This is a genomic window from Bartonella vinsonii subsp. vinsonii, assembly GCF_902825235.1.
GTDB classification, from domain to species: domain Bacteria; phylum Pseudomonadota; class Alphaproteobacteria; order Rhizobiales; family Rhizobiaceae; genus Bartonella; species Bartonella vinsonii.
This window is the reverse complement of the sequence record NZ_CADEAJ010000001.1, coordinates 295780-353450: the sequence shown is the minus strand read 5'-3', so window position 1 is coordinate 353450 and position 57671 is coordinate 295780. Positions and strand designations below refer to the sequence as shown.

General features: G+C 38.1%; 49 protein-coding genes (2 of these 49 only partly in view). 21 read left to right on the top strand and 28 right to left on the bottom strand.

The features are described from left to right. The 4 genes from sucC to J7R12_RS01400 all read right to left on the bottom strand — a co-directional run. Positions 1–633 carry the 5' portion of an ADP-forming succinate--CoA ligase subunit beta gene (sucC, locus tag J7R12_RS01415; protein WP_126602100.1) on the bottom strand. Its footprint begins 564 nt before the window's first position, so 633 of the gene's 1197 nt are visible here — the first part of the coding sequence; it begins with the start codon at positions 631–633; the stop codon falls past the left edge of the window. A 92-nt stretch (positions 634–725) separates the two neighbouring features. Then, positions 726–1688, bottom strand: coding sequence for a malate dehydrogenase (gene mdh / locus J7R12_RS01410; protein WP_126602102.1), 963 nt, complete (start codon positions 1686–1688; stop codon positions 726–728). A gap of 282 nt (positions 1689–1970) precedes the next feature. Further along, positions 1971–3149, bottom strand: a complete 1179-nt coding sequence (gene zapE / locus J7R12_RS01405) for a cell division protein ZapE (protein WP_126602104.1) — start codon at positions 3147–3149, stop codon at positions 1971–1973. Positions 3150–3248: 99 nt separating this feature from the next. Then, positions 3249–3794 (bottom strand): AprI/Inh family metalloprotease inhibitor, encoded by a 546-nt coding sequence (locus J7R12_RS01400; protein ID WP_126602106.1) that lies wholly within the window; start codon positions 3792–3794, stop codon positions 3249–3251. A gap of 232 nt (positions 3795–4026) precedes the next feature. Here J7R12_RS01400 and dapF point away from each other — a divergent pair, with 232 nt between their 5' ends. The 6 genes from dapF (at position 4027) to J7R12_RS01370 (ending at position 9395) form a co-directional block, all read left to right on the top strand. Then, positions 4027–4878, top strand: coding sequence for a diaminopimelate epimerase (gene dapF, locus J7R12_RS01395; protein WP_126602108.1), 852 nt, complete (start codon positions 4027–4029; stop codon positions 4876–4878). Continuing rightward, positions 4878–6161, top strand: coding sequence for a tRNA (N(6)-L-threonylcarbamoyladenosine(37)-C(2))-methylthiotransferase MtaB (mtaB, locus tag J7R12_RS01390; RefSeq protein WP_126602110.1), 1284 nt, complete (start codon positions 4878–4880; stop codon positions 6159–6161). The genes dapF and mtaB overlap by 1 nt, the downstream gene beginning before the upstream one ends. Before the next feature lie 14 nt (positions 6162–6175). After that, complete coding sequence (gene ftsY / locus J7R12_RS01385) at positions 6176–7390, top strand: signal recognition particle-docking protein FtsY (protein WP_126602111.1); 1215 nt, start codon at positions 6176–6178, stop codon at positions 7388–7390. Beyond that, positions 7387–8076 (top strand): septation protein A, encoded by a 690-nt coding sequence (locus tag J7R12_RS01380; protein ID WP_126602113.1) that lies wholly within the window; start codon positions 7387–7389, stop codon positions 8074–8076. Before ftsY ends, J7R12_RS01380 begins: the two co-directional genes overlap by 4 nt. 66 nt (positions 8077–8142) lie before the next feature. After that, positions 8143–8904, top strand: coding sequence for a hydroxyacylglutathione hydrolase (gene gloB, locus J7R12_RS01375; protein ID WP_126602115.1), 762 nt, complete (start codon positions 8143–8145; stop codon positions 8902–8904). Between the two features lie 2 nt (positions 8905–8906). Further along, positions 8907–9395 carry a hypothetical protein gene (locus J7R12_RS01370; protein WP_126602117.1) on the top strand — a complete coding sequence of 163 codons (489 nt, stop codon included), beginning with the start codon at positions 8907–8909 and terminating at the stop codon, positions 9393–9395. Positions 9396–9439: 44 nt separating this feature from the next. Here the strand turns inward: J7R12_RS01370 and J7R12_RS01365 are convergent, their stop codons facing one another. The 6 genes from J7R12_RS01365 to rho all read right to left on the bottom strand — a co-directional run bounded on the left by J7R12_RS01365 (position 9440) and on the right by rho (position 16421). Beyond that, positions 9440–10345: a ParB/RepB/Spo0J family partition protein gene (locus J7R12_RS01365; RefSeq protein WP_126602119.1), complete on the bottom strand. Its 906-nt coding sequence runs from the start codon at positions 10343–10345 to the stop codon at positions 9440–9442. Between the two features lie 45 nt (positions 10346–10390). Beyond that, positions 10391–11188: a ParA family protein gene (locus tag J7R12_RS01360; RefSeq protein WP_126602121.1), complete on the bottom strand. Its 798-nt coding sequence runs from the start codon at positions 11186–11188 to the stop codon at positions 10391–10393. Beyond that, positions 11185–11841 (bottom strand): 16S rRNA (guanine(527)-N(7))-methyltransferase RsmG, encoded by a 657-nt coding sequence (rsmG, locus tag J7R12_RS01355; protein ID WP_126602122.1) that lies wholly within the window; start codon positions 11839–11841, stop codon positions 11185–11187. The genes J7R12_RS01360 and rsmG overlap by 4 nt, the downstream gene beginning before the upstream one ends. Beyond that, positions 11841–13709, bottom strand: coding sequence for a tRNA uridine-5-carboxymethylaminomethyl(34) synthesis enzyme MnmG (gene mnmG / locus J7R12_RS01350; protein WP_126602124.1), 1869 nt, complete (start codon positions 13707–13709; stop codon positions 11841–11843). Before mnmG ends, rsmG begins: the two co-directional genes overlap by 1 nt. 108 nt (positions 13710–13817) lie before the next feature. After that, positions 13818–15125, bottom strand: a complete 1308-nt coding sequence (gene mnmE / locus J7R12_RS01345) for a tRNA uridine-5-carboxymethylaminomethyl(34) synthesis GTPase MnmE (protein ID WP_126602126.1) — start codon at positions 15123–15125, stop codon at positions 13818–13820. Between the two features lie 30 nt (positions 15126–15155). Beyond that, positions 15156–16421 (bottom strand): transcription termination factor Rho, encoded by a 1266-nt coding sequence (gene rho, locus J7R12_RS01340; RefSeq protein WP_126602128.1) that lies wholly within the window; start codon positions 16419–16421, stop codon positions 15156–15158. A gap of 654 nt (positions 16422–17075) precedes the next feature. Between rho and J7R12_RS01335 the strand changes: the two genes are divergently transcribed. The 6 genes from J7R12_RS01335 to polA all read left to right on the top strand — a co-directional run bounded on the left by J7R12_RS01335 (position 17076) and on the right by polA (position 23913). Next, a complete protein-coding gene (locus J7R12_RS01335) occupies positions 17076–17894 on the top strand; it encodes a pyruvate, water dikinase regulatory protein (protein ID WP_126602130.1) in 819 nt (272 codons plus the stop codon). 7 nt (positions 17895–17901) lie between these two features. Next, a complete protein-coding gene (locus J7R12_RS01330; RefSeq protein ID WP_126602132.1) occupies positions 17902–18498 on the top strand; it encodes a Maf family nucleotide pyrophosphatase in 597 nt (198 codons plus the stop codon). Beyond that, positions 18491–19369 carry a shikimate dehydrogenase gene (locus J7R12_RS01325; RefSeq protein ID WP_126602134.1) on the top strand — a complete coding sequence of 293 codons (879 nt, stop codon included), beginning with the start codon at positions 18491–18493 and terminating at the stop codon, positions 19367–19369. Before J7R12_RS01330 ends, J7R12_RS01325 begins: the two co-directional genes overlap by 8 nt. Next, positions 19366–19953: a dephospho-CoA kinase gene (gene coaE, locus J7R12_RS01320; RefSeq protein WP_126602136.1), complete on the top strand. Its 588-nt coding sequence runs from the start codon at positions 19366–19368 to the stop codon at positions 19951–19953. Before J7R12_RS01325 ends, coaE begins: the two co-directional genes overlap by 4 nt. 4 nt (positions 19954–19957) lie before the next feature. Further along, entirely contained in the window at positions 19958–20665 is a 708-nt protein-coding gene (gene dnaQ, locus J7R12_RS01315; RefSeq protein WP_126602138.1) for a DNA polymerase III subunit epsilon, read from the top strand. Positions 20666–21006: 341 nt separating this feature from the next. Continuing rightward, positions 21007–23913 (top strand): DNA polymerase I, encoded by a 2907-nt coding sequence (gene polA / locus J7R12_RS01310; RefSeq protein WP_126602140.1) that lies wholly within the window; start codon positions 21007–21009, stop codon positions 23911–23913. A 5-nt stretch (positions 23914–23918) separates the two neighbouring features. Here the strand turns inward: polA and J7R12_RS01305 are convergent, their stop codons facing one another. From J7R12_RS01305 to ihfB, 7 genes are all read right to left on the bottom strand, one after another. Further along, positions 23919–24788 (bottom strand): endonuclease/exonuclease/phosphatase family protein, encoded by an 870-nt coding sequence (locus tag J7R12_RS01305; RefSeq protein WP_126602141.1) that lies wholly within the window; start codon positions 24786–24788, stop codon positions 23919–23921. Positions 24789–24898: 110 nt separating this feature from the next. Beyond that, complete coding sequence (locus tag J7R12_RS01300; protein ID WP_126602143.1) at positions 24899–25672, bottom strand: Bax inhibitor-1/YccA family protein; 774 nt, start codon at positions 25670–25672, stop codon at positions 24899–24901. A gap of 692 nt (positions 25673–26364) precedes the next feature. Further along, entirely contained in the window at positions 26365–26865 is a 501-nt protein-coding gene (lspA, locus tag J7R12_RS01295; RefSeq protein ID WP_126602146.1) for a signal peptidase II, read from the bottom strand. 9 nt (positions 26866–26874) lie between these two features. Beyond that, positions 26875–27708 (bottom strand): TrmH family RNA methyltransferase, encoded by an 834-nt coding sequence (locus J7R12_RS01290; RefSeq protein WP_126602148.1) that lies wholly within the window; start codon positions 27706–27708, stop codon positions 26875–26877. A 2-nt stretch (positions 27709–27710) separates the two neighbouring features. Further along, positions 27711–28643, bottom strand: coding sequence for a class I SAM-dependent methyltransferase (locus J7R12_RS01285; RefSeq protein WP_126602150.1), 933 nt, complete (start codon positions 28641–28643; stop codon positions 27711–27713). Between the two features lie 24 nt (positions 28644–28667). Beyond that, the gene (locus J7R12_RS01280; RefSeq protein WP_126602152.1) at positions 28668–28964 is read right to left on the bottom strand and encodes a lipopolysaccharide assembly protein LapA domain-containing protein; all 297 of its coding nucleotides are present in this window, start codon (positions 28962–28964) and stop codon (positions 28668–28670) included. A gap of 7 nt (positions 28965–28971) precedes the next feature. Then, complete coding sequence (gene ihfB, locus J7R12_RS01275; RefSeq protein ID WP_126602153.1) at positions 28972–29250, bottom strand: integration host factor subunit beta; 279 nt, start codon at positions 29248–29250, stop codon at positions 28972–28974. Between the two features lie 189 nt (positions 29251–29439). Between ihfB and lptC the strand changes: the two genes are divergently transcribed. The 6 genes from lptC to rlmN all read left to right on the top strand — a co-directional run bounded on the left by lptC (position 29440) and on the right by rlmN (position 35774). Then, positions 29440–30084, top strand: coding sequence for an LPS export ABC transporter periplasmic protein LptC (gene lptC / locus J7R12_RS01270; RefSeq protein ID WP_126602155.1), 645 nt, complete (start codon positions 29440–29442; stop codon positions 30082–30084). 83 nt (positions 30085–30167) lie between these two features. Next, the gene (locus J7R12_RS01265) at positions 30168–30773 is read left to right on the top strand and encodes an LptA/OstA family protein (RefSeq protein WP_126602157.1); all 606 of its coding nucleotides are present in this window, start codon (positions 30168–30170) and stop codon (positions 30771–30773) included. A gap of 6 nt (positions 30774–30779) precedes the next feature. Further along, the gene (gene lptB / locus J7R12_RS01260) at positions 30780–31574 is read left to right on the top strand and encodes an LPS export ABC transporter ATP-binding protein (protein ID WP_126602159.1); all 795 of its coding nucleotides are present in this window, start codon (positions 30780–30782) and stop codon (positions 31572–31574) included. Between the two features lie 1184 nt (positions 31575–32758). Beyond that, positions 32759–33223, top strand: coding sequence for a PTS IIA-like nitrogen regulatory protein PtsN (ptsN, locus tag J7R12_RS01255; protein ID WP_126602161.1), 465 nt, complete (start codon positions 32759–32761; stop codon positions 33221–33223). 770 nt (positions 33224–33993) lie between these two features. Next, complete coding sequence (locus tag J7R12_RS01250; protein WP_126603999.1) at positions 33994–34497, top strand: invasion associated locus B family protein; 504 nt, start codon at positions 33994–33996, stop codon at positions 34495–34497. Between the two features lie 41 nt (positions 34498–34538). Continuing rightward, on the top strand, positions 34539–35774 hold the full coding sequence (gene rlmN, locus J7R12_RS01245) for a 23S rRNA (adenine(2503)-C(2))-methyltransferase RlmN (RefSeq protein WP_126602163.1): 1236 nt from the start codon (positions 34539–34541) through the stop codon (positions 35772–35774). On the opposite strand, the gene J7R12_RS01240 is transcribed toward rlmN, so the two are convergent. Continuing rightward, entirely contained in the window at positions 35771–36409 is a 639-nt protein-coding gene (locus tag J7R12_RS01240) for a LysE family translocator (RefSeq protein WP_126602165.1), read from the bottom strand. The genes rlmN and J7R12_RS01240 overlap by 4 nt on opposite strands. A 175-nt stretch (positions 36410–36584) precedes the next feature. Between J7R12_RS01240 and J7R12_RS01235 the strand changes: the two genes are divergently transcribed. Next, complete coding sequence (locus tag J7R12_RS01235; RefSeq protein WP_126602167.1) at positions 36585–37811, top strand: argininosuccinate synthase; 1227 nt, start codon at positions 36585–36587, stop codon at positions 37809–37811. 74 nt (positions 37812–37885) lie between these two features. Here the strand turns inward: J7R12_RS01235 and J7R12_RS01230 are convergent, their stop codons facing one another. After that, positions 37886–38035 carry a hypothetical protein gene (locus J7R12_RS01230; RefSeq protein ID WP_164713717.1) on the bottom strand — a complete coding sequence of 50 codons (150 nt, stop codon included), beginning with the start codon at positions 38033–38035 and terminating at the stop codon, positions 37886–37888. A gap of 172 nt (positions 38036–38207) precedes the next feature. Here J7R12_RS01230 and J7R12_RS01225 point away from each other — a divergent pair, with 172 nt between their 5' ends. Together J7R12_RS01225 and J7R12_RS01220 are read left to right on the top strand one after the other, a co-directional pair. Continuing rightward, positions 38208–39869 (top strand): lysine--tRNA ligase, encoded by a 1662-nt coding sequence (locus tag J7R12_RS01225; protein ID WP_126602169.1) that lies wholly within the window; start codon positions 38208–38210, stop codon positions 39867–39869. Beyond that, positions 39869–41446, top strand: a complete 1578-nt coding sequence (locus tag J7R12_RS01220) for a peptide chain release factor 3 (protein WP_126602171.1) — start codon at positions 39869–39871, stop codon at positions 41444–41446. The genes J7R12_RS01225 and J7R12_RS01220 overlap by 1 nt, the downstream gene beginning before the upstream one ends. 103 nt (positions 41447–41549) lie before the next feature. Here J7R12_RS01220 and trxA read toward each other — a convergent pair whose 3' ends face one another. The 9 genes from trxA to accD form a co-directional block, all read right to left on the bottom strand. After that, positions 41550–41873: a thioredoxin gene (trxA, locus tag J7R12_RS01215; RefSeq protein ID WP_126602173.1), complete on the bottom strand. Its 324-nt coding sequence runs from the start codon at positions 41871–41873 to the stop codon at positions 41550–41552. A gap of 107 nt (positions 41874–41980) precedes the next feature. Then, a complete protein-coding gene (gene addA, locus J7R12_RS01210) occupies positions 41981–45454 on the bottom strand; it encodes a double-strand break repair helicase AddA (RefSeq protein ID WP_126602175.1) in 3474 nt (1157 codons plus the stop codon). Continuing rightward, on the bottom strand, positions 45451–48573 hold the full coding sequence (addB, locus tag J7R12_RS01205; protein ID WP_126602177.1) for a double-strand break repair protein AddB: 3123 nt from the start codon (positions 48571–48573) through the stop codon (positions 45451–45453). Before addB ends, addA begins: the two co-directional genes overlap by 4 nt. Before the next feature lie 639 nt (positions 48574–49212). After that, the gene (gene tsaE / locus J7R12_RS09170) at positions 49213–49695 is read right to left on the bottom strand and encodes a tRNA (adenosine(37)-N6)-threonylcarbamoyltransferase complex ATPase subunit type 1 TsaE (RefSeq protein ID WP_126602179.1); all 483 of its coding nucleotides are present in this window, start codon (positions 49693–49695) and stop codon (positions 49213–49215) included. Positions 49696–49745: 50 nt separating this feature from the next. Further along, a complete protein-coding gene (locus J7R12_RS01195) occupies positions 49746–52211 on the bottom strand; it encodes a PAS domain-containing sensor histidine kinase (protein ID WP_126602181.1) in 2466 nt (821 codons plus the stop codon). A gap of 38 nt (positions 52212–52249) precedes the next feature. Continuing rightward, a complete protein-coding gene (gene ahcY, locus J7R12_RS01190; protein WP_126602183.1) occupies positions 52250–53647 on the bottom strand; it encodes an adenosylhomocysteinase in 1398 nt (465 codons plus the stop codon). A gap of 1006 nt (positions 53648–54653) precedes the next feature. After that, on the bottom strand, positions 54654–55652 hold the full coding sequence (locus J7R12_RS01185) for a complex I NDUFA9 subunit family protein (protein WP_126602184.1): 999 nt from the start codon (positions 55650–55652) through the stop codon (positions 54654–54656). A gap of 43 nt (positions 55653–55695) precedes the next feature. Next, positions 55696–57015 (bottom strand): bifunctional folylpolyglutamate synthase/dihydrofolate synthase, encoded by a 1320-nt coding sequence (locus J7R12_RS01180; protein ID WP_126602186.1) that lies wholly within the window; start codon positions 57013–57015, stop codon positions 55696–55698. A 4-nt stretch (positions 57016–57019) separates the two neighbouring features. After that, positions 57020–57671, bottom strand: the 3' portion of a protein-coding gene (gene accD, locus J7R12_RS01175) for an acetyl-CoA carboxylase, carboxyltransferase subunit beta (RefSeq protein WP_126602188.1). 269 nt of this gene lie beyond the right edge of the window; 652 of the gene's 921 nt are visible here — the last part of the coding sequence; its start codon lies beyond the right edge, outside the window; the stop codon is at positions 57020–57022.

The window sequence follows — 57671 nt, the reverse complement described above, 5'->3', positions numbered from 1 at the left end:
AAGCGGATTGATTTCAAGAAGGCTCATATCTTTTTCACAAAACACCTTATAGAGAATTGGAAAAAGTTTTTCACCATCTTCTCTTGCACTATCGCGCAATTCTAGTGCATCACAAAGCTTTGTACAATCGGCAGCAGTAACACCCTGTACAGCATCAATGGGTAGAGTTAATATTTTTTCTGGTGTCTCTTCAGCAACTGTTTCAATATCCATCCCTCCTTCCGTTGAAACAACGAAAGCAACCCGACCAACACTACGATCAACCAAAAGTGAAAGATAAAGCTCTCGCTCAATATCGGCACCATCCTCAATATAAAGACGATTGACCTGCTTGCCCTCTGGCCCAGTCTGTTTTGTTACCAAAGTTTTACCGAGCATTTCCTGGACATGTGCAACAACTTCTTCAACAGATTTTGCAAGCCGAACACCACCCTTTGCATCAGGACCAAGTTCTTTAAACTTTCCTTTACCACGACCACCAGCGTGTATCTGACTTTTGACCACATAGAGTGGTCCTGGCAATTTTTTTGCCCATTTTTCAGCTTGCTCTACAGAATAAACAGCAACACCATTTGCAATTGGTGCTCCATATTCATGAAGCAGACGTTTAGCCTGATATTCATGGATATTCATGCATTTGTCCTTTTCTTTTACGGATCACTTCATTAATCCTTAAATTATTATATTTTAAATACTCTGTTTTCATGAACAGAACCTTGCTCAATTTATTTGAGACTAGGTACAAGGGCGATACAAGCTTCACAAAGTTTTTGCACCGCATTCACTGAATGCTCAAAAGCATCTCTTTCCTCTTGATCAAGATCAATTTCAATGACCCGTTCAACACCGCCTGCGCCAAGTATAACGGGAACACCAACATATGTATCATTCACCCCGTATTCCCCTGAAAGATAGGCTGCAACAGGAACAACACGCTTAGTGTCCTTCAAATAGGCTTCAGCCATAGAAATAGCAGAAGCGGCTGGTGCATAAAAAGCAGATCCTGTTTTTAACAAACTCACGATTTCCGCACCACCATCACGGGTACGCCGAATAATTTGATCAATTCGCTCTTGTGTTGTCCAACCCATTTTCACAAGATCAGGCAAAGAAACACCCCCCACCGTTGAATAACGCACGAGAGGCACCATCGAATCACCATGCCCTCCTAAAACAAATGCTGTCACATCTTTAACAGAGACCTTAAATTCTTCAGATAAAAAGTAACGAAACCGTGCTGAATCAAGAACACCAGCCATTCCCACCACTTTATGTGTAGGAAGACCTGAAAATTTTTGTAATGCCCATACCATTGCATCAAGAGGGTTTGTAATACAAATAACAAACGCTGACGACGCGTATTTTTTAATTCCACCCCCAACTTGCTCCATCACTTTTAGATTAATGCCTAAAAGGTCATCACGGCTCATACCAGGTTTTCGTGCAACTCCTGCTGTTACAATAACAACATCAGATCCTTCAATTGCCTCATAAGCATTGGCACCTTTTAAACTGATATCAAAACCATCAATGGGTGAAGATTCGGCAATATCAAGAGCCTTACCCTGTGGTATACCTTCCGCAATATCAAATAAGACAACATCGCCAAGCTCTTTAAGTCCAACAAGATGTGCTAAAGTACCACCAATCATACCTGAACCAATAAGAGCTATTTTTTTTCGTGCCATTTTTTTCTTCCTAACCTTAGAGAACTCAGCGGACACTTATCAGCGCCAGTATACTGAATATTTCTTTGATCTTAGCTCTATTTTCAATAAATCATTAAAAAGAGAAAGAGATGAAACTTACCAAATTTCTCTTTCATAGAAGCAACAACTCTCCACAGAAACAACTATCAGAAAATTACCATGAAATATCGATAAAATGAATTTTAAAAAAATACAACAGATTTATCACACTTCTTTTAAGTTCAAAGAGTTATTATTTTTACCGTTTACGTACAGGCAAAGTTATATTCCGCTTTTCTCCTTTAAAGGAAAGCGCTCTGCCCAAAATTTCAAATAATCTTGACTTTGCATTTCAAAAAGACGCGATTGTGTTCTTTTAAACTCAAATGTTTCCGCCGTCTGTGCACAACCTTTATATAAATCCTCAAGTACAACCGCAGCTGACATAAATAATCTTATGTTGCGTTCATAAAGAATATCAATAAGTAAAATAAACCGTTTTGTTTCATTGCGACATGTATCATCCATCACGGGTACATTATCGATAAAAATCGTATGATAATGCTCCCCCAATGCTAAATACTCAGCTGCAGCCAAAGGCGTTGCACATAAATCTTGATAATCAAAGCGTGCACATCCCTCTCCAGCACGTGGAATATGAACAATACGTCCTTTTATAAAAAGTTCATGAGATGTTTCTTTCTGTCCCTGCAGCACCAATGCCCAAGCTTGATCCATACATTTATTGGTTTCCAATCCTAACGGCGTTATATACACATGTTGTGGATTTGATTTTTCAAGACGATAATCTGTTTTTGCATCAAGATTGAGAATGTGAACATGTGCTTTCAAAACTTGAATAAAAGGCAAAAAAAGTTCTCGATTTAAACCATTATAATAAAGATTATCTGGAGCAACGTTTGAAGTGGCAATGAAGAAAACCCCTTTATCAAACAAAGCAGAAACAAGACGCCCCAATACCATAGCATCCGCAATATCTGTTACACTGAATTCATCAAAACAAAGCACTTGAGCTTCTCGTGCGAGATCTTCAACAACAGCCAAAATAGGATTATCTTTTCCAGCTTTTGCAGATGATTTTTGACGGTAAACATTAATGCGCTCGTGCACATCAGCCATGAAATCATTAAAGTGGGCACGTTTTTTAGACTCTTGGTGCAAACAAGAAAAGAACAAATCCATGAGCATGGTTTTGCCTCGCCCTACTTCACCATAAATATACAACCCCTGAAAGGAAATCTTACCTTGCTTTGAAGCATGAACAAAGGTTTGTTTTTTTTTCTTAAAGAAATGCCAAAATGCCCAAGGACGAGAAATATTTTTCTCTACAATATCTTGCAATAAATGATCAAAATGCTTTGTTAAAGCCAATTGAGCAGGATCAAAACTTATTTCTCCTTTGTACACCAGCTCCTTATAGCGCGTTGACACTAACACCATCCAAACAACCTTTTTCAACCTATTCTCAATGAAAAATATAAGTTCTCTTCACAAACCTGAGTACAAATTTCTTATTTTTCATAAGCAGCCAAAAATGATCTAACGGCTTAAAACAACAGGATAATCATCAAGTGTACGTCCCTCAAAACGATCAACATTGGAGGAATAAAGGGTAACGATAACACGCCCTGCATTATTATAGAAATATAATCTTTTTCCTTTAACAGTCCACGAATTTACCTGAGAAACGATTCCCGGACAGTGTAAAGGACCAGCGCGATATCCTTGACCAAATTTCGTTTGTGGTGTTGCAATTCTGCAAACTTTACCCCCCATAGAAAGATTCCACACCCCAGCAATACTTGCAGGAAACAAATCAATGGCATTGTTTGGTACTTCGAGATTAGCCATTCGTCCATCACTTTGGGAATCTCCTTTCTCATACATCGAAACATTTGCTGCTTCAGATGCCGACGAATAAGAAGATGGCAGATCAGACATCACCTCTGTTTGCACTTGTTGAAGTGGATAAAAAACTTCTAATGTGTTATCGTCATTGTTACTGTCAAAGCGAGATGTTGAACATCCTGCTAAAGAAATTACAATTGATATTGCAACGAAAAACGAAATTTTTGAAAATGACATATCTATACTCTTTCCCACAACAATAAATAAGCTCACCCAAAGAAATAGGTGAATATTTGTTATATGGCATTTTACAAAGATAAATTAACAAATTAAAAAAAACAGGATAAAAATTGGCTATTTTAAACGATAAATAATTTTTTACTACTCGTTTTATGATTAAGTACTGGAAATTCATAAGGCTTTCAGTCATATATCTTTTGTGAGAAATCACTAAAAATAGAGAAATTTTATGAAAACACCATTCAGTAAAATGAACGGTCTTGGAAATCAAATCATTGTTGCTGACATGCGCGAAAGCGCAGATGCTCTTACACAACAAGCAATTTTTGCTTTATCGAAAGATCCTCAAACACACTTTGATCAGATTATGGCCATCCACACATCAACAAAAAAAGAAGCCAACTTTCGCATTGAAATATGGAATGCTGACGGTTCCATGGCTAAAGCTTGTGGAAATGGTACCCGTTGCGTAATTGCGTGGCTGACAGACCATAATCTTGGTGAAACTTTTCAATTAGAAACACCCGCTGGAATTATTGAAGGAAAACGCCACGCTGATGGACTTATCTCTGTCGATATGGGAAAGCCCTATTTCAATGCAAAAGAGATGCCTGTTTCACGTGAAATAGTTGATACCAATCACGTAGAGCTTACTGCTGGTCCTTTAAAAGACGCTTGCCTTGTATCTATGGGCAATCTCCATGCTATTTTTTTTGTTGAGAATGATATTCAACATATTCCATTAGAAAAGTACGGACCAAAACTTGAACATGATCCCCTTTTCCCCGAGCGCTGCAATATTTCTATTGCTTATGTTACGTCAAAGAAAAGCCTAAATTTACGCACATGGGAGCGAGGAGCAGGATTAACGCAAGCATGTGGAAGTGCTGCTTGTGCGAGTGCGGTGGCGGCTTATCGACGTGGACTTACAAAACGCCATATCGATGTGAATTTACTAGGGGGAACACTGAATATTTTTTATCGAGAAGATGATCACATTATCATGACGGGTCCAATCAAATATGAATTTAGTGGTTTTTTTGACCCTTTAACAGGGAGTTACAAAAAGGATCACTCTTAATGACAATAGAAATTGTAACATTTGGTTGTCGACTAAACAGCTACGAATCGGAAATCATACGGAAAGAAAGTACTTCTTCGGGGCTAGATCAACTCAAAGATGGCGCTATCATTTTTAATACCTGTGCCGTCACTGCCGAAGCCGTACGACAAGCAAAACAAGCTATCCGCAAAGCAAGACGCGAAAATCCTCATGCTCGCATTATTGTGACAGGATGCGCTGCACAAACAGAAGGGCAAAATTTTGCCTCAATGACAGAGGTTGATCTTGTTTTAGGGAATGAAGACAAACTCCACGCGTATTCTTATCGTCAACTTCCTGATTTTGGCATTAACCATTCCGAAAAGCTGCGTATCAATGACATCATGGAGGTTAAAAAAATTGCTCCACATATGGTGAGTGCAATGGAAGAACGCACACGTGCCTTTGTACAAGTACAAAATGGATGCGATCATCGCTGTACATTTTGCATTATCCCTTATGGACGTGGGCCATCACGTTCAGTCCCCATGGGTGAGGTTATTGAACAAATTAAAAAACTGATAGACAATGGCATTCAAGAAGTTGTTCTGACAGGTGTAGATCTTACAAGCTATGGACACGATCTGCCAGGAAAAACTACTTTAGGAAAATTAACTTCAACGATTTTGCATCATGTTCCTGATTTGCCTCGATTACGCCTTTCTTCAATCGATTCTATTGAAGCAGATGAAGAACTCATCAATCTTTTAGCCTATGAGAAGAGAATAATGCCTCATTTGCATTTATCCTTACAAGCAGGCGATAATATGATTCTAAAAAGAATGAAACGGCGACACTTACGTGAACATGCAGTTCAATTTTGCCAAGATTTACATGCCAAACGTCCTGCAATGGTTTATGGTGCTGATTTAATTGCTGGTTTTCCCACTGAAACGGAAGAAATGTTCCAAAATAGTCTCTCTTTAATAAATGATTGTAATTTAACACATCTACATGTCTTTCCTTTTAGCCCAAGAGAAGGGACACCTGCCGCGCGTATGCCACAAGTCGACCGTAGGGTGGTGAAAATGCGTGCAGAAAGATTACGCAAAGCAGGTGATGAAGCTTATCAAAGGCACCTTGCTCATTTACAAAATAGTCAGCAAACAATTCTCGTTGAAAAAGATGAAATTGGACGAACAGAAGATTATACTCTTGTACAAATTAAAGGTGCAAAAACTGGAACAATTGTTCAAGCCCTTATTGTTGACCATGATGGTGATAAATTGATTGCTGTCCTTCCAAAATTGAATGCCGCTTGAGCAGGAAAGCCCCTATGAAAAAATCATTTATCAAAAAAATATTCTCTTTTAACAAATCTAAAGAGCAGGAAATGGAAAAAAATTCCATTCCTCATGAAGTCGAGAAGATAGAAGAAAGTGAATATGAAAGTATAAAAAACGACCAGTCCTTCATAAACAAAGAAAAAGAACAACAAGATGCTTGTCAAAATACAACATCTGTAAAGTCTGATGGGAAAATTCCACCACATTCTGGCAAAATAATTGTCACAGATATAATCAGTGAAAAAAAAGAAGAGTTTTCACCCGTAGCTTCTCTTGAACAGAAAAAAACAGCATGGTTTGGGCGCCTTAAAAAAGGGTTAGCTCTTTCTTCTCAACGCTTAAGTGGATCTATTAGTGATCTTTTCGTTAAGGGAAAACTTGATGAAGACACATTGCAAGAACTTGAAGATATCCTTATTCAAGCTGATCTTGGTGTAGAAACAGCAACACGTATCACCGATATCTTAGCTTCTAACCGTTATGAAAAAAACTTAACCCCAGATGATATTCACACGATCGTGGCTGAAGAAATTAAAAAAGTATTGGAACCTGTTGCAATTCCACTAGAACTTGATCTTCACCATAAGCCGCACGTTATTTTACTGGTAGGTGTGAATGGTACTGGAAAAACCACAACTATTGGAAAACTGGCGGCAAAACTCACCGCAGGAGGATTAAAGGTTATGCTGGCGGCTGGTGACACATTCCGCGCTGCCGCTATTGAACAATTACATATTTGGGGTGAACGAACCGGCTCTCCTGTTATTTCAACCAAATTAGGAGCAGATGCTGCTAGTTTGGCATTTGATGCTTATGAAAAAGCAAAAAAAGCAAACAGTGATGTATTGATTATTGATACAGCTGGACGCTTACAAAATAAAACTGAGCTGATGGATGAATTGGCAAAAATTATCCGTGTTCTCAGTAAACACTCCCCCCAAGCACCCCATACAATCCTTCAAACACTTGATGCAACCACAGGGCAAAATGCTCTAAACCAAGTGGATATTTTCCGTGATATTGCTGGCGTTAATGGTCTCATCATGACAAAGCTCGATGGCACTGCACGGGGAGGGATTCTTGTTGCCATTTCAGCAAAATATAAATTACCCGTTTATTTTATCGGCGTAGGAGAGAATATAGAGGACCTTCAACCTTTTTCTGCTTCTGACTTTGCCGAAACCATCTCAGGAAAATACGCATGAAAAAAACATCATTAAAACCGCATTCGCATAACAATCTCGATTCGAACAATACCAATGATCATCAAGATAATCTCTCTTCACCCACACTTAAATTTCTCTTGGAAATGGGGCCATTGGTTGTCTTCTTTCTTGCTAATTACAAAGGCGAGTGGTTGATAAACAACATTGCGATTTTTAAAAATTTTAGTAAACCTATTTTCCCTGCAACAGCTATTTTCATGGTAGCAATCATAGTTGCACTGAGTTTATCATGGGTTCTTACACGAAAAATTCCCATAATGCCTCTCATCTCAGGAATATTCGTTCTAGTCTTTGGATTTTTAACCCTTTGGCTCCACAATGACACTTTTATCAAGATGAAACCAACAATCATTAATAGCTTATTTGCTCTTATTCTTTTTGGTGGTATGCTTCTTAAAAAACCGTTTTTGCGTTATGCTCTTGATTCTACTTTAAAACTTGATGATTTAGGATGGCAAAAGCTTACATATCGCTGGGCATTTTTTTTCGTGTTTCTTGCTCTTTTGAATGAAGTTGTTTGGCGTAACTTTAGCGATAATTTTTGGACGAGTTTTAAAGTATTTGGTGTCATGCCCATAACAGTTCTTTTCATGCTTACCCAAATGCCTCTCATACTTAAACATTCAAAGGGGCTTTTTATAGAAGAGGATAAATCTGATTCTTAAAATAAATCTCCATCACTACAATTTTTTTGTAGATTTATTGCTGTACACTGATCATGGAGAGAAGACGTGTTAATTGAGCAATTTATCTGTCGAGAAGATAATTTTGGTGTTCTCATTCATGATGAAAAAAGCGGCTACACAGCCGCAATTGATGCTCCAGAAGGCGAAGCTATTCAGAAAGCCTTAAAACGCCGTAACTGGACACTTCAGACTATTTTTGTAACTCATCATCATCATGATCATGTGGAAGCATTGGAAGAATTAAAACAAGCTTATAAGGCTGTAGTTATTGGACCAGAAGCAGAAAAAGAAAAGATTTATCATCTTGATCGAACACTTCAACCTGATGAAAGTTTTTTCTTTGGCTCATGCCCGCTTTTAGCCCTTTCAACACCTGGTCATACTTTAGGTGCATTATCTTACTATTTTCCTGAAGATGCTTTACTCTTTGCTGGAGATACACTTTTTTCGCTCGGTTGTGGACGTCTTTTTGAAGGGACACCTTCACAAATGCTGAATTCTTTAAAAAAGCTCCGTCAACTTCCCGATGAAACACTTCTTTATTGTGGTCATGAATATACCAAAGCAAATGCTCTTTTCGCATTAACACTTGATCCACATAATCAAAAACTCCATCAAAGAGTAGAAGAAGTTTTTTTGCTCCGTGCAAAAAACGCTATGACTTTACCAGTAACCTTAGGGCAAGAAAAAGCAACCAATCCCTTTCTCCGCTGGGATGATCATGCTTTACGAAAAAATCTTGCCATGGAAAAGGAGACAGACGAGGAGTTTTTTGCTGCAATCCGAAGAAAAAAGGATAAATTTTAACTATGTTTAAATCGATATCTTTTGTTTTCCTTTTTGTGCTCTACACCCAAATGACGATGGCAAAAAAAACAGACAATCAGTTTGATTTCCCATACGTCATAGCAAACTATACCTTAACTGAAGATTTCCTTTTAAAAATGGAACAAATTGAAAAAGACTGTAAAAAATTACCACCAGAGTCAGAAATATCTAATAAGAGTTATGATAAGAATTACGACAATAGACTTGAAGAAATTATTGCTTCGATCTCTCATAAACCAAAACTAATGACTCTTTTAAGAAAAAATAATATCACAGCTAGAGACTTTGCTATTGGTAATTTGGCAATTCAAACAACCTTAATAATGCTTTTAAACAAACCTTCTCCTGAAAATTTTAAAAGAGAAGGCCTTTCTTCACTTGAAAAAAATCCGGTATTTTTAAGCAATTTGGAGTTTGGTAAAAAGTACCTGTATAGAATAATATCTGTTTTAAAGGAAAGTTGTAGATAGAACACAAGCTATTTTAAGCAATTTATTAACGACACAATACCCCATTAATTTTGCAAACGTCGGCAAATATCATCCAATTGTTCTAATGAAGAGTAATGGATTTTTAGATCACCACCTTTTTTACCATGCCGAATGATAACTTTCATTCCAATAACATCTGCAAGTAATTTTTCTAAAGATTTTGTTTCTGTATCTTTTTCTACAGCCGTTCGTTTTTTGACTTTAGGACTTGCCTGTTCATATGCAAGTATTTCGGTTTGACGCACAGAAAGTCCTTCACGAATAATTTTTTCAGCTAAATCTTGTGGATTATCGACAGTAATAAGACAGCGTGCATGACCTGCTGAAAGTTGTCCCTCTGTTAAAAATTGCTGTACTTTTTGTGGAAGCTTTAATAAACGAAGCGTATTAGCAACATGGCTCCGGCTTTTTCCAATAACTTGTGCCAAATCTGCTTGCGTATATCCATGCTCATTGAGCAAAATTTCATACCCCATTGCTTCTTCAATAGGATTAAGATCAGCACGCTGAACATTTTCAATAATTGCTAATTCCAAAGCCGTTTTATCGTCAACATCGCGAACAATGACTGGCAATTTACTTAAATTGGCTCGTTGTGCAGCACGCCACCGCCGTTCACCAGCAATTAACTCAAACCGATGAGGATGATCACGTGAAGGTCTCACAATAACAGGTTGAACAACACCATGCTGACGAATTGATTGCGCTAAATTATCAAGTTCTGAATCGGTAAAATGGCGCCGTGGATTATGTGGATTACACGAAATTGATTCAAGTGGAACAAATCGCTCAGAAACAGAAGAAACTGTATTAAACTCCGTCAATTTTTCGGTATTTGATGAACGTTTAAGATCGCTGTTTAAATTGATATCCCCAATCAATGCTGCCAATCCACGACCCAGTCTTTTTTTTGATTGATCATCATTCATAATCTTGCTCTTTGCGTTTTCTTACAAAAATTATTTTTTACATTTTTAAGCAGCCGCGTGTGCTTGTTTTTCACGTTGAATTACTTCCGATGCAAGACGTAAGTAAGCTTGGCTACCAGCACAAGTCAAATCATAAAGCAATACTGGTTTACCGAAAGAAGGAGCTTCTGATACACGCACATTTCGTGGAATAACAGTGCGATAAACTTTATCTCCCATAAAAGAACGGACATCTTCGACAACTTGATTTGAAAGATTATTACGTCCATCATACATGGTTAAGACAATCCCCTGAATTTCTAGAGATGGATTAAGAACGGATCGTACTTGCTTTACCGTTTCAAGCAATTGACTTAAACCTTCAAGTGCTAAAAATTCGCATTGCATAGGTACTAAAACAGAATCTGCAGCCCCCATAGCATTCAGTGTGAGAAGATTAAGCGAGGGAGGACAATCAATGAGAATATAACTAAACTTCTTTTCCATCTTCGGATCATCACAGAGTGCTTTACGTAACCGTTGTATGCGATCTTGTGATGAAGCAATTTCCATTTCTACCCCTAAAAGATCAAGAGTAGAGGGTACAATATGGAGATTGGGAACAGCTGTTTTTAAAGCTGCTTGTATGACTGAAATCCCTGAAACAAGCACATCATAAGATGATAAAGGACGGCTGTTACGATCAATTCCCAATCCCGTGCTTGCATTTCCTTGTGGATCAACATCCATAATGAGAACATTTTCACCAATAGCTGCCAAAGCAGTTGCAAGATTAATTGCTGTGGTTGTTTTGCCGACCCCACCTTTTTGGTTTGCAATAGCGATAATCCGTGTTTCGCTCATTTTGCTTTACCCTCTACTGATCGAACATGAGAAATTTCTAAAATAACAGAATTTTCATCAATTTTACTCTTATGTTTTAGCAGATCAAACTGCCAATTGGCAGAGGCATTTTTTATTTCTGTAGCGTAATCCCGACCTTTTTGCAAAAGAGCTATTGTTTTTTTTGTTGATAAAGGAAAAATAAGCCGTAAAAGAGTATCGAGAGAAGCTAATCCTCGTGCTGTTATAACCTCTGGCAGTGCTATTTTTTTATACACATCTTCAATTCTAGCGTGATAAACCGTTGCTGGAAGATTAAGTTGAGCAATAACCGTTCGTAAAAAGGCGACTTTTTTTCCATTACTTTCAACAAGATCAATATGCCCTGTTTTTTTTTCTTTCAGAAAAATAGCAAGAACAATTGCAGGAAAACCACCACCTGATCCAAAATCACACCAACGCAAAAAATCACTGTGGAGAGGGTAAATTTGTGCTGAATCTAAAATATGCCGTGTCCATAAAACTGGAATTGTTGTAGGGGATATTAAATTAATATGCCTATTCCATTGCATTATAAAAGTTTCAAATTGTATTAAATCTTTCATCGTTTCACGTGAAACAGAAGGAACAATATTTAAGAGTTCTTGATATTTTTTTTCTGTAGAAATATCCATTAAGCTGTTTTAGCCTTTTCACGCCGTTGACGTTGAATATACGTAATAATAAGTGATAATGCCGCCGGTGTCATTCCATCAATTTTTTGAGCATCTGCAATAGAACGTGGCGATATTCTTTGAATTTTTGCCTTTAGTTCATTGGAAAGACCCGATATTGATTGAATATCCAGAGAAGAAGGAATTTCTAAACGTTCATCTCGCTGAAGAGCAACAATATCTTGTGTTTGTTTTTCTAAATAGACTGCATATTGTGCTTCAATTTCTAAAGTTTCAACAGTTTTTGGATCAATTGATTGTAATTGTGGCCAAAAATCTGAAAGACGCTCTAAAGTCATGTGAGGATAAGCAAGAAGATCATATGCAGAACGCCGAATTCCATCGTGATTTATTTGCAATCCATGAACAGACGCTTCATTAGGTGTTAGAAAAAGCTCTTGGCATATTGATCGTGCTTGATCAAGACGTTGCTGTTTTTGTTTATAACAATCCCAACGCACTTTACTCACAAGACCCCATTGCTGTGCTAAAGGTGTTAAACGCGCATCCGCATTGTCAGATCGCAAAGACAAACGAAATTCAGCACGTGATGTAAACATTCGATAGGGTTCACAAACTCCACGCGAAACTAAATCATCTACCATAACACCAATATAAGCTGTTGAACGGCTTATAAGTACTTCATCTAATTTACCCACTTTACGTGCAGCATTTAACCCAGCTAAAAGTCCTTGTGCTGCAGCTTCTTCATATCCCGTTGTACCATTAATTTGTCCCGCTAAAAACAATCTTGGTAAAGAGCGTAATTCTAAGGCTTTAGTTAATTGTTGTGGATTAACAAAATCATATTCAATAGCATAACCAGGTTGCAAAACCTCAGCATTTTCTAATCCTTCAATCGTTCTCAAAAAAGAAATTTGTATATCTTCAGGAAGAGAGGTAGAAAGACCGTTTGGATAAATAGTATCATTATCCAACCCTTCTGGTTCTAGAAAAATTTGATGTCCATCACGTTCCCCGAATTTAACAATTTTATCTTCAACAGAAGGGCAATAACGTGGCCCTAATCCTTCAATATTTCCAGAATATAAAGCAGACTTATGAATATTTTCACGAATAATCTGATGTGTTTGTGTATTTGTACGTGTTATTGCACATTCAATTTGTGGTTGTTCGATTTTTTCTGTTAAAAAAGAAAAAGGAACGGGATCTTCATCAGCTTGCTGTTTTGGAAGAAATTCCCAACGAATCGTTTTTTTGCTAAGACGCGCAGGAGTTCCTGTTTTTAATCTCCCAAGATTTATATTATAACTTCTCAAGCGTTCAGCAAGTTGTACGCTCGACTTATCCCCCATACGTCCAGCAGCCCATGTTTTATCACCAATGTGAATAAAACCATTCAAGAATGTACCTGTTGTCAAAACAACAGCACCTGAAAAAATTGTTCCTTGATTTTTTAAAACAACACCTGAAACACAATTACCTTTAACAATAAGATCAACAGCTTCATCTTCAACAAGAACGAGATTATCTTGTTCTTGCAGGAGTTTTTGGATAGCTTTTTTATAGAGTTGTCGATCTGCTTGTGTACGAGGGCCTCTCACTGCTGGTCCTTTTCGTCTATTAAGAAGTCTAAATTGAATTCCAGCAGCATCTGCTGCCCTTCCCATAAGACCATCTAAAGCATCAACTTCACGAACCAGATGCCCTTTTCCCAACCCACCAATAGCAGGATTACATGACATTGTACCCAATGCTGATATTTTATGCGTAACAAGAGCTGTCCGTGCTCCAACACGGGCAGAAGCTGAAGCAGCTTCGCAGCCAGCATGACCGCCTCCAATAACAATAACATCATATAATTGCATAGAGTTTCATTCCATAAAGAATCATTCTAAAGTTTCACGTGAAACAGAATATAAATTACATAATCTTTTAAATGTGTCTATGTAATAATGAATGTTTCACGTGAATCATTATTTACCAATGCAAAACTCTGAAAAAATAATATCAAGTAAATCTTCAACATCTATATCTCCCGTAATTCTCCCAAGAAAATCACTCGCACGACGAAGATGTTCCGCACGTAAACTTAAATCAACAGAAGTATAATTAATAGAATCTTCAATTTCTTTAACCGCCTCTTTTAATAACTGAAGTTGCCTTTTACGTGCTGGAACAAGATTTCCAATTTCAGAAGAACGACGTGAACAAAACAACTCAAGTTCCTTAATAAAACAGTTAAAATTTAAACCAGTTAATGCAGAAAACTGTATAAAATAATGGTTTTTATTCTCTTCATAAAGATCAAGCTTATTAGCAACATGCCATATTTCAGCTGATGTTTCAGGTAAATCAACTTGCTTAGGATTCCCCATATCATAAACCAAAATAACCAAATCAGCATCCCTCACATGCTGCTTAGCAACTTCTATTCCCAATTGTTCTATTTTATTTTCTGTTTCTCTAAAACCAGCAGTATCTGTTAAAAAAACAGGTAAACCACCAAGAACGAGCCTCATTTCTAAAGCATCGCGCGTTGTACCGGCTTCTTCTGTTACAATAGAAACAGGTCTCCCAGCCAAACGATTCATAATGCTTGATTTTCCAGAATTTGGAGCACCTGCAATAACAATTTTTAACCCATCACGTAAAATACTTGCACGTTCTCCTTCATTAATATGCTCCTGAAGAGAAGAGCAGAGATCTTGCATATCTTTCCAAACTTTATCAGATATCGAATTTGGGATATCAGCTTCATCAACAAAATCAAGTTCTGCCTCAATAAAAGCACGTGCCTTCATAAGCTTATGACGCCAATCGCGATAAAGCATTGTTAGACGCCCACTTGTTCCCATAATTGCTAAACGTCGCTGGCTTTCCGTCTCTGCTTCTATTAAATCAGCAAGACCTTCTGCTTGAACAAGATCTAATTTTCCCTCCATAAATGCACGACGTGAAAACTCACCTGCTTCTGCAATACGGCATCCAGAAAATGTAGACAATTCATCGAGAAAACGATTAACAACTGCTTTTCCTCCATGCAAATGAAATTCTGCACAATCTTCTCCTGTAAAACTGTGAGGAGCAGGAAAAAAAACAGTCAAAGCAGAATCTAAAAAGCTCCCATCACGAGCAGTAAGATTTCCATAATGCATAAACCGCGCTTTAGGTAAACAACCACAAAGCGTCTCCACGACATTTATTACATGAGGACCAGAAAGACGAATGACTGCAACCCCTGAAGGCAACAATCCACTCGAAACAGCAAAGATTGTATCCACGGGACATTCCTAAGCGAAAAACTTAATGTTTTATGTATTCATTGAATCGAAAAATTCACTATTGTTTTTCGTTTGTTTTAATTTATCAATTAAAAATTCAATTGCATCCGTTACATTCATAGGCGTCAAAATACGACGAAGTACAAAAATTTTGTGTAAGTCTTGCCGCGCTACTAAAAGCTCTTCCTTACGTGTTCCAGATTTCAAAATATCCATAGCTGGGAAAATACGCTTATCAGCAACTTTTCGATCAAGAACAATTTCTGAGTTACCTGTTCCTTTGAATTCTTCAAAAATAACTTCATCCATACGGCTACCGGTATCAATCAAAGCCGTTGCAATAATGGTTAAAGACCCACCTTCTTCAATGTTACGTGCTGCACCAAAAAAACGCTTAGGACGCTGTAAAGCATTTGCATCAACACCACCTGTCAAAACCTTACCGGATGAAGGAACAACCGTATTATATGCACGTCCAAGACGTGTAATAGAATCGAGAAGAATAACGACATCACGCCCATGTTCGACAAGTCTTTTTGCTTTTTCTATAACCATTTCAGCGACTTGCACATGACGTATTGCTGGTTCATCAAAAGTAGAAGAAACAACCTCTCCTTTCACAGAACGCTGCATATCAGTAACTTCTTCTGGTCGTTCATCAATCAAAAGAACAATAAGGTAGCATTCAGGATGATTAGTGGTGATAGAATGAGCAATATTTTGAAGTAAAACTGTTTTTCCTGTTCGAGGAGGAGCGACAATTAATCCTCTTTGTCCTTTTCCCAATGGAGATATTAGATCAATCACCCGTGATGACATATCCTTCTCTGTAGGATCTTGTATTTCCATTTGGAAACGTTCATTCGAGTAAAGAGGAGTGAGATTATCAAAGTGAATTTTATAACGAATTTTTTCAGGATCTTCAAAATTAATTGTATTAATTTTAAGAAGAGCAAAATAACGTTCTCCTTCTTTTGGACTTCGTATAAGGCCCTCAACAGTATCACCTGTTTTTAAAGAAAAGGACTGAATTTGTGCAGGAGAAAGGTAAATATCATCCGGACCTGGAAGATAATTAGCATCAGCAGATCGTAAAAAACCAAATCCATCTTGTAAAACTTCAACAACCCCTTCTCCAATGATTTCTACATCCTGCAAAGCAAGTTTTTTCAAGATAGCAAACATTAATTCTTGTTTGCGCATCAAAGAAGCATTTTCGACTTCTAATGTTTCAGCAAAAGAAACAAGTTCAACGGGATTTTTACTTTTAAGTTCTTGTAGTTTCATTTCTTGCATCAAATATGCTCTTTAAGTAGTGGAGAGAATTGTCCTTAAATTGATTTATGGAAAATTTAAAGAACGAAACATTCTTATAAGAAGAAAGTATTGTACACACAATTTTTTCAATCTGCAAGCATCATTCACACGATTTATCTTCATATGAAGATAAATAATTATGTAAAAAAACAATTATTAAAACTGAAAAAAATAATAAGAGATCATTTTATAATAATCTAAATAACCTTAGAAAAAAGTTATATAAAATATAACTATTTATAAAATAAAGATAAACTTACCATTATATTTATTAAATATGAATTCATCCTATATCATTCATAAGATAAATTTCAAAAACATTTTTAAATTTTACAGATTTTTTTATATTAATAAATTTTATAAAGAGAAAGATTTTTCTTATTTATGTCTGTGTTTAATGTGAATTATAAGTTATACTTCATTTATCCTCAATTTTATCCACAAAGAAAAAAGAAAAAAAGACAAGCATAACATTCTTTTAAAGGCATTATCCCAGTTCTTTTATCATAAAAGAGATTTCATTATCACAATAGTTCAATTTGTGCATAATAAGGGAGAAATTTTCCTCAATTTTAATTTTATGAGAAATGATGAGGATATATACACATTTGTTAACAAGGAGTTAAAATTTTTGTGACAAGAGAAAAAAAATCCTTTCATTTGCACATGCTTTCTGATGCAACAGGGGAAACACTCATTTCTGTTGGGAGGGCTGTTGCATCACAATATACAATGAGTCAAACAACAGAGCACATTTATCCTATGATTCGTAATGAAATACAGTTGCAGAGAGCTCTTGATGAGATACAACAAGAGCCGAGTATTGTTCTTTACACAATCATTGATGAAAAAATTAAACGTCTTCTTAGGAGAAGATGTGAAAAGATAAAAGTTCCCTGTATTGACATACTACAACCTGTTCTAGATGCTTTTCAGTCTTATCTTGGAATGCCAACAAGTTTACGAGCGAGTGCACAGCATGATCTCAATGCAGATTACTTTCGCCGTATTGATGCATTGGATTTTACTATAGAACATGATGATGGACAGTCTTCCAGTGATTTATCAGATGCAGATGTGATACTTGTAGGAATATCAAGAACCTCTAAAACACCGACAAGTATCTATTTAGCAAATCGTGGAATCAAGACAGCTAATGTTCCTCTTATTCCAGGCATTGATTTACCAGAATCCCTTTTAGAAGCAAAAAATGCTTTGATCATCGGTTTAATCGCTTCAGCTGAAAGAATCTCACATATTCGTCAAAATCGGGATTTGGGAGAGTGTATTGAAAGTTATACTAATCGTGTGAACATAGCTGAAGAATTGACTTATGCAAAACGCATTTGTGAACGTTTTGGTTGGCCTATTATTGATGTCACAAGACGCTCTATTGAAGAAACAGCTGCAGCTATATTCGAACTTTTGTCGCGATTTCGTGAAGGAAAATGATAAAAATATGGCAGAAAAAACGTTAATACTAGCATCCCTTAGTTCTTATCGTGCACAATTATTAAAAAAAGCAGGTTTAAAGTTTTGCATTGAAGGAGCTTCTATTGACGAAAGGGAAATAGAAAAAACAGGAGAAATAGAGGCTCCTAAAAAACTTAGTTGTTTTCTTGCAAGTGCAAAGGCAAAAGATGTTTCTGATCGCTTTCCTGATGCCTTTGTCATTGGATGTGATCAAGTGCTTGATTTAGAAGGACAAGTTTTTCATAAAGCCACGACTAAAAAGGAAGCACATCAACGTTTAAGTGATTTATCAGGAAAAACGCATGAGCTTCATAGTGCAGTAGCTTTATTTCAAAATGGTAAAGAAATTTGGGTGGAAGTTTTTAGTGCACATATGTCAGTGCGTCCTCTATCATCAGAGTTCATTGAACGTTATTTAGCACGTGTAGGAACAGATGTTTTAAACAGTGTGGGAGTGTATCAAATTGAAGGGGAAGGAATCCATCTGTTTGAAAAAATTGATGGAGATTTTTTTACCATTATTGGTTTACCTTTATTACCTTTATTAGCAAAGTTGCGGCATTTTGGGGTTATTGATGGTTGATACGACAATAAGGTGTAAAAAAATAATTCCACGTGCTTTTGTTGTTGGAACTCCTATTCATCATTCAAAATCACCAAAAATTCACAATTTTTGGCTTAAACACTATAATTTACAAGGTAAATATTTGGCACAGGAAGTAAGCTCTGAAGAATTTAGAGATTTTGTCAGATCTATACAAAAAAGAGGTTTTTGTGGGGGGAATGTTACTCTACCCTATAAACAGGAAGCCTTTCTTTTAGCACATCATAAAGACAATGTAGCAACAATGATTGGTGCTGTTAATACACTATGGTATGAAGGGAATAAGCTTTGTGCAACAAATAGTGATGCCTATGGTTTCAGTGCTAATCTTGATGATTTTGTCCCCGATTGGGGGGGAGAAACAGCACTTGTTTTTGGTGCCGGTGGGGCTGCCCGTGCTGTCCTGTACGCTTTAAAAAAGCGTGGATTTGAACGTATTTTCTTGCTTAATCGCACAAAGAAACGTGCAGATGATGTGGCCGAATATTTTGGGAAGCCTGTTGAAGTTTACGATTGGCATCGCGCTGGTGAAATACTTGATCAAGCTGATTTAATTGTCAACACAACTTCCGTGGGGATGGCAAACTCCCATGAAAAAGGAAGTAATTCTTTCTTTTGCGATTTTGATAAAACAAAAACAACGGCGTTAGTGACAGATATTGTTTACACGCCATTGATAACACCTTTTTTACAACAAGCAAAAGTACATGGTTTAAAGATAGTAGATGGGCTTGGTATGCTTTTACATCAAGCTGTTCCTGGTTTTGAACGATGGTTTGGAATAAGACCACAGGTTACAAAAGCACTACGGGCAGAAATTTTAAAAGATATGGGTGAAGAGACAGGATGAAAATCATAGGGTTGACCGGATCAATCGCTATGGGAAAATCAACAGTTGCTGATTTTTTCAAACAAGCTGGTATTTCTGTTTTTAGTGCTGATGATACAGTGCACCAGCTTTATAAAAGTGAGCCAACTTTATCACTTATAGCGCGCACATTTCCTAATGTTGTTGAAAATGGCAAAGTTAATCTCCTCAAGCTTTCGGAGATTTTGATCAACGATAATGAAAAATTACAAACATTAGAAAAAATAATTCATCCTTTGGTACAAAAAAAAGAAAAAGAGTTTATTGATACAGCACGCAAACAGGGAGAAAAATTGGTTGTTCTTGATATTCCCCTTCTTTTTGAAACAAATGGTGAAAAACGTGTAGACAGGGTTGTTGTTGTTTCTGCTCCATTAGCAATACAAAAAGAGCGTGCTATGATTCGCCCAAATATGAATGAAAAAAAATTTGCCTTTATTCAAGCGAGACAAATGTCTGATGAAAAAAAACGAAAACGTGCTGATTTTATTATTGATACAGGAAAAGATTTAGAGAATACACGTCAACAAGTTTTTTGCGTGATAAAAAAAATACTAGAGAATTGAAATAATGCGTGAAATTATTTTTGATACAGAAACAACAGGTTTAGATAAAGAGAAAGATCGCATAATCGAAATTGGTTGTGTAGAGATGGTTGATCGTTATCTTACAGGACGCCGATTCCATGTCTATTTGAACCCACAAGGCGTTATTATTCCTGATGAAGTTGTAGCAATTCATGGACTGACCAATGAACGCTTAAAGAATGAAAAAAGCTTTAGTGATATTGCTGATGAATTTTTGGAGTTTATCAATGGCGCAACAATGATTGCGCATAATGCGAGCTTTGATATTGGCTTTCTTAATGCCGAGTTAGGACGAGCGAAGAGACCACTTATCAGTGTTGATAATATTCTTGATACATTGGCTATGGCGCGGCGTAAATTTCCCATGGGACCTAATTCCCTTGATGTTTTGTGCAAGCGTTTTGGTATTGATAATAGCCATCGTGTTCTTCACGGTGCTTTGCTTGATGCGGAGATTCTCGCTGATGTTTATATTGAACTGATTGGTGGAAAACAGGGTGTATTAGGTTTTGATAACAAGGGGAGTATTGATAAAGATACCCAGAATGACAAAGATGCTCTCTACGCAGTTAAATTTCGTCCACAGACCTTACCTTCAAGATTAACGGCACAAGAAAGAAGATTGCATGCTGATTTTATCAACAAAATGGGTGAAAAGGCTCTGTGGAATGACTTCAAGATTCCTGAGTAATTTACCGCTCTTTTTCTTTGAAAGATTATTTAAAAGTCTAAGAAAAATAAAATTTCTAAAAACATTATCCAAAAAAATATGGTCGTTGTGGGGAGGGGAACACCACAACGACCCTGTCATTACATCGTACCTCAGCTATCATAGGAGGAGCAAAATGAAAGCTATTATATCCTGTAACAGCAAAGAAAAGCTCTAGGTACGAACTATAAAATGTAACGACTTCACACCTTATGGAAATAAAAAATGGCTTTTTAGAGGCAATTCGATAAATTTTAAAAAAGAATGAAAAAAATATATAAAAGCGAATTGTTTTTTGACTGAAATGGAGAAATAAAATTGTCATGAAAGCAACAGATCATCTTTTTTTGGTTGATGGATCGGGCTACATTTTTCGTGCTTATTACGCTTTACCACCTTTAAAGCGCAAAAGGGATGGACTTCCTGTAGGAGCTGTCGCTGGTTTTTGTAATATGCTGTGGAAATTGCTCTGTGATGCGCGAAATACAGCTACCGGTGTTGTTCCAACACATTTTGCTGTTATTTTTGACTATTCATCCGATACATTTCGGAAACAAATTTATCCACAATATAAAGCGAATCGAGAAACACCTCCTGAAGATCTTATTCCTCAATTTGCTCTCATACGCCAAGCAACAAAGGCTTTTAATTTACCTTGTATCGAAAAGGAAGGGTTTGAAGCGGATGATCTCATTGCGACTTATGCACAACTGGCAACAAAGGTTGGAGCAAAAACAACAATTATTTCTTCTGACAAAGATCTTATGCAGTTGGTGAATGCGCACGTATCCTTGTATGATGGAATGAAAGATAAGCATATCGGTATTTCTGAGGTTATAGAAAAATGGGGTGTTGCACCTGAAAAGATGGTCGATTTGCAGGCTTTGATTGGAGATTCGACAGACAATGTACCAGGTATTCCAGGTATTGGCCCCAAGACTGCAGCCCAATTGCTAAATCAATTTGGTACTCTTGATCTTTTGTTGCAGCGCGTATTGGAAGTTAAGCAAACAAAACGACGTGAAAATCTTCAAGTTTATAGTGAACAGGCGAAGATTTCTCGTGAGTTGGTTCGGCTTAAAAGAGATGTTCCTATAGACAATAGTTTAGATGATTTTGTTTTGGAATCGCAAGATGGTCCGCGTTTAATTGCTTTTCTTAAGGCTATGGAATTTACGACATTAACCCGTCGTGTGGCAGAGGCAACAGAATGTGATGCAACCGTTATTGACGCAGTCGATATCCATGTTGCGTGGCCGGACTCTGTACAGGAGGTTAATCATGAAGCGAAAAAAGCAGAGAGAGAATTTTCTCAAGGTTTTTCTGAAAATTCCCCGCAATTGTTAGCACAAAAACGTAAAGACCAAGCACGAACGCAAAAAATCACAAGAGATACTTATGCGACTATTCTTGATGAAGAAGTTTTAAAAGAATGGCTATCGGAAGCACAAGAGCAAGGTTTTTTCGCTTTTGATACTGAAACGACTTCACTTGATCCACTGCAAGCAAAGCTTGTTGGTTTTTCATTAGCATTACAGCCGGAAAAAGCAGCTTATGTGCCTCTTGAGCACATTGAAGGGGGAGATGATCTTTTAGGGGGTGGGCGCATTACCAGACAGATTGAGACACAAAAAGCTTTGGCACTTTTAAAGCCGATATTAGAAAATCAAGCGATATTAAAAATTGGTCAGAATATAAAATATGATTGGTTGGTGATGAAACAACACGGAATTGTGATAAGCTCTTTTGATGACACCATGCTTTTGTCTTATGCTTTAGATGCTGGAACTTTAACACATAATATGGATGATTTATCTGAACGTTGGCTTGGGCATAAACCAATTGCTTATAAGGATTTAACGCATAATGGAAAAAAGATTACTTCTTTTGCGCAAGTAGATTTGCAACAGGCAACCCTTTATGCTGCTGAAGATGCTGATGTAACACTTCGTTTGTGGCAAGTTTTAAAACCACAGCTTGTCGCGCAGGGAATGACAAAAATTTATGAGCGTCTTGATCGACCACTGATAGAAGTTCTTGCAAGAATGGAAGAGCGCGGGATTCTCATTGACAGACAGATTTTATTACGTCTTTCGGGAGAATTAGCGCAGGCTGCTTTTATTTTGGAAGAAGAAATTTATCAGCTCGCCGGTGAAAAATTTAATCTTGCTTCTCCAAAGCAATTAGGTGATATCCTTTTTGATAAAATAGGCTTGCCTGGTGGTTCTAAGACCAAAGGTGGACAATGGTCAACATCTGCTCAGACCTTAGAAGAGTTGGCTGCTGAAGGTCATATTTTGCCACGTAAAATTATTGATTGGCGTCAACTTGCAAAACTAAAATCTACTTACACAGATGCTTTACCTTCTTACATTTTGCCAAAAACAGGACGTGTTCATACAAATTATTCTTTGGCAATAACATCAACGGGGCGGTTATCATCATCAGAACCTAATTTACAAAATATTCCAGTACGAACTGCTGAGGGACGTAAAATACGAGCAGCTTTTATTGCTCCAAAAGGACATTTACTGTTATCAGCTGATTATAGCCAGATTGAATTGCGCATACTTGCGCATATTGCCAACATCACGGCGTTAAAGGAGGCTTTTGCCCAAGGTCAGGATATTCATGCTATTACAGCATCACAAATGTTTGGAGTTCCTATAGAAGGGATGCATTCAGATATACGACGCCGTGCAAAAGCAATTAATTTTGGTATTATTTACGGTATTTCAGCTTTTGGATTAGCCAATCAATTGGGTCTTTCGCGACAAGAAGCAAGCCGTTATATTCAGCTTTATTTTGAAAGATTTCCAGGAATCAAAGACTATATGGAAACGACGAAAACATTTGCGCGTCAAAATGGTTTTGTAGAGACAATTTTTGGCCGTCGTATCCATTATCCGGAAATAAAAGCAGCGAATCCACAAGTTCGTGCTTTTAATGAGCGGGCTGCTATTAATGCACCGATTCAAGGATCAGCGGCGGATATTATTCGCCGCGCCATGATTCAAATGGAAGATGCTTTAGAAAAGGAAAAACTGTCGGCAAAAATGCTGCTGCAAGTGCATGATGAACTCATTTTTGAGATACCGGAAAATGAAAGTGAAAAAACCATGACTGTTGTTAAAAAGGTTATGGAAAATGCTACAATGCCAGTCCTCTCTTTGTCTGTACCACTTGAAGTGAAAGTAATGGTTGCTCAAAATTGGGATGAGGCACATTAGCCTTTTTAAGTTATTTTGTTTTTAAGAATAGTGATAGCATTGGCGAGGTTAAGATAAGCTTTGATAGGCAAATGATCCGAGGCAATGCGTGCAAGCGGTGAATCATGACTTTCAACATTTATTACCAATTGTTGGGGGAAAGCAAAAATTCTATCAAGGGCAAGAAAGGGAAAGCGAGAAGGAAAACTTGGCACAGTTCCAAGTGTGCTATCAAAATAAGAAGAGAAATGGTTTAAAGATGAACCTTTTCCCACACGCCATTCGTTAAAATCGCCGATAAGGAGTGTAGGCATAAGGGGGCGTTTTTGTAAGAGTGCAAGGAGCATTTTTGTTTGCTGATTGCGAGAGTGGCGTAATAAGCCAAAATGAGCGGCAATAACACGAATAAGACCTGCGTCCATTTCCAACTCTACAATCACAGCACCACGTGGTTCAATACCAGGAAGAGTGACTTGTAAGATATCACGTACGTGTCCTTTTCGCATAAAAAGAGCGTTCCCATGCCATCCATGACCATGAGATGACATGGGATTTATGGGCACTCGAATCAGTCCCGTTTCAGTTTTTAAAAGTTGAAGATCAATTAAACCAACGCGCTCACCAAAACGTTTGTCTACTTCTTGAAGGGCAAGAATATCACTTTGCAATTCAGCAATGACATGTACAATACGCGTAGGATTGAAAACTTTATCGACACCTACACATTTATGGACATTATAGGAAGCGACACTAAGATCATAATGATTGTTCTGGTTGATAATGTTTGACTGATGATGAGAATGGTTGTGGAGAGTCTTTAAAAGAGAATTATGAAGCTTTTGCTGGATGAAGGCAGTGAACCGAGGAAATTTCTGCTTGTAAGGCTTCTTTGTCATTTTATGAATAGTGATGCCTAAAAGGTAGAGGATAAATGCTGGATTAAAAGCAAAAGAACCTTGTTTCCTTTGAGAAACAAGGTTCTTTAATTAAGTTATAGCTTTTGCAATCAGTCACGATTTGAGCCAAGAAACTGTAGCAAGAAGACAAACATATTAATGAAATCAAGGTAGAGATTTAATGCCCCCATAATAACTTTACGACCTTGAGTGCCAGCGCTGTCTCCTTCATAATACATTAATTTGATGTTCTGTGTATCGTAAGCTGTTAAACCAGCAAAGATAAACACGCCAATTACAGAGATAGCAAATTGCAAGGCGCTTGATCCAAGAAAGATATTCACAATCATAGAGAGCATCAAACCAATCAAACCCATAAAGAGAAATGAACCTATCGCTGTGAGATCACGCTTTGTTGTATAACCATAAAGTGAAAGAGCACCAAAGGCTGCAGCGGTAATGACAAAAGTTTGCACAACACTTTCTGTCGTATAACGCAAAGTGATCGAGGAAAGTGAAAGACCCACCAGAGCAGCATAACCAAAAAAGAGGCTACGCGCTGCATTTGTACTCAATGTGTTGATTTTAAAACTAAGGAATAATACTGCCACGAGTGGTGCAAACATAACAATGTAGGAGAGTGGAGATGTGTAAAACGTTACTCCGAATGAAGTTAAGTAAACACTGCTATTGATTTGAGCAGCTGCTTGGCTCATATCTTTCGTTGTTGCTAATGATGCAATTGCATAAGCAGCAACAGCTGTAATAAGCAACCCAAGGGTCATTGTATTATAAACGCCCAGCATATAGCTGCGCAATCCTTGATCAATTGATGCATCGGCATGGGAAACAGACGCCGAACGTAAATTTTTGAAATCAGCCATAATATAAAGTCCTTTAGCATATGTTCCACCAGATGTCGGGGTTAAAAGGTTTATCCCTTTATAAGAGCAGGCTTGTGTAAACTCTCACTCGCCCTATATAACCAATCCTAGGCGCCGCTGGTGGAATTCCAGCATACCTCCTTTTATTATGGGGATTTATTTTAAAATTACAAGAGATTTTCATGAGAAACAAACCTTACAAATTGGTAAGGAAAAGGCTTATTTTAAGTAACACTATAAAGTATTTTTTGGAAGAATTTGCACATTTTTTGTAAGAGTTTGTGTAAGGGAAAAGCTTAGAATGTGAGGCTTTCTTTATTTCTTATCACAATGATATCGTGTAAAATTGATAGAGCATGACCATTTTTGTGTTCATGAAGTTATAAGATTGAGTAAATCATTATACTTTCCAGCTTCCAATGTTATGTCTATACAGTTCATCAACGACAGTGTGTTTTAAAAAAGTCTTTTTAAAACACATGGAGATTCATCTATTGATCTGTTATTGAACGTTTCTTTTGTTTCAGAATAAGAGGCGTTGAAAAAATAAAAAACAACAATATCAAAGATTTTGAACACTATATGAAAAATGATAAAGAATGATTTCAAAAACATAAGATGTAAAAATATGCACGTCTTGTAAACATATCCTAAAAAATGCAATGATTCTCAATAAATGAACAAGCTTTTTATTAAGAAGATGTGCGATTGGAATGACGTTTTGTTTTTATCCAAATACGCAATTCTTCAAAAAGGATAGCGATAACACCAAGTGTGATAAAACTATCGGCAAGATTGAAAATAGCAAAATAAAAAATATCATCAATATGAAAGAGTATATAATCAGTGACATGGTGAAAACGAATCCGGTCAATAAGATTTCCGATTGCCCCGCCAATAATAAGGGTAAGACCAAAGCGCGTTAAAGATTTATTATACTCAACATTTTTCCAGAGCCATAAAAGAAAAACAAGGATAGTAAATGTAATGGCAATAAGCCCCCAGTGAGAAAAGGAAGAAAAAAACGAAAATGCGATACCGGAATTACGCACATGGTAGAGGGAAAGGAAAGGAAAAAGCGGGATTGCTGTTCCTAGGAGCATATTATTCATAACCCAATATTTTACTGCTTGATCAAGTCCTATTGTAAGTACCAAGCCAAGAAGAAAAAAAGGCAGTGATTTACGTATCATATTCTGGCCTCATTGTTCCAGTGTTAAATAAGGGCGGCGGATTTCATAAAGCATGAGAGCTGTTGCTATCGCTAGATTAAGCGAGTCAGCACGTCCACTTTGTGGTATACGTGCCAGTTTATCACAACAATTTGCAAGAATATCTGGTAACCCCTGTTTTTCATTTCCCATGAGAAGTATAACAGGTCCATTTTTGAAATCAATTGTACGATAGTCAATGGATCCTTTGAGATGTGTGCCAATGATCATGCCATTAAAGCGAGAAGACCAGTTTAAAAAGGCGCTTTCATCCAAACGATAGAGAGGTATGGAGAAAATTGATCCCATTGTTGCACGTACTGTTTCGGGCGAAAAAGGATCTGTTGTTTCGCCGATCAAAATAACGCCTTTAGCTCCTACAGCATCAGCAGTGCGGATAATGGTTCCAAGATTCCCAGGGTCACGTACGCGCTCAAGAGCAACATAAACATCTGTAACACGTCCTTTTATTGTTTCAAGGAAGTGCCACTGTTGCTTGAAAATGCCAATAACTGTTTGTGGGTTATCACGATGGGTAATGGATTCCATCACTTTTTCTGAGGCTTTAATAACAAAACCGCCATTGGCTACAGTACGTGCAGCGGTATTTTCGATAGCGGCATTACCCATTTTGCTTTTAGAAAAAATAAGTGTTTGTAGAGTCCAGCCGAGATTGAGAGCATCAATCACCAATTTAAGCCCTTCTGCCATAAAAAGCCCTTCTCGATTACGGTTTTTCTTTTGGCTGAGTGCGCGAAGATCTTTGATGATAGGATTGCTAAGGGAGGTAATTTCTTTAACCTTACCAGTTTTGGGTATACACATATTCAGGCAATCCAACGGCTAAAAAGAGAAGTAGAAAGGGCGCGTCCGGCAGCTTCTTCACGCAAGATAAGTTCTCCTGATTCGACCGTGCCACCAAGGTTTATGAATTCATCACGCATTAAAGCATGGAGTGCGTAGAAGGAAGCACGAATAGAATAAGCTGTAAGGACAATGGCAAGAGGTTTATCAGAAAGGAGTTTACGACAGTTTGTAATCATAGCCGGTAAGTGATCAAACAGTTGCCAAATTTCGCCATGAGGTCCACGCCCATATGCGGGAGGATCAAGAAGAATGATATCATAGTTTTTTTGACGACGCAGTTCACGTTCGACAAATTTTACAGCATCATCGCAAATCCAGCGAATAGAATGATCTGTTAATTTTGCTGTTTCTTGATTGGCTTTTGCCCAAGCGATGGCTTTTTTAGAAGCATCAACATGCGTAACATGTGCACCTGCGCGTGCTCCAATCAGAGAAGCAATACCCGTATAGCCAAAAAGATTGAGCAATTTTACCGGACGAGTAGCTTTAACAATTTGTTCTTCTATAAAGCGCCAATGGGCTTCTTGTTCAGGAAAAAGACCCACATGACGAAAAGAAGTAAAACGACCTAGAAAAGACAATCCATTCCAAGCAAGTGGCCAAGTTTCATCAAGCGGTTTTTGGGGAAAATGCCAGCGACCAACCCCTTCTTCTTCTCGATTTCCTGTGAAAATAGCATCAACATCCACCCAATATTTTTGTGGTAAAGCAGGTTTCCATAATGCTTGACCTTCAGGACGGATAATGCGGTAAGCTCCATAACGTTCTAATTTTTGCCCATTACCGGAGTCTATGAGAGCATAATCTGCACTCATACCTGTTTCTAAAATAAGAGGTAACTTTTCCTGCGGATATTTATTCTTATGGTGAGATTGAAAATATTGTGCAGGCATGTTTGGTATCATGATACGGGTATTTTAAAAGTTTACATTAAAAAAGCTCTTAAATTTCTCGAGCTCAGCGTTGCTTTTTTTGAGCGCTTTTTTGCATTTATGATAGGCAAACCAATAGATGAAGCTTCCTAATAAAAGACCAAGACCAAAAAAGAGAAAAAGCCATATAAAAAAAGGAGCATGGTAAGTAAAACTTCCAGAGTTTATTCGAAAAGGAACAAGCGTCAATGCAACCATTTGACGATTTACTAAAACAAAAGCAACCAAGAACACTGTAAAAATTACTAAAGCAGCCGCTGAAAGAATACGTTTAATTATCATAAGTTACTCACTGATTAAGGCGATCACGTAAATCCTTGCCAGTTTTGAAAAAAGGAATCCATTTTTCTTCAACAACAACGGCTTCACCTGTTCGTGGATTACGACCATTACGTGCTGCACGGCTTTTAACAGAAAAAGCTCCAAATCCGCGAAGTTCAACACGATTACCATTGGCAAGCGCTGTTGAAATTTCCTCAAAAATAGCATTCACAATATTTTCCACATCACGTTGAAAAAGATGCGGATTCTGACGGGCGATAATTTGTACAAGTTCTGATTTAACCAAAATAGCCTCGCTTTCACACAAAAAGGTTTTTACAATTGTGCATTTCATGCATGCATATTACAACATATAAATGTTTGAAAGCAAAATAAAACCAAGAAAAAACAAATTGCAAGAAACAAAATTTGAAAATACTTCTTATAGAGGTTATACAGGTTAAAAAACACGGAATATTGAAGAGATTAGAGTAGTATGTCCGTACACAATTATTATGAAGCTTTTTCAACAAAATCATCTGGTGGTGATGTTTTTAAAAAAGCATCCCGTCATTCGCGTCGCATTAGCGTATTAAAATTTTTTTTACCTCTTTTAGCATTGGTAACGGCACTCGTTTTTTGCTGGTTTACATTTTTCTTTGTTCCCGTTTCTTCTGATCCTGTTACCTTAAAAAGTGAGGAGGGGGAGATAATGAAATTGACGATGCTCAACCCAAAATTAGAAGGCTATACGCGTTCTCATGAGCCTTATTGGCTTAAAGCAGAAAAGGCATTTCAAGATCGTACCCGTTCTGGAGTGATTGGGTTACAAAATATCACAGCTGAAGCACTTGTAGGCAAAAAAAGACGGGTTTTTCTCGATGCACAAGGGGGAGTTTATGATAACATGAACGGTTGTTTACAGTTGGATAAGCCATTCACCATTACGACAAATGACGGAATGACTGCACAATTTATGGCAGCAAATATTAATTTATCTGAGGGGCAATTAAATACAGATCAACGTGTCAATATTCAGCGTGCAGGATTGCATCTTGCAGCCAATGCTTTGCAAATTCGAAAAAAAGGACAAAACATGTATTTTCATGGCGGTGTGCATTTAGTGCTTGACAAGCAATGAGAGAGTCTCAATACGAATCTTTAAATTTTCGTTATGAAGAAGAAGTCTGTGTATATATGGACAGAAGAATGAAGGGTGATGAGATGAAGCCGAAGAAACCATACAAAAAATGGTTGAGTATGATTTTGGCTTTAAGCATGGGAATGTTAGGGATTGGAACAGTTTTGGGATATGCTGAAGTTGCTCATTTTGGAATTAATTTATCAAACGACAAAGAACCAGTAGAACTTTATGCCAATTCTTTAGAAATACGTGATAAAGAGGGGATAGCGCTCTTTAATGGTAATGTTTCGGTGGTTCAAGGTGAACGTCTTTTGCGAACGGCAAAATTGGTTGTGTACTACGATAAGGCGTATAAAGGTGCGAATAAGGATCAAGGAGACATGAAAGCATCGCCTGCTTGGTTTGGTTCGACAGGTATTAAGAAAATGGAAGCTTTAGGAAAAGTTTATATAAAAAATGCTACGCAGATCGCTACGGGTGATAAGGGTGTTTTTGATGGTAAGTCGAAAATAATGCGTTTGACAGGGAATAATGTTGTATTAACGGATGGTGATAATGTGGCAACGGGATGCAAGCTAACGGCAGATATGAAAAGCGGAAAGGCTTTTTTAGAAGGTTGTGAGACATCTGAGAAAAAGGGCCGTGTTTCTATCATTTTTAAACAAAATCAAAAAAATGGCCATTAAGATTTCATGTTTGGAATCAAAAGAAAAAAACAGACAGACAGACATGATCTTGCCAGTGAAGCTTTAAGAAAGCGTTTAAAGGGAACTTTAATTGCCAGTCGTTTAATTAAGGTTTACCGTGGAAGGCAGGTTGTTAATGGTGTTTCTTTTGGTATTCGTACCGGAGAATCTGTTGGCATTTTAGGTCCCAATGGTGCGGGTAAGACAACTTGTTTTTATATGGTTACGGGCCTTATTAAATCGGATGGAGGATCTATTAGAATTGATGGATTTGATGTTACCCATCTTCCAATGTATCGACGTGCACGTTTAGGTATTGGGTATCTTCCGCAAGAAGCGTCGATTTTTCGTGGACTTTCAGTAGAAAATAATATTAAGGCTGTTTTGGAAGGTGTTGAAAAAGATCCCCTCAAGCGACGTGAGGAATTGGATGCTCTTTTACATGAATTTAAAATTGATCATCTACGCAAGATGCCAGCTCTTTCTTTATCAGGGGGAGAGCGCCGACGGCTTGAAATTGCACGTGCCCTAGCCTCTCGCCCCAATTTTATGTTACTTGATGAACCATTTGCAGGAATTGATCCTATCGCCATTTTTGATATCCAGCAGCTTATTCGTTATTTAACGCAGCGCGGAATTGGTGTTTTGATAACGGATCATAATGTACGAGAAACATTGGGTCTTGTCGACCGTGCTTATATCATTCATGCGGGACGAGTGTTGGTTCACGGTTGTCCCAACGATATTATCAACAATGCTGATGTGCGTAGAATTTATTTAGGAAATCAGTTTTCTCTCTGATTTTACAGGTTCAATGAGTATCTTAAATCTAAAGAGGATATGATGGATACAAACACCATTCTTGAATATTCAGGAAATTAAACGCATTATGCATTATAAAGGGGCGAAAAAACTTTATTTTAATTCTTAACCGCGATTATAGAAATGCGTCTTTATTGTATAACTAAGAACGATTATTAATACGTTGCGGAAGCTATGATTATTATTAAGCACTTTAAATAAAACAAAAGATATAGCAGTCTAGGAGAAAAAAAGCATGGGTGTTTTTTAGTTTTGTTAATACAACAGGGGCTCTATTTATTGGGTTAGAGTTGAGAAGCTCCTTATTTGTGCCAAAACTTTTTTTATGATGATCACCTTAAATTGAATTTTTGCTGAATGTTGAAAAAATCCTCAACAAGATGAGGTGATTTTACTATATTTATAGATTTAGTTCGCTTTTGACTATATCATGGAAAAGATATCACTAGATTAACCTGATAATGAATGATAAACGGGGCTATAAATAATAAATGCGCATGTTGTTAGGAAAGAGAGAGTATTAAAATGCTTTTTCTGTCGAATCGAGCAACATATCAATGGCGCTGTTTAGGATATTTGAGGGTGGCACCATGGGTTATATATTACGGTTGTCAAATAAGATTTGTGATATTTTGTTGGTTTGCATTGCGCATTTAAAAGCAGGTGCATGGCAGCGGGTGTTAATCTGAATATGTGAATCTCTCTAAAATAATTATTGAATGATTAAAAGCTTTTAAGATCGTTAGGCAGTGTTCAAGCTGCACGGTGTTTGCCAAATTAAAAAGCCATTTTACCTCGATATGCTTCTCATTTTATGAAGAGCTAGGTTTTAAAAAGAAGAGGAAGATCTGATGAGGAATTATACGCGAACTCTTTTGATAAAAAAGGTGATAAATTTACGAACAATGCCTTTGCGGATATCGTAGGAAGATTAATTTTACGGACAATTTCATTTCTTTGTTTTCTCATGCTGTTAATGAGGAGGTGAGTAACTATTTATTGTTGCACGAAGAGTGAGATGAAATGAATTGAGCCATCACCCGTTATAAATTGAAAAATAAAGTCACATGCGATGATGCAAGAAAGTGAAAGAAACTTTAAGGATCTATAGTGTTTACAGGTTTATTGGTGAGCATTTGAGCGTGTAAAAGGAAAATTAAAATATGAATTTGAGTGAGTTAATTGCACCGGAAGCAATTATTCCGGCTCTTAAAGCGAATTCGAAGAAGCAAGTTCTGCAAATTTTGTCTGAAAAAGCTGCTGAGCTGACAGGTCTTAGTGAACGTGTGATTTTTGATATTGTTTTGCAACGTGAAAAACTAGGTTCAACGGGGCTTGGTGGTGGTATTGCGATTCCTCATGGAAAACTGCCTGATATTCATCGAATCATGGGTATATTTGCGCGCCTTGAGAGCCCCGTTGATTTTGAAGCTCTTGATGACGAGCCTATTGATCTTATTTTCCTCCTTTTAGCACCTGAAAAGGCTGGAGCAGACCACTTAAAAGCTTTATCGCAGATTGCACGTGTTTTGCGTCATGTTGATGTTGTTCAAAAATTACGTAATACGCATGATGCTCATGCACTTTATGTTCTATTAATTCAGAATTCAGAATCAAATGCAGCTTAAAAAAATGGCGTGGTGCATTGTAGAGAATGCACCAAAGAGTAGGTTAGAAAATAAGACAATTTGCGCTTAAAGAGCTTAGAACCATTCATTATATCATGTGATTTAAAAAAAATTCTAGCAAGGAAATCATCACTTCAAAAAGCGGGAACAACTCTAAACTTGTGTGCAAAGCATCCATTATCATGCTTTTAGATTTTTTAATTTATTCTATGAATTGTATTTTTAAAATTAAAATGGTTTGAAGAGTATGAAAAGGCGGTATTGAACAGGAAGTATGGACACACTATAATTTGTTGAGGGGTGAATATTTTATGATTTTTATTAACGCAAATGCGTTAAGTGTGTTGAGTTTATAAATGATATCTGAAAGGCTGTGAAATGAAGGATATTCCTTTATGGGATGTATTTCCAGAATTTTACAACAATTGCCTGTGGTGTAGAAGCATGATTTATTTCTTAACAGGGTGATGCTATATTCACACTTTATTTTGAAGTCTGATTGCTTAAAGAGAGAGTTTTTATACGAGAAATGGAATTTATAGCATAAAATCAAGATGTTATTTTTCACAATCTGGTTATTGAATAAAAATTCCATATTTAGTAACAACCAAAGAGTCAAAATTAAATGTAAAAATCTTTTCTTGTTGGAGTAAAAATATTTTGCTTGTTGAAAGGATGAGGACGATTACACTAGAGCGTTGACGAGCTTTTATTGAGCCTTTCTCATGAAGAGAATCTTATTAGAGACTAAAGAAGTGAGCTAAATGAAGATGTTTGAAAAGACGGTTATTGCTGCATCTATAATGGTTCTGATTACTTTCGGAGAAGCGTGTGCACAAACGCCAAGCCGTTTGAATCAGTTTGAGGCGTGGGGAGCCTATTCTTATAAATCACCAAAGAATACAATTTGCTATGTGTTATCGGTACCCTTAGAGGCACTCCCAACGACGGTTAATCATGGCGATAATTTCTTTTTGGTTACCAAGCGTTCGGATTCGCCCATCTCATTTGAACCACAATTTATGGCTGGATATACACTTAAAGAAGGATCAAAAGTTACTGTGACCATTGGAAATGTGGATTTTGATTTTTTTACGAAGGATTCATCGGCTTGGTTGGCATCATCAGCGCTAGAAAAGCAGCTTGTTTCTGCTATGCGTTCTGGGATGAGTATGACGGTGAAAGCACTCTCAAAACGAGGAACCCATACCACCTATACTTATTCCTTAAGAGGTATAACTGCTGCATTAAACACGGTCCAGAAATGTCATTAAGCTTTCTGTAACTCTAAATTCGTGATATAAATTGGAAAACAATGGCCATTTCATATGACCTTAGACCAGTCGGTGCATGTCGAGCACGAGAAACAGATACTGTTATCGTGGAGGGGGGCGCGAAGCGCTCTTTAATTGGCTTATCACAAGATGAAATGATGCACGCTTTAAAGACAATTGGTGTTCCAGAGCGCCAAACGCGTATGCGTGTACGCCAGCTTTGGCACTGGCTTTATGTACGCGGCGTTTCAAATTTTGATGAGATGCTGAATATTTCTAAATCCATGCAAGAAATGCTTAAAAGGCATTTTTCCATTGCACGTCCGGAAATTGTTGGAGAACAAATATCAAAGGATGGAACGCGTAAATGGCTCTTGCGTTTTCCAGCCCGTGGGGCAGGAAGGCCTGTTGAAATTGAAACGGTTTATATCCCTGAAGAAGGGCGTGGTACTTTATGTCTTTCATCACAGGTAGGATGTACGTTAACGTGTTCCTTTTGCCATACGGGAACACAGGTTCTTGTTCGTAATTTGACAGCAGAAGAAATTTTAGCGCAATTATTGGTTGCACGTGATTGTTTAGGTGATTTTCCTGATAAAAATACTCCTGATGGAGCAATTGTCCCAGTTGAAGGGCGTAAAATCACCAATATCGTTATGATGGGGATGGGCGAACCGCTTTATAATTTTGAAGCAGTTAAAAAAGCTTTATTGATTGCTTCTGATGGAGAAGGGCTTTCTTTATCAAAACGTCGAATTACGCTTTCAACAAGCGGGGTTGTTCCTGGAATTATCCGAACCGGTGAAGAAATTGGAGTTATGTTAGCAATTTCACTTCACGCAGTGCATGATACACTACGGGATATGCTTGTTCCTATCAATAAGAAGTATCCTCTTGCTTTATTAATGGATGCTTGTCGTAATTATCCTGGTCTTTCTAATGCAAAGCGCATTACATTTGAATATGTTATGCTGAAAGATATCAATGATAGTTTGGATGATGCAAAGCAATTGATTCAATTATTAAAAGGGATTCCGGCAAAGATTAATTTGATTCCTTTTAATCCATGGCCTAGTAGTAATTATCAATGTTCTGATTGGGAACAAATTGAGCGTTTTGCTGATGTGGTTAATCGAGCTGGTTATGCTTCACCTATTCGGATACCTCGCGGGCGTGATATTTTGGCTGCGTGTGGTCAGCTTAAATCAGCTTCAGAGCGCTTACGAAAATCTGAGCGTTTTCAACTTGAATGTGGAACTGGCACTAAAGAGCTTTAATCTTGGATGATGAGAAGATGTAAAGCAAAACTGGTAAAAATACTCGCCATACACCAATCTAAAAAACGGAGATAAGAAGGATTTTTTTTAAGGTTCTGAGTAAGCTTATGAGCCATAAAAACCATGGAAATCGTAATTGGTAAAGAAATAGGGATATAAGAGAGCCCTAAAATGAGCAATTTCTGTGTAGCCATGGGATCATTCGCATGAATAAATTGTGGTAAGAAAGTTACATTGAAAAGAATAACTTTAGGATTTAAGAGATTAATTCCAATACCGGCAAAATAATGACGTCTAAGGCTTTGACGCTTTTGAGGTGTTTTGTTGAGAGAAAATGTCGATTTTTTACATAATGCTTGCAAGGAAAGCCATAAAAGATAAAAAGCTCCCCCAATTTTGAGGAGAAAAAAAGCGCGTGGTGAAGCAAAAATAAGCGCGGATAGACCGAGCGCTACAGCAGTCACCTGAATGGCAAAACCTGTTGCACTTCCTAAAGCGCACATGATTCCAGCTTTTTTGCTCTGTGCAATAGTACGCCCTACTGATAGCATGATATCAGGTCCTGGAATGAGTGCTAAAATCAGCGATGCTAAAGCAAATTGTACAACAACAGACCACTCTGGTAGAAATGACACGTAAAACTCCTCTTATTGTAAGCAGTGCTTACCATTTGCACCCCTGAGAAAGACATATTCACTTACATTTTTTTACGTCTTTTTAATGTTGCTTAAAGAGAATTTATTTTTATACTGCTTATATCGTTTTTATTTCTGAATACAAGAAAAGAAAACGAACTATATAGAGCTTAAAATGAAAAAATACGAAAATATAAAGAAAGTTGTTTTAGCTTATTCAGGGGGATTAGATACATCCATTATTCTTAAATGGTTGCAAAGTGAACTAGGCGCTGAAGTTGTGACTTTTACAGCTGATTTGGGACAGGGGGAAGAGTTAACGCTTGCCCGTCATAAAGCTGAAATGCTTGGTGTTAAAGAAATCTATATTGAAGATCTACGTGAAGAATTTGTACGTGATTTTGTATTTCCGATGTTTCGTGCTAATGCCGTTTATGAAGGGACCTATCTTTTAGGGACATCAATTGCCCGTCCACTTATTGCAAAGCGCCTTATTGAAATTGCCAAAGAAACGAAAGCAGATGCAATCGCTCATGGGGCAACAGGAAAAGGCAACGATCAAGTACGCTTTGAACTTTCTGCTTATGCACTTAATCCTGATATCAAAATTATTGCTCCATGGCGTGATTGGTCTTTTAAAAGTCGGACGGATTTGATTGATTTTGCACGTGCACATCAAATACCGGTAGAAAAAGATAAGCAAGGCGAGGCGCCTTTTTCTGTGGACGCGAATTTATTGCATTCATCATCAGAAGGAAAAATTTTGGAAGATCCAGCCCTTCCTGCTCCTGAATATGTGCATATGCGTACGCTTTCACCGGAAGCTGCCCCAGATAAGGCGACCAGAATCACTATTGACTTTAAAAAAGGTGATGCCATTTCGATAAATGGGAAAAGTTTATCGCCCGCGAATTTACTGTCTGAATTGAATAGTTATGGACGAGACAACGGTATCGGTCGGTTAGATTTAGTAGAAAATCGTTTTGTTGGTATGAAATCACGTGGCATTTATGAGACGCCAGGAGGGACCATTCTCTTGACTGCTCACCGTGCGATGGAATCTCTCACATTGGATAGGGGAGCAGCGCATTTGAAAGATGAATTAATGCCGCGTTATGCAGAGCTTATTTATTATGGCTTTTGGTTTTCACCTGAACGCAAAATGCTGCAAGCTGCGATTGATTTATCCCAAGAAAATGTTGAAGGTGAAGTTACATTAAAGCTTTATAAGGGCAATGTGATTGTTGAAGGACGCCAAAGCAAAAAGTCCCTTTACTTTAGTAAATTGGTAACTTTTGAAGATGATGAAGGCACCTATGATCAACAGGATGCTGCTGGCTTCATTAAATTAAATGCCCTACGTTTGCGCACATTGGCAGTGCGTTCTTTGGCACGTAAATAAACAACCCCATAAAATAGCCTTTAAATATAAGTAAAAGGGCTTTTTTATATAAAATGTTTAATTTTGTCATTTTTCTAACTTATTGGTGTCTGCGAAGAGGTTAATTGTCCTATTTTTAGTTCGATGCTAGAGGATTTTTTTTCTTGCTGATATGTGTAATAGGAAAAACCTAGAATAATGGCAATTAAAATACCAATAATCAAAACGAGTAAATTACGGTTCATGATACTTATACTTCATTAATATAAAAATAAAAGAGGGTACAATGGAAAGAATAGGGCAGATACTGGTTATAACAAGAGCATAATTAAGAAGATTTTAGCGCGCTATTATTGACGAATAAGTTTAATAACCATACACCAAGCCATTAAAGAATTTAATTTTAGGATAAAGATGATGATGCGTGATCCGTATGATACCCTTAGCTTTACACAAGAATTAAGAGATGCAGCTGTTCAATCGAAAGTTTGGCCATTTGAAGAAGCACGCAAAATTATCAAACGGTATGAAAAAACAGGGTATCCAGAGAGTATAATATTCGAAACAGGCTATGGTCCTTCTGGTTTACCGCATATTGGAACCTTTGGGGAAGTAGCGCGTACAACCATGGTGCGTCATGCTTTCCATATTCTCACTGAGAATAAAGTAAAAACAAAGCTTCTTTGTTTTTCTGATGATATGGATGGGTTGCGTAAGGTTCCTGATAATGTCCCTGATCGCGAAAAAATGGAAAATTATCTTGGTCAACCGCTTAGCTGTGTACCAGACCCTTTTGGGGATAATTATCCTTCTTTTGGAGCAGCAAATAACGCGCGTTTACGCACTTTTCTTGATCGTTTTGGTTTTGATTATGAATTTGCTAGCGCGACAGATTATTACACTTCTGGTCGTTTTGATGAAACACTTTTAAAAATACTGAGCTGTTATGACAAAGTAATGGCAATTGTTTTGCCGACATTGGGTGAAGAACGTCGCGCTACTTATTCTCTCTTTTTACCGATTTCTCCATTTTCTGGGAAAGTATTACAAGTTCCGATGATTGCTCGTAATGTTGAAAAAGGTACGGTCACCTATATTGAGCCTGAAACGGGAGAAACCATTGAAACTGAAGTTACAGGTGGCAAGGTTAAGTGTCAATGGAAAGTGGATTGGGCAATGCGTTGGAAAGCACTTGGCATTGATTATGAAATGGCGGGAAAAGATCTTATCGATTCCACCACTCTTTCTTCTAAAATTTGTAAAGTGCTTGGTGGAAATCCACCAGAAGGATTTAATTATGAGCTCTTTTTAGATGATAAGGGGCAGAAAATTTCTAAATCTAAGGGAAATGGCTTAACCATTGATGAGTGGTTAACATATGCTCCGACGGAAAGTCTAGGGCTTTATATGTTTTCAAAGCCCAAAACAGCTAAACGGCTTTATTTTGATGTTATTCCAAAAGCAGTTGATGAATATTACGCGCATCTTTCAGCCTATGGGCGTCAAAAGTGGCAAGAGCGGCTTAATAATCCTGTATGGCATATCCATAGTGGTTGCCCTCCACAAGTTGATTTGCCTGTATCCTTTGCTATGCTCTTGAATTTGGTAAGCGCTTCAAATGCTGAAAATAAAGAGGTTCTTTGGGGCTTTATTTCTCGCTATGCTAAGGGAGCTAGCCCACAAACTTACCCAGCACTTGATCAATTGGTGCAATTTGCCATTAAATATTTTGAACTCTTTGTAAAACCAAATAAAAAATTTCGCCTTCCTGATAACAGTGAACGTGCGACATTAGTGCAAATAGATGTAAAATTAGCCAATTTGCCTGAAACTGTTGATGGAAACACGCTTCAAAATATGCTTCTTGATGTTGCGCGTTTAACGGAACGCTATCAAGACCATAGCAAGAAAAGCCCTGAAGGGGGGCCCGGTGTTTCAAATGTCTTTTTTCAAATGTTGTATGAAGTGCTTTTAGGACAAGAACGAGGACCACGATGGGGGTCATTTATTGCACTATATGGGATTAATGAAATGCGTGCACTGATTGCTGAAGCGCTTGCTCGGACTATGGTGGAATAATGGAAAAGAGAGCGCAAGAAGTAAAACGGCGTCGCACATTTGCAATCATTGCTCACCCAGATGCGGGGAAAACAACATTAACAGAAAAGCTTTTATTGTTTGGTGGTGCGATTCAGCTTGCCGGTGAGGTGAAAGCAAAAAAGGACCGTATTCAAACCCGCTCTGACTGGATGAATATTGAACGTGATCGTGGTATTTCAGTTGTAACATCGGTGATGACGTTTGAATATGAAGATCATATCTTTAATTTGTTAGATACCCCAGGACATGAGGATTTTGCGGACGATACATATCGCACGCTTACAGCTGTTGATAGTGCTATCATGGTGCTAGATGGTGCGCGTGGAATTGAGCCTAGAACACTGAAATTGTTTGAGGTGTGTCGGATGCGAGATATTCCTATTGTTACTTTTATCAACAAAATGGATAGAGAAGCACGTGATCCTATAGAGCTTTTAGATGAAATTGAAGAAAAGCTCGCTCTTGATACCGCACCAATAACATGGCCAATCGGTACGGGTAAAGATTTTGTTGGAACATTTGATCTTCATCATAATCGTTTTCGTCAAAAAGATGATGAGGTAATGCAACAAATGGTTTCTGGACCAGATGAGGTTGCAAATTTGCTTCCAGAAAACCAACGCTTATCTTTTATCGAAAGCGTAGAGCTTGCGCGAAATGCTTGCAAAAATTTTGATCTTCAAGCTTTCCGTGAAGGACATATGACTCCGGTTTATTTTGGTTCAGCTTTACGCAATTTTGGTGTTCGAGATTTAATCAATGCGCTCATTGATTTTGGCCAAAGCCCTCGTGATCAGAGCACAGATCAACGCAATGTCATGGCCATGGAATCTAAAATGACGGGATTTGTTTTTAAGATTCAGGCAAATATGGATCCCAATCACCGTGATCGTATTGCATTCTTTCGGGTCTGTTCGGGAACACTTGAGCGTGGCATGAAGACAAAGTTGGTACGAACAGGAAAATCGATGACGCTTTCTGCTCCACAATTTTTCTTTGCGCGCTCGCGGCAAATTGCAGATCAAGCTTATGCTGGTGATATTGTAGGAATTCCCAATCATGGAACGTTGCGCATTGGTGATACTTTGACTGAAGGAGAAGACATCCTCTTTAAGGGCGTCCCTAATTTTGCACCAGAAATTTTACGTCGTGTTTGTTTAGGCGATCCGATGAAAGCAAAAAAACTCAAAGACGCTTTACAGCAAATGGCTGAAGAAGGGGTTGTGCAGCTCTTTATTCCCGACGACGGATCACCTTCTCTTATTGGCGTAATTGGTGCTTTGCAAATTGATGTTTTAAAGGAACGACTGAAAATAGAATATGGTTTGCCAGTGAATTTTGAATCGGCGCGCTTTAGTATATGCCGTTGGATTTCTTCAGAGGATAAACACGAATTACAAAAATTTCTAACCAATCACCGTTCTGCTATCGCTCATGATTTAGATGGTGATGCAGTCTTTTTGGCAGAAAATCACTTCTCATTGAATTATGAAGCAGAACGGGCACCGAAAATAATATTTTCAGCTTTTAAAGATTATCAAATCCGCTCTGAATAAACAGCAACTTTTACTATTGGAAAAGCGGTTATTTTAATAAAATTCAAAAAAAAGGGAGAGGTGAAAATCCTCTCCTTTGTAGTAAGAGCTGTCATCGGCAAATTTAATCAAGCCCTTCTTTGATCCATTCAGAGACACGCCCCTTAGAAGCAGCTCCAACCATATTTGATGAAACATTTCCGTTTTTAAACATCAATAAGGTAGGAATCGAGCGTACCCCATATTGGGTAGCGAGTTCCGGATTTTCATCAATATTCACTTTAGCAATTTTAACTTGATTTTGCATTTCTACTGAAATTTCGTCCAAAATGGGAGCAATCATTTTACAAGGGCCACACCACTCTGCCCAAAAATCAACGACAACAGGGGTGCAAGAGGTCAAGACTTCATTTTCGAAATTGCTCTTATCAACTTTTATACATGTCATAAATTTATCCTTTATATCTAATTCTATACATCGGTACGATAACAATTCATATCAAGTTATTGCAAAAATAAATTATAGGGACTCTTATAGAAAAAGGTTTTCTTGGTTTATGAAGCAATTTCATCAAGAAGCACCTCGAGTTTTTCTGAAGAAAGTTTAAAAATTTTTATTTCTTTACTGTAGACAAGAAGAGCTTGGACATCTTTGCTTGGATAAATAGCCTGTAGCAGCTTTTGGTAAAGGGCCATTTGCAACAAATAGCGTGGAGCGATAGCAGCTTCGCTTTCTGGTGGTGTTCCAGTTTTAAAATCAGCAAAGATAATGCTGCCTTGTGTGATGTATAGACGGTCAATTTGACCGGAAATTGATTGTTCTTTACCACGAACTTTTACAAGACCCATGAGAGAGACTTCAGCACGTGAATTGACAGAAAAGAGGGGTTTGAGGTAGGAATGATCTAGTATCTGCCAAACATGATGAAGTGCTTCTTCCCTTTGGGATTCATGCCAATGAGAGGTTTTTGTATTGAGATAGTGTTGGGCGTAATCTCGACGTTTTTCGAGAGGGCAATTGGGTAGATATTGTAGCAATCGATGCACAATATTCCCATATTCAATGGAAAAAGCTCTGTTGGTGTTTGTTTCTCCTAAAACAGGTGAAATGCTAAGCTGTTTTGTATTGGAAAAAATCTCCGCATCAGCCTCAATAGAGAGACTCGCAACAGAGGGTCTTAATGGTTTTGGCAGGGCTGGTTCTACGGGTACTTTATGGAAGAAAAAATCCGGTAAAGGCGGAAGTGCCAAGCTATCAGTGCAGGATACTTCTTGGTTTATAGGGGCAGAAGAAGGTGTGATGCAATAACGCCAAGCTGCAATATCTTCTGCAGGACCTTTTATTGGCACTGCGTGTGGTTCAAGAGCTTTTTTTACCAATTGTAGCCACGTATGAGAGGGGGATTTCTCTCTTTTATATCCACAAATAAATAATCGATCTTCAGCGCGTGTCATGCCTACATAGAGAAGGCGTTTATATTCTTCTTCTGCACGTTCTTTTAAATGCGAAAGTGCTTTTTCAGAGGGGGGGGTACTGAATTCTGCGTTAGGACGCCAGATAAAAGTTTGTTGGTCGCTTAATTGTTTCTTGTTTAAGGGAACTTTCAGAAGGTGTGGTGCATGTTGAGAATGCCAAACAGCACTCCCTGGGTCGACGAGAAAAACAACAGCAGCTTCCAATCCTTTAGCAGCATGAACCGTCATAATACGGACTTCTTCGTGGTTTTGATCAAACTCACGTTTAATTTCTGGTTCGCTTACACTTAATGTTTCCAAAAAAGCTTGCAATCCTGGTAAGCCTGTTTTCTGGATCGTGAGTGTGTAATCCATAAAAGCATCGAGCACGTCATTTGCTTCAGATCCTAAACGGGCTAGAATTTTTTGTCGTCCCTTATCATTGTTCAAAATATGGCTATAGAATTCAAAAACTGGTATTTTATCCACGAGAGCGCGATAGTGGCTTAAGGTTTCAAAGGCATGTTGAAAAGATGTATGCAATGAGGCATATGTACATAGGCTTTGCCAAAGGGAATCTGTACGGTGTGCTGCAAGCTGATAAAGTTCTTCTTCGCTAAGTGAAAAAAGTGGACTTTTTAAAACACAAGCAAGAGAGAGATCATCTTGTGGTTGCAAGACAAAGCGTGCAAGTGCCATTAAATCACGCACACTAATGTGGTTGGTAAGCTGTAAACGGTCAGCACCAGCTACGGGAATATTATGTTGTTTAAGTGTACGAGAAAGCGCAGAGACGAATTCATCGCGCTTGCGAACCAAAACCATGATATCACTTGCACGCATTAAGCGCCCTTTTGCTGGAAGCATTTCTCCTTTCTGTAACCAGTTTGCGATGGTTTCAGCAATTTTTTCCGCCAGATGTACTTCCGGCGTATCTAACTGATCAACAGTTAAATGCCAATCGTCAGGAAATTCATGAGTTTCTTTAGAAAATGCATCCCATAAAATAACTTCACCGGGGCTGTGAATACGAATAGCTTCGTGCACTGTTTTGGTATTTTCTGCTGAAAGCCCTTTGTAATTTTCTGGTGTTTCAAAAACAAGATCGACACTTTTAAGGACATCAGCAGTAGAACGAAAAGAATAATTCAGTTGTATTTTTTCAAATTTCTGCTTCGCTTGTTCTGCTTTTTTTTGGATCATTCTCCCATTTGCAGCAAAATTTTCTGGAGCAGCGCCTTGAAAAGAATAAATAGATTGTTTTTCATCTCCAACAGCAAAAAGAGTACGGGTATTTGTACGTTGACCATGACCTGTGAAAAATTCTTGCGCTAAAAGTTGAATAATTTTCCATTGCTCAGGGTTTGTATCTTGTGCTTCATCAAGCAAAATATGATCAAGACCAAGATCAAGTTTATAGTGTACCCATTGGCTAGCACCTTTTCGTTGTAACAAATGGAGTGTCCGCTCAATGAGATCATCAAAATTTAAAAAACCATTGGATTTTTTTAAATTTGCATAAATTTTGAGATAGATGGCACAAAGCTGAAAAGCAGCTATATTGAGTTCGAGGATTTTTACGCATTGATATTTTTCTAAAAGAACAGAAAGTTTACTTTGTTTATCTTCTATTTCTTTTTGGACAAAGGGCCAAATTTCATCTGTTTTTTTACGCGCTAAACGTGAGAAATTACGGGGGGCGCCTGTCGTTTTGAAATAAATATCGGAAATAATGTTGATAATCTTTGTTTCATCAGAAGTTTCTGCTAATTGAGAAAATTTCGCAACTATATCCTTAAGATTCTGGTTGCCGTGAGTTTTGCAATGTGTAAGAGCATACAGGGGCAGGCGAGCAGTCTGTTGAATTTTTTCCAGTAGCTGCTGGTTTGTATCATCAGGCGCTAAATTAAACAGCGCACGCAATTGTTCCTCTCCATTTTCAGAGAGAAGAGAGGATAAAAAATCAGATAGTTTATGTTGCTTTTCAGTTGCTTCATACAGCAATTGATTAAAACTGTGTTCACTGATAACCTTAAACAGTTGTTTCAAAGCGTGTTGTGCATCATTATGCTTCAAAAGTTGGCAGCGGGCTTCTTGTAATAATTTTTTTCGGTTGATATCATCTATGAGTTCGAAATGCCCTGCAATATTGGCTTCTAGCATAAATTGATGCAAGAGAGATTCGCAAAAGGCATGAATAGTTTGGATTTTTAAGCCACCAGGTGTTTCAAGGGCACGAGCGAAGAGTTGGCGTGCATAGGTTAATTTTTGCGCATTGATGGGTTTGTTTTCGAGCTGTGATAAGGTTTTTTGCAGCTGGTCATCATCAAGTTCGTTCCAACTGGAAAGTGTGCGAAAAATTCGCGATTGCATAACAGCGGCAGCGGCTCTCGTATAAGTGAGGCATAAAATACGTGCTGGAGGGGTACCATTTAAAAGCAAACGGATAACACGTTCGCTTAAAACGTGTGTTTTTCCAGAACCTGCATTTGCAGAAACCCATACGTTTTTTTGGGGGTGTGTTGCTGTTGCCTGTGCATCGAGGGCTGCTTCAGGAATAGAAAAAGGAGTCATGATTGACCTCCATTATGAAAACCATGAGACCATTCCCATAAGCGTGCCAGATGGTCATAATCACCTTCATAGTCTTTTTTGAAAGGGACTGCGTGTGAAAGGTAGCCTTGCTGTGGATTTTTATAATATTCCATTAATGTGATAAGATGTTCCCATGCTTTTTCACTGAGACTAATGACATTTTGGTGCTCTTTTTCCCCTTTCTTTGAAAAAATTGATTTGGGAGTGATTTCCCTTTTTCCATTGAGGGGAATGTAAAATAGATTTGAAGGGGTAAGATTTTGAAAATCTGTAAAGGCTCCTTTCATGAGCAAAGCTGCTTCCAGTGCCAATTGTGGAAATAATAAATGACGAACTTGTGTTGATGAGGGAGGCGTACTTGTTTTAAAATCAAGGATTTCCACCATTTTTTCTGGCAAAACATCAATACGATCAGCGCGTCCTGAAAGAGTTACACCTGTTGTACCTATCGGTATTTTTTGTGATGCGACTTCGGTATGTCGTTCTCGGGGCTCTAGACTTTGTTCCCACTGAAGAATGAAAGGAGCAAGGTTTTCAAAATTTGTCCACCAGATTGTTTCAACATCGGCAGGTAAATTGAACTTATCAAATTCTTGTCGTCCAAGAGTGAGCAAGGCATCCAACGCATTTGCGGCATTTAGATTCTTTATTTGTGTACCAAAAGCAGCAAGAATAGCGTGATAAAGTATTCCACGCTCAGAAGCACTAGGATGATAGATAAGCGCCTTAAGCGGTTTAAGACGCAAGATTTTTTTAGCATAGATGGCATAAGGATCATACCGCAAGGTTGCTATTTCAGTGACTGAAAAATGGCGAGGACGCATATTAAGGGGCGGTACAGGGCAAGGGCGCTCTGCACAAGCGATCATATTTGTACTATCGAGCATTTTTGCCCAATGGAGAAAACATTCTCCTCGGGCACGGATTTGTTTCCAAACCTGTTTTCCTATTACTGTTTCTAAACGTTGTAACCAGCGTGAAGGAAGTGAAGGAGCATGATTAACCCTTATCGCTCGACTCATCACGACTTTATTCATTCCCATAGCCCATTGAAAATCATGTGCGGAAAGACCAATACGCTGTTCTGGTGGTTCAAGAGTTAACATCATTTTCATCGGCCGCGATAAAAAAGCATCATTGCGGGTTGCTATGGGCCATGATCCTTCATTAAGTCCGCCGATAACCACCGTATCAACCGTTTGCAGACGTGATTCCAACGTGCCCCAAATGAATAAACGTGGATGTCCTCCGGGGGAAGGTGTTACAGAACGGGTGGCTATAAGAGCTGAAAATATGGCGGGCCATTCGCAAAGAGGAAATGTTAATTCTGATTGATCACTGACCAATTCACGCAAAAAAGATGCTAAAGCTTGTCCTGCTTCATGTTGATAAAGATGTTCAAGAGTATTATTTTCATCACGCCCAAAATTTTCAAAAACTTCAATTGTTGCTATTGCGACTTCATTGATAGTGCATTCTTTCTTTTGTTTCACGAGAGATGCTAAAGGTTCAATAGCTTGACTCAAAAGATGACAAAGGAGCTGTGCTTCTTCGCATTTCTGTTGATCAAGGGCATTGATTTCAGAAGTATTGTGGAAATGTGTTTCTATCCACTTTTCAAGAAATTGGTTGCATTCGCAAAAATTGATACGGCTCGTGTTGCCTCGCAGAACAAAGAGTTCAAAATTTTCTGCCATTTCGCGTAAGCGGTGACGGTTTTGTTCAAGTGTTGTGAGTGGGTGTTTGAGAAGAGAAAGAAAAGCAATTGGATCATGAGGTTGAAACACATTTTCTAAAAGAAGCCTTAACAGGGTTGAAGGCAATGTTTGTGCAAGTGGTATTCCTCCTGAATCATTTGCTTCAATTCCAAAACGCTGTAATTCAGCGGCAACACGGCGTGCTAAATTGCGGTCATTTGTAATGAGAGCGGCAGTTTTTTGAGGTTCTTCAATGGCATTGCGTAAAGCGACGGCGATGGCAAGAGCTTCTTCGCGCTCGTTGATAGCTTCAATGAATGACCAATCTGCACAAAGGTCTTCATAATCATCACGGACAATCTGTACCCACTTATCTGTTGTAGAAGCTGGTCGAAATGCTTCTGATAAAAGCGCTGTACGTTTTTTCTTTATGGGATTTTGTTGACCAATTTCACGAACATGAATGCGGTGACATTTCATGAGAGAGAGAAGTTTTTTAAAATGATATTGAGGATGGCTAAAAATATTCGCTGTATGATCAAAAGAATGACAAGTTGCCTTTTCTTTATTGGTTGTGCCTAATGCCTCCCATTGTTCTTCATCCATATGAAGATCAAGCCCAGGAAGAACAACAGCTCCTTTGGGTAGAGAAGCAATGACCTTTAAAAGATAAGAAACTGCGGGAATAGAACCTGACACACCAGCTGCAAGGATAGGTTTATGAGGTTGTGTATGGTTTAGAGTTTCTGCATGCATTTTGAGAGTTTGATTACGCCATTCAACAGGATTGCTTCGTTGTCTTTCTTGTAAAATTTGTGGCCAGTTTTGTGTGACAATGGTAAGAAAATCGAGTGTTATTTGCCACCATTCGGCTACCATATCAGGAACAATTTTATTCAGTTTTGACCAATCTGCTGCTTCTGTTTCAATTTCATCCATTAACTTTGCTAAATCTTGAGCAAGCCAAATTGCATCGGCAGTGTGAGCAGGAATAAGCACTTCTTCTGTACCAAACATGGCACGCAAATGAGCCGGTAAGTTTTCACGCCAAGGACGAATGAGGCGCGCTAAAAGCAGAAGACGTTCACTTTCTTCAATGGGAGGATATAGAGTGTTGGTATGGTTTTCTGCAAAAAGGAAACTTTCTTCGTCCAGATCTCCCAAAGGGCGAATGGTTGGCAAAAAGCTTGACTTTATATTGCTTCTTTCAACAAAGGCTGTACGTAAAGCGCGGGCAGCACGACGTGTTGGCACATAAATGAGGGTATCGGCAAGAGCCATTTGGATATCCCCATTGGGCGCAAAGTTATCAATAAGTGCACCAGAAAATAGTGCATCAACAAAATGCGGTAGAAAAGGAGTTCCCGTAGAAATAGAAAAGACACGTGGTTTATAGGTCATGTAATCTCATTTGGGATGTGTGGAAAATATTCTATTTTATGAATTATTTGCATGATTTCTACTGTATACAATTTTCATGCAGGGAAAAACTAAAAAGCTCTATTTGTGCAGTGGATTTTTTTAACTATCTTGAAAATCAAGAAAATCAATGCGGGCAATTCCTTCTTTATACATGAGCCAAGGAATATTGGATAAATGATAATCACGCATATTATAGTGCTTGACAATAATAGCAGGGAATTTGAAGTAAAAATTTTGCAAATTTCTTTTTTGAAGGCCAAGTTTTTTGGTGAAAGAAAGCCAGCAATTCGCTACAAGCGATAGAGTGCTCTTTCAGAGGCTTACCGATTTTATCGGCAAGTCTTTCACGCCAGAGATTTTCTAAAATTAAAAAGATTTTTTTCTTAATCTTTGACAAAAATATGGAATGCAGAAAATCTATTGTCTCAAATAAGCTGGTTAATCCCTACAAATTGACGGATACCTTTTATAAGATATGGCATTGTTGCATGGGGAAGGAATCTGTTTGCATAATTTGTACATCCATGAAGTCATTTATAATGATTTCCATCATTGAGAAGTTTTTAAGTATATGTACAAGCATCATTAGCCAAAAAATGATGATAAACATGACCGCGGTTATGGATTTTTAAAAATGCGCGAATTTGCAAAAGATCGCTGTAGACCCTCAGTAGAATGTTGTGCTGATGTAAGTGTCACATGACGCCCATGATCCTTATATTGTAAGGTGAGAGCAAAAGTAGTTGGTCCTAAAAGATCTTCACCTTTTTCTGGCCATTCGACGAGTAAAATACTGTGCTTACGTGCTTCTTGAAGCCCTAATTCGTCAATTTCTTCTGCCATAGAAAGGCGATAAAGATCAGCATGGATAATTTCAAATTGTGGAAGTTGATAGCTTTGAACAAGTGTGAAGGTAGGGCTTGGAACATCTAAAGTATCATCCTTTGCAAGTGTGTGGATGATTGTACGTGCGATGGTTGATTTTCCTGTTCCAAGATCGCCTTGCAGCGTCACAAGATCACCAGGTTTTAAAGCAAGGGCTAAATCGTGCGCGAAAATTTGAGTTGCTTCTTCATTCTCAAGAAAAAAACTAAAATGCATGAAGAGTTCCGTGAAATGGATGAAAAAAAATTATAATAAGACCGCTGGGATTAAAAAACTGTATCTCCTTTAGAAATTGGGAAAAAACATTTAACCGTTGTTCCTTGTCCTGTACCGGTGAGAATTTCAACGTGTCCACCATGAAGCTCAACGAAGCTTTTAACAAGGGAAAGACCAAGGCCTGCTCCTGCACGCCCACCATGGTGTGAATGGGAAGAAAAACGTTTGAAAACGCGATCAAGAACATCCTCTGGGATATCAGATCCCTCATTGTGGATACTGAAGACAATGTGATCATCTTGTTCGTCTGCACAAAACTCAATAGTGCTTGCCTCTTTTGCAAAATTAATAGCATTACTAAGAACATTGACAAAGATTTGATGCAAACGTGTTGCATCAGCAAAAATAAAATTTAAAGAAGGCGAAATTTGTTGTGAGAGCGTAATATAACGTCCATTAAGACGTTCTTCCACGCGTGCTACTGCTTGCACCATAGCATCAGCAATATTAACCGATTGTATGTCAAGCTCCATGATGCCCGCATCGAGGGTTGCAAGGTCAAGAATATCATTAACAATATTCAAAAGAGTACCTGATTCTGAGTGAATATACCCGAGATATTGCGTTTGGCGTTCATTGACAGAGCCAAAAATTTGATCACGTAAAATATCAGAAAATCCAATAATATTGGTAAGAGGTGTACGTAATTCATAAGAAACATGTTGGACAAATTCATTACGCAAACGATCAGCACTTTCTAAGGCTTCATTTTTTTCTTGGAGAGCACGCGCGACATGGATGCTGTCTGTAACATTAACGAATGTGAGCATTGTTTGCCCATTGGGAAGTGGGACCAATGTATAGTCAATAATCGTTCCATTTATGAGGTCCATACGGCCTGAATATGTATCGCGTTTTTCATCAAAACCTGTAATAAATTTGGTAAATTCGTTCCATTCTTTCCCCACGGTTAAGGTTGAACAATGGCTTTGTAATTGTGTAATATGGGTACCTTCTACCAATAAATTATACGGGAGAGACCATAATTTTGATAAGGCTGGATTCGATAAACGAAGACGCCCATCACTGCCAAAAACGACGACACCTTCTGAAAGCTTATCAAGTGTTTCGCCTTGTATTTTAATGAGTGTATTATAGCGTCGTTCGAGATCAATTTTTTCTGTGAGATTTTCATAAAGCCAAGTCACACCTCCTTGAGGGTGAGGGCTAGAAATAACGCGTACTGTGCGCCCATCTGGAAGATTCCAAATTTGTTGATTCGATTCTGTTTGTCGATAGGCTTTAAAAAGTTCTTCTTTCCACACACGCCAATCGGGGTGTTCAGCAATGAGTCCTTTTTCACGCAAACGTTCAAGAAGCAACGTATGACTTGGTTCACTTTCTAAAAAAGAACTCTCCAAAGGCCATAAAATTTTAAAAGCATGGTTGCAGAATTTTAATTTTTGGTTGGTATCAAAAATAGATACAGCTGTTGAGATTTGGTCAAGTGTTTCACAATGGTTTTGCAACACACGTTTTAGTTCATTAGAAAGATTTTCATATGCGCTGTCATCATGCGCAAAAGCGGCCATTCCTTCAGCTGTTATAAGCCGTGTAAGATGAAAACGGTGCCGTTCTCCATCAATAACGGTATGAACATGCTCTTGAAAAATCGTTTCTATTTCATCTGTTTTGTGGTGTGGTGTGTCCTTGAAAAGATCATCTATTTCATTGCTACCTTCTCGAAAACCGGTTATTTCTTTAAAGGCACGATTGATAAAACGAACATTCCCTTTACAATCTCGTATCCATACAGGTTCTTGAATATGATCAAGAAGGTTGCGCTGCATTCTTAGCTCAGTGAGGATTTGGGCAATATCTTTCTGCAAATGCGCATTTTCGCTCTGTTGTGTTGAGATGTCTTGAAAACGCGCAATGGCTGCTGTTCCAGCAATGACTCCTGTAACTTGTAACAGCATATTATTTGTGGTGGTGATGGAAAGTTCAAAAGAGTGAGATTGGTAACGCAATAGCGTTAATGCGTGGTCCAGTTCTTGTCTTGAATTTTCTTCAATCCAGAGCTCAAAGCATTGAAAATTTTGCTGTTGAATTCCTACTTTTTGTAATGAGGGAATATTACCAACCACACGAGGTGAAGCTGTTGGACTCTCCCAAATAAGAAGAAATTGCCCTGTTTCTTCCAGAAGCCATTCATAATATTTAAGTTTTTCAGAAAAATCTTCTTGAATTATCTGCAGAGGTTTTTGTGAAGTTTTTTTTGCATGCATAATAATTGTCATAGACATGAGAAGTAAGGCACAAAAAACACCTCCGCAGAGCGCTACAAGAAGCCATGGACCATCTGGTAAAGTGAAGTGGAATGGAAGATACATTTCCAATGATTGAGCAACAACATGTGTCGGAAAAAAAAAGCAAAAAAGGCAAAAAATGTGCGTATAGATTCGGATCATTTTTTGAGCTTTTTCTTTGGGGTTATGATCACCAAAGTTGAGCACGGCACTTTTTCCCTTTTCTTTTAACCCAAGGAAACATTTTAGTAACGATAATGATCTGGTTTATAAGGTCCTTGTGGTGTAACTCCAATATATGCAGCTTGTTCTTCTGATAAAACGCTTAATTTTATTCCTAGACGATCAAGGTGAAGACGCGCAACTTTTTCATCAAGGTGTTTAGGTAAAACAGTGACTTCATTTTTGTAGTGTTCTGAACGGTTAAAGAGTTCAATTTGCGCTAAAACTTGATTGGTAAATGATGCAGACATAACAAAAGAGGGGTGCCCTGTAGCATTGCCGAGGTTAAGCAAACGTCCTTCAGAGAGCAAAATGATACGTTTTCCATCAGGAAAGGTAATCATATCGACTTGCGGTTTAATATTTGTCCATGGCAAGTTTCGAAGAGCGGAGACTTGGATTTCATTATCAAAGTGACCAATATTCCCAAGAATACACATATCTTTCACTTGCCGCATATGATCTAATCGTACAACATCTTTATTTCCCGTTGTTGTGATGATAATATCGGCACTGGAGGCTGCATCATCTAAATCAACAACTTCATAGCCGTCCATAGCAGCTTGAAGGGCGCAGATTGGGTCAATTTCTGTCACTTTAACACGTGCTCCAGCACCTGAAAGAGAGGCTGCTGAACCTTTTCCTACATCGCCATAGCCACAGACAATAGCTGTTTTTCCAGCTATCATCACGTCTGTCCCGCGCCGGATACCATCTACTAATGATTCTCTACACCCATATTTGTTATCAAATTTTGATTTAGTAACGCTGTCATTGACATTAATGGCAGGAAAAGGCAAAAGCCCTTCCTTTTGTAATTGATAAAGACGGTGTACCCCCGTTGTGGTTTCTTCACTCACACCTTTGATTGCTGCACGCTGGCGTGTGAAAAATCCTAGTGTGGCAGTCATACGTTTTTGAATCTGTTTGAAAAAAAATCCCTCTTCTTCTGTTTTGGGATGAGAAAGAATGTCTTTATTTATTTCCGCTTGATAACCTACTAAAATATAGTTTGTAGCATCAGCTCCATCATCTAAAATAAGATTGGAAAGATTGCCATCAGGCCATTGGAAAATGGCATCTATATAAGTCCAATATTCTTCAAGAGTTTCGCCTTTAACCGCAAAAACAGGGGTACCAGTAGCTGCAATAGCTGCTGCGGCGTGGTCTTGCGTAGAAAAAATATTGCTAGAACTCCACCGTACATCGGCGCCAAGCGCTTTCAATGTTTCAATTAAAACAGCTGTTTGAATCGTCATATGCAATGAACCAGAAATACGTGCTCCACGCAAAGGTTGGCTGGAACAAAACTCTTTACGACAAGCCATTAAACCAGGCATTTCTGTTTCGGCGATATCAAGTTCTTTACGCCCGTAGGCAGCTAGCGCAATGTCTTTGACAACATAATCTGGAGTTGCCATTCTTTAATCCCTTTAAAATTATTTATCCCCAGAGGGTAGGAGAAATTGGAAAAGACGGTAGGAGAAATTAAAAAAAAATGCAAGCCAATAGAAAGACTTCTTTATGTGGAAAAATTATTTTTAAATCTCTATAAATCTGTCCCCTAAATTCACATTTACATCTCAAATGATAATGTTCCCGTAAAAATAATAGGGGATTTATAAGTTTTTTAAGTAAGAAAAATTTATCAAATTTTACTGCTTTTGATCTGTAAGGAAGATAGCATGACAAGAAAGGTTGTTATGAGATTATTTTTTTGAAAAGAGAATAAAATATGTGCATTTCATCAATACAGACATTTTTTAATAAAGGTTCATAGACTTACAAAAGGAATATGCGCGTTTTGTTGTTTGTTAAGATCAGCCGTATGTTCGGGATAAAGTATTAAGACCGATCAATGGGAAGCTATCCTAGCGTTTGTAGAGCAGATTGGAACCAAAACATTAACTATTCTACAGGGTTTATATCTCAAATCAGAACATAGCTTCATTTGGGAAAAACAGGAAGGCGTAGCGTTAAGAAAGATTTCTCAGATTTGCTCTTTTTCTGAGTTTGGTTTTACAACTTTCAAAAATCCACAGCAATATCTTTTAAATAATAAAAATTGCGTTATGCATCGCATTTTAATAACATCACATCCTTTCACGAAGAAAGTGCGTCATTGTGTTTCTCATTTACGTGCTTTTTGAAGAAATATCTTACCTTGTTTGTCACTCCATTTTCTGGTGCTGCTTGTAAATGGTATAATGTAGGTGATACCACTGTCCTTATGGCCTTAGAGCAATAAGCTAAAACCATTTTTACCCATAGAATGCTCTCTCTTGTGATGTGCGGATAGAATTTTTATAATTCTGAATACAAAAGATTAAAATGAAAAAATATAATTCTATTCAGTCCTCTCATTTCAAGAGGGGAAAATGAATCATTATCAATCAAGAGCTTGACTCATTCTTGCGAGAATATGTACTAAGCTGGCAAATTTTTGGAAAATTGACCTTGTGGACGAAATCTCCAGAGATAACTTGGTAAGAGAGCAGCCATTGTTTTGGGAGAAATCCCTGCTCCTTCTAAAGTATATCCATTTTCTATAGCTTCTTGAGAAACAATGTTATCCACTTGCAGGAAGCGTATTTGATGAGCTGTGAGAAATGTTGGTAAGAGAGGTAATTTACCGATAGTTCCCAAAACACCCCCAATTAATAAACCTGCAGAAAGAGGCATGGAGAGAATTGTTTTTTTACGATGAACAATTTTAAGTATATTTTCAAGGATATTTTGGAATGTAATAATCTGGGGTCCTCCAAGATCATAGCTTTTTCCAGAGAGAACTTGTCCTTCTAAAGCGCGGACGATAAATTCAGCAATATCGCCAACATATACGGGCTGCAATTTGCTTTGTCCCCCTCCAAAAAGGGGCATAATCGGTAAAAAACGCGAAAAGTTTGCTAAGCTGTTGAAAAAACAATCTTCTGGCCCAAAGATAACAGAGGAGCGCATAATAATTGCTTGAGGATGCTTACTTTGAACAATTTTCTCACACATAGATTTAACGCGTGCATAAAGAAACGAAGCATTTTCATTGGCTACAAGTGCTGACATATAAAGAAGTGGAATACCAGCTTCAGCTGTTAATTCAGAGACATTTTGTGTGCCGTCAATTTGTGTCTTTTGAAAGTTCGATTGATTTGCTTGTATTAAACTACCAGGAAGAAACACTGCCCCCTCTGCTCCAAGCAATGCCCGTGCAACAGAGGCACGGTGCTTGATATCAGTTTTAAGCATTTGGGTTTGTCCTACTTCTCCTATTTGGAGCATGTAATAAGCTTTTTGCGGACAACGAACGGCGATGCGAACGCGATAACCTCGTTTAGTGAGAGCTTCAACGACATGCCGCCCCACGAAACCAGATCCGCCAAAAACAGTAATAAGTTTAGGATGTTGGTAAAGTGCACGATCGAGTTGCATGGTTAAAATGTCTATCTTTCAAAGCTCTATGAATAACTGATTTCTAACATGGTGGTGTTTTATTGTCACGTAAAATATCACCGGCAAGGTAAAGGGAACCACCAATAAGCACAATTGCATCTTTATGCTCCAAGTTAATTTTCTGTAAAGCTTCTTGTAGATGAGCTTGGGGGAGGGCAGAGAGCCCTACTTTTCGAGCAGATTCAGCTAAAATCGTTGGACAAATACCTGCTGTGTTATTGGTCAGAGGGACTGTATAGATTTTATCGACAAGGTTGGCTAGAGGACGAAAATAACCAACAGCATCTTTGGTGTTGAGCATACCAACGATCATAATAAAAGGACGGTTTGTTTTTTTTCTCCATTGGGTAAGTTCTGCTGCTACAACTTTTCCAGCAGCAGGGTTATGTCCGCCATCTAACCATAAATCAATGCTAGGAGAGAGTTGATCAATCAAAAACCCATGCGTAAGATGTTGCATCCGTGCTGGCCAATAAATATTTTGCAAGGCGTGACTTATGGCTTGTTCTGAAAGTTGAAAACCCGCTTGATAAATTGCTTCAAGAGAAGCTCCGGCATTGGCAATTTGATGGGCGCCAACGAGGTTAGGAAGTGGAAGATCCATGAGGCCTTGATTATTTTGGAAAACCATACGTCCATGTTCTGTATAGCTTTGATAATCTTGATCAAAGAGGGAAGAAGGTGCTTTATTTTTATCCGCGAGGGTTGTTAAAAGTGGAAGAGTTTCCTCGTGACTTTGTTGACCAATAACCACTGGAACAGATGGTTTGATAATTCCCCCTTTTTGAAAAGCGATTTGTGCAATTGTGTTTCCAAGAAAAGCTTCATGATCATAATCGATGGGCATAATAAGCGATACAGCTGGCTTATTAATGACATTGGTGGCATCAAAACGCCCTCCTAATCCAACTTCTAAAATCACGACATCAGCTGGATGTGTACTAAACAGCATAAAAGCTGCTGCGGTGAAAATTTCAAAAATAGTAATCGGTTTTTGGCGATTCACTTTTATAATTTCACGAATTGTCTCAGCCAATTGGCTCTCTGTAACAAATTTGCCTCTTCCTTTTTGACCGAGCCTGCAGCGTTCATTCCAGTTAACAAGATGAGGTGAGCTATAGACATGAACGCGATAGCCGGCACTTTCTAAAAGAGCACGACAAACTGCACTAGCAGATCCCTTGCCATTTGTTCCAGCAATGTGAATAACAGGTGCAAGTTTTAAATGGGGATTGCCGAGCTTCTCCAAAACGCGAACAATACGCTCTAGAGAAAGATCAAATTTTTTCGGATAGTTTTTTAATAACTCATCTATCATCCCTTGTACTTGGCTTTTTCCCATGAGATTAAGCAGCTTCTGTATTAGAAAGCGATATCTGAGAATTTGTTGGAGATGGATGGGAAGGATGCACAGCTACAGGACATTTCATCATCAAGCGTAAAAGGCGTGCAATAGTCGTTTTCATTTCTAAACGCGAGACAACCATATCAATCATACCATGTTCAAGCAGATATTCACTACTTTGAAAACCTTCAGGTAAAGTTTCACGTATGGTTTGTTGAATTACGCGTGGTCCCGCAAAACCAATCATAGCGCCAGGTTCAGCAATGTGAATATCGCCAAGCATGGCGTAAGAAGCAGTCACGCCACCTGTGGTTGGATTGGTCAGAACAACAATATAGGGAAGTTTTGCTTCTTTCAGCATTTCAATTGCGACTGTTGTACGGGGCATTTGCATCAATGAAAGTGTTCCTTCTTGCATGCGTGCACCGCCAGAAGCAGCAAAAAGAACTAAAGGACATTTTTCGGCAATGGCAGTCTCAAAAGCTTTAATGATAGCTTCTCCTGAAGCCATACCAAGGGATCCCCCCATAAAAGCAAAGTCTTGAACAGTAGCTATAATTGATAAACCTTCGATAGTACCATGTGCACTTAAAATATTGTCATCAACTCCAAGTTTAGAACGATAATCTTTTAACCGATCGATATAGCGTTTT

Coding starts and splice junctions, on each gene's coding strand:
- rsmG (WP_126602122.1), bottom strand. CDS start 11,841: ATGGATATTTCTACAGAAAAAAAATATCAAGAACTCTTAAATATTGTT.
- rho (WP_126602128.1), bottom strand. CDS start 16,421: ATGCAAGAAATGAAACTACAAGAACTTAAAAGTAAAAATCCCGTTGAA.
- dnaQ (WP_126602138.1), top strand. CDS start 19,958: ATGCGTGAAATTATTTTTGATACAGAAACAACAGGTTTAGATAAAGAG.
- J7R12_RS01185 (WP_126602184.1), bottom strand. CDS start 55,652: ATGCAACTCGATCGTGCACTTTACCAACATCCTAAACTTATTACTGTT.
- J7R12_RS01300 (WP_126602143.1), bottom strand. CDS start 25,672: ATGGCTGATTTCAAAAATTTACGTTCGGCGTCTGTTTCCCATGCCGAT.
- J7R12_RS01370 (WP_126602117.1), top strand. CDS start 8,907: ATGTTTAAATCGATATCTTTTGTTTTCCTTTTTGTGCTCTACACCCAA.
- polA (WP_126602140.1), top strand. CDS start 21,007: ATGAAAGCAACAGATCATCTTTTTTTGGTTGATGGATCGGGCTACATT.
- ftsY (WP_126602111.1), top strand. CDS start 6,176: ATGAAAAAATCATTTATCAAAAAAATATTCTCTTTTAACAAATCTAAA.
- rlmN (WP_126602163.1), top strand. CDS start 34,539: ATGGCCATTTCATATGACCTTAGACCAGTCGGTGCATGTCGAGCACGA.
- J7R12_RS01330 (WP_126602132.1), top strand. CDS start 17,902: ATGGCAGAAAAAACGTTAATACTAGCATCCCTTAGTTCTTATCGTGCA.
- J7R12_RS01280 (WP_126602152.1), bottom strand. CDS start 28,964: ATGATAATTAAACGTATTCTTTCAGCGGCTGCTTTAGTAATTTTTACA.
- J7R12_RS01265 (WP_126602157.1), top strand. CDS start 30,168: ATGAAGCCGAAGAAACCATACAAAAAATGGTTGAGTATGATTTTGGCT.
- J7R12_RS01230 (WP_164713717.1), bottom strand. CDS start 38,035: ATGAACCGTAATTTACTCGTTTTGATTATTGGTATTTTAATTGCCATT.
- J7R12_RS01380 (WP_126602113.1), top strand. CDS start 7,387: ATGAAAAAAACATCATTAAAACCGCATTCGCATAACAATCTCGATTCG.
- J7R12_RS01235 (WP_126602167.1), top strand. CDS start 36,585: ATGAAAAAATACGAAAATATAAAGAAAGTTGTTTTAGCTTATTCAGGG.
- mdh (WP_126602102.1), bottom strand. CDS start 1,688: ATGGCACGAAAAAAAATAGCTCTTATTGGTTCAGGTATGATTGGTGGT.
- tsaE (WP_126602179.1), bottom strand. CDS start 49,695: ATGCATTTTAGTTTTTTTCTTGAGAATGAAGAAGCAACTCAAATTTTC.
- lptC (WP_126602155.1), top strand. CDS start 29,440: ATGTCCGTACACAATTATTATGAAGCTTTTTCAACAAAATCATCTGGT.
- J7R12_RS01285 (WP_126602150.1), bottom strand. CDS start 28,643: ATGCCTGCACAATATTTTCAATCTCACCATAAGAATAAATATCCGCAG.
- J7R12_RS01365 (WP_126602119.1), bottom strand. CDS start 10,345: ATGAATGATGATCAATCAAAAAAAAGACTGGGTCGTGGATTGGCAGCA.
- J7R12_RS01250 (WP_126603999.1), top strand. CDS start 33,994: ATGTTTGAAAAGACGGTTATTGCTGCATCTATAATGGTTCTGATTACT.
- lptB (WP_126602159.1), top strand. CDS start 30,780: ATGTTTGGAATCAAAAGAAAAAAACAGACAGACAGACATGATCTTGCC.
- J7R12_RS01180 (WP_126602186.1), bottom strand. CDS start 57,015: ATGGGAAAAAGCCAAGTACAAGGGATGATAGATGAGTTATTAAAAAAC.
- addA (WP_126602175.1), bottom strand. CDS start 45,454: ATGACTCCTTTTTCTATTCCTGAAGCAGCCCTCGATGCACAGGCAACA.
- J7R12_RS01220 (WP_126602171.1), top strand. CDS start 39,869: ATGGAAAAGAGAGCGCAAGAAGTAAAACGGCGTCGCACATTTGCAATC.
- trxA (WP_126602173.1), bottom strand. CDS start 41,873: ATGACATGTATAAAAGTTGATAAGAGCAATTTCGAAAATGAAGTCTTG.
- mtaB (WP_126602110.1), top strand. CDS start 4,878: ATGACAATAGAAATTGTAACATTTGGTTGTCGACTAAACAGCTACGAA.
- dapF (WP_126602108.1), top strand. CDS start 4,027: ATGAAAACACCATTCAGTAAAATGAACGGTCTTGGAAATCAAATCATT.
- J7R12_RS01325 (WP_126602134.1), top strand. CDS start 18,491: ATGGTTGATACGACAATAAGGTGTAAAAAAATAATTCCACGTGCTTTT.
- J7R12_RS01400 (WP_126602106.1), bottom strand. CDS start 3,794: ATGTCATTTTCAAAAATTTCGTTTTTCGTTGCAATATCAATTGTAATT.
- addB (WP_126602177.1), bottom strand. CDS start 48,573: ATGACCTATAAACCACGTGTCTTTTCTATTTCTACGGGAACTCCTTTT.
- coaE (WP_126602136.1), top strand. CDS start 19,366: ATGAAAATCATAGGGTTGACCGGATCAATCGCTATGGGAAAATCAACA.
- J7R12_RS01305 (WP_126602141.1), bottom strand. CDS start 24,788: ATGACAAAGAAGCCTTACAAGCAGAAATTTCCTCGGTTCACTGCCTTC.
- mnmG (WP_126602124.1), bottom strand. CDS start 13,709: ATGCAATTATATGATGTTATTGTTATTGGAGGCGGTCATGCTGGCTGC.
- J7R12_RS01290 (WP_126602148.1), bottom strand. CDS start 27,708: ATGTGTATACCCAAAACTGGTAAGGTTAAAGAAATTACCTCCCTTAGC.
- J7R12_RS01225 (WP_126602169.1), top strand. CDS start 38,208: ATGATGCGTGATCCGTATGATACCCTTAGCTTTACACAAGAATTAAGA.
- J7R12_RS01360 (WP_126602121.1), bottom strand. CDS start 11,188: ATGAGCGAAACACGGATTATCGCTATTGCAAACCAAAAAGGTGGGGTC.
- zapE (WP_126602104.1), bottom strand. CDS start 3,149: ATGGTGTTAGTGTCAACGCGCTATAAGGAGCTGGTGTACAAAGGAGAA.
- ahcY (WP_126602183.1), bottom strand. CDS start 53,647: ATGGCAACTCCAGATTATGTTGTCAAAGACATTGCGCTAGCTGCCTAC.
- ptsN (WP_126602161.1), top strand. CDS start 32,759: ATGAATTTGAGTGAGTTAATTGCACCGGAAGCAATTATTCCGGCTCTT.
- lspA (WP_126602146.1), bottom strand. CDS start 26,865: ATGATACGTAAATCACTGCCTTTTTTTCTTCTTGGCTTGGTACTTACA.